The following is a 57,671-nucleotide window of genomic DNA, read 5'->3' on the forward strand; positions in this document are numbered from 1 at the left end:
TGGCGTGAGTGATGCCAATATGTTGGTCATCTTAAATGATAATGCAATTGGAATTGATCCAAGTGTAGGAGCGCTGAAAGATTATTTAACGGCAGTGAAAGAAGGGCGTAATCACAAGCGAAATAACATGATTAAATCCTTGCACTTTGATTATCGCGGTCCTGTAGATGGACATGATTTGAAACAGTTGATTAAGGAGTTAACAAAGTTAAAACAACATCAGGGACCTAAGTTCTTACATGTCATTACGACTAAGGGAAAAGGATTAAAACAAGCAGAAGAAGATCAGGTAAAATATCATGCTCCAGGTAAATTTGATAGTGCAACGGGAGAGCTGATTCGCAAAGAGGAAAAGGAATACCCAGCAAAGTATCAGGATGTTTTCGGGCATACATTAGTAGAACTAGCAGAACAAAACCCGTTAATTGTAGGGATTACACCCGCAATGCCTACGGGAAGTTCAATGAAGTATATGATGGAAGCGTTTCCTGAACGGGCATTAGATGTCGGAATTGCAGAGCAACATGCGGTGACTTTAGCTGCAGGAATGGCGACGCAAGGATTAATCCCATATTGTGCCATTTATTCCACTTTTCTACAACGCGCTTATGATCAGTTAATTCACGATGTAGCACTGCAAAAACTTCCCGTAGTATTTTGCTTGGATCGCGCAGGATTAGTAGGAGAGGACGGTGCAACACATCAAGGCGTTTTTGATTTAGCGTACTTGAACTGTATTCCCAATATGGTGATTGCTGCGCCTTTAGATGAAATAGAATTGCGCAATTTATTATATACAGTTCAATTGGGAATTGATACGCCTTGGGCAATTCGATATCCTAGAGGAAAAGGAGTAAAAGAATCCAATTGGCGAGAAGAATTCAAAAAAGTTAACGTATCAATAACTAAAAATTTAAGAAAAGGCAATAAATTTGCGATGATTTCTACGGGAGTTATTGGCAATAATGTGATAGAAGCCTTTAAAAAATGCGAGACTGAAGATTGGTCACATTATCATTTTATGTTTGTGAAACCATTAAATGAGGAAGAACTACATCATATTTGTCAAACGCATGAACGTATTGTAACCATCGAAGATGGCGCAATAAAAGGAGGCTTTGGAAGTGTGATTGCTCAATTTGTAGCACAGCATTATCCAGGGATTCCAGTTGAAAATTTAGGTGTTCCCGATGTATTCATCGAACATGCAACCGTAAGAGAACAACAAGAAATTTGTGGAATAGACATAGATTCAATTGTTAAATTAATTAGTGAAAGTTTTGAATAAGTTAGGCAAGATTGCTTTTTTTTCTGTATTAAGTTTATCTGGTGTTGGTGCATTAGCCCAAGAGGGACAAACCCCTGCTGGAAATCCTCAACCCAATACACAAGTAGCTCAGGATACGGTAAAAGTTCAAGAGAATCCTTTTAATCCCTTGATGAACTTTTTACCTCGTCAAAATTATGCAGAAGAAGATTTGCTGATGAGCTATATGAATATCGGGAGTAGAGAAGATTTAGGCTTCTTTAAACCAGAGGTTTTTGTGGAACGCAGTAAGCCCAAATACACGCAAATCAAAACAAAGTTTAACCCTCAAATTCAGTTATCTGCTATTCCTGTGAATAATGAAATTATAGGGTACTGGGAGAAAAAGAATAGAGTAGGGTTAGATTTCAATCAAATTGCTTTTGTCAATTGGAGTGCTGGGGGAGATAATTCGATTTCAGGCTTATTAAAAGGATATTTTAGCAGAAAGTATATCAAAGGGCGTTTGATTTGGGATAATGTTTTAAATGTGCGCTACGGTGTAAATAAGCAATCTGATCGAGAGTTGCGTAAGACAGATGATGTTTTAGAACTTAATTCAACCTTTGGTTATAAATCTTCGGTAGCATCCGATTGGTACTATGTTTCTAAATTAAATTTTAGAACTCAGTTTACAGATGGATTTAATTATCCTAATACGGATGATCCCGTTTCAAGATGGTTAGCTCCAGCTTATCTATTTGTCGGGATCGGGGGGGAATATATGGATTCTAAAACAGGAATTAAATACTATATTTCACCTTTAACCTATAAAGCAACGTTTGTTAATGATCAACGCTTAGCAGATCAAGGAGCTTTTGGTGTGGATCAAGCGATCAAAGATGCTGATGGAAATATTCTGAAACACGGAAAACGCTCTAAAGCGGAGGTTGGTTTGTTGGTGAGTACCGAATGGAAGAAAGAAGTATTTACGAATATATTTATTGATACAAAATTGACGTTATATAGTGATTACATTGATCGATTTGGTAATATTGATGTAATGTGGGACTTAAAACTCGATATGAAGGTGAATGATTTTGTACGTGCTAATGTTGGAATTAACTTGATTTACGATGACAACGTAAAAACAAAAGTTGAACGCAACGGTGTACAAGTAATGGAAGGGCCAAAAATTCAATTCAAACAAACACTAGGAGTAGGTCTAGTTTATTCCTTTTAATTTTATAAATTAGTACAATGAAGAATGTCTTTTTACTTGGTTTATGTTGTTTTATATCTTCCTTTTCTTTTGCACAAGAACTAGGAGGAATTGATGAATTGACCAGTAAAAAGGATAGCGTAGCCCTAGACTATAAATATAGAGAAGATCAATTTTACTTCGGTATATCGCATACCTTGATGCAGGGTAAACCTGTTGGTTTTAAAGGAAATTCTGTCTCTTTGGGGATGGATGTTGGTTTCCTGAGGGATTTTCCAATCAATAAAAGTCGCACCATAGCTATTGCTCCAGGTTTTGGATTTTCATATCAAAATTTGCGCAATAACTTCGGACTAGCAGAAGATGGAAGTTATACTACTTTACCAAGTTATAAGAAAAACAGTCTTTCGTTGCATATGTTGGATTTCCCTATTGAATTGCGATGGAGAACTTCTACTCCAGAAAGCCACAAATTTTGGCGTACTTATGTAGGGTTCAAAGCGAGTTATGTTTTGGGAAGTCGTCTTAAAACTTCAACCGATACCTATTCTACAACAGTAAGAGGAGATGATAATATCAACAAATGGTTGTTGGGCATGTACGTAGGAGCTGGATTTAATACGTGGAATTTCTATGCCTACTACGGTTTGAATCCCATTTATAAAGAAGCACCAATCAAGGATGATTCGGAAAAACTTAGGCTCTTTAAAGTAGGAGTTATCTTTTATATTTTATAGTTTTAAAGCAGCTTATTCTTCTATTATCGTAAATTCCTTTTGGTCTATATACAAAATCCATCTACCATTTGTATAACTATAACTTAGATCTTTATAAGTTTGTAAGGGGAATGCAAAAGTACCGTCCATTTTCAGTAAACCAACTTGATTGTCTTTATAGACTAAGGCGTATGCACCACCGTTGAAATCGCTGATTTTATCGTAAATTGGAGGACAAACTAAAGTGCCTTCAGGGGAATATAAACCAAAACTTTGATCTTTTTTGACAATAAAAAACAACAATTTATTTTCTTCTTTATGTATTGCTAGTGTAATAGTAGAATAATGCATCGGAATTATTTGTTGTACCGTTTGTGCTGTCCTATTCACTTTTAGGATACCATAAGTAGAGTCTTGTGCTATTTTGATGAGGTCAGGTTGGTACCAATCATTTTCTATTTGATTATAAATAAAAGGAAGTACAATTTTGCCTTTTAGGTTCATCAGCCCGTATTTCTTTTTCTTTTTCACCCGAAGTAAACCACTAGGTGTTTGAGCGATATAATCATAGGTAATGGGAATTAGGATCTTACCTTTAGAATTAACTAAACCAAATTGGCCGTTTTGCATAACAATAATATAGCCTAGTTGTTTGTCCTCTCCCTTGTATAAGGGTTGTACTTTATCATATTTGGCGGCAACTACTTGCTTTCCCTTTAGGTCATAGGCAACTTCTTTGTTATCGTATGTTTGTGCCTTCAAAAATGTAACGGGATACTCATACCCATATCCTTGAATAAGTGTTACATTTTGGTATATAGAAGGGACTAGTATATTTCCTTTTCTATCTATTGCTCCATATTGGTATGCTTCAGGGTTTTCAAGTAGACTGAAGAGATTGTTTGGTCCTCTTTTTTTATGTGCATAATAGTTGCGTCGAAGTTCAGAGTAATATTCTCGAGATTTGTTTTTTTCTCTCGCTTGGATGAGAATGGCTATTCCATAATCGTCTAAATAATCGTCTTCAATCGTCATAAATATGGGAGGGGCTATGATTTGCCCAGTTTTTGGATATGCCAATCCTACCCCCGTCTTTGTATATATACTAGCAAGATCTTTGTGACTAGTAGGATGATGAAAAATTTGGTTATACTCAGTGGTTAAGGTTTGTTTATTCTGAAAGTTAACGGCTCCATATAAGCGATTTTTAAATGCTTTATTAAGTGAATCACTATATTGAAATACAAGAGCATAACCATGTTCGAAACTAGACTCCATTTCATCGTAGTCAGGTGAAACTAAAATATTTCCAGCTCGATCCATTACGCCGTATTTACCATTCAAACGAACGCGTATGTAGGGCGTTTTAAAGTCTGGTTTGATTTCATCATAGATAGGTGGTACTACAACAGAACCACTTTTGTGAGCAAAACCTTTCTTGTTTCCTAATGTGGTTATTACATATTCTTTAGAGCCTATATCGAAAGTGTCGAAAATAGTTACTTGATCGTAGTTGATAGGTAGCATTATCTCTCCCTTTGGGTTGATATAACCATATTTGTTATTTTGTCCTACTAAAGGATAAGATGAGTTGGAATTAATATGAATCAGGTCATAGATGGGGGATAGTGGTTTGCCTTCTGAATCAAATAACTGCATTCCTTCTTCCGATTCTGCGATTATTAAGTCGAGGTAAAAAGGTGTCTTAATGTTTTTGTATACGGATGGAATAATTTGTTTACCTGTTTTGTCAATAACTCCAATTTTACCTCCTTCATTGACTGTGGTATAGTCAGTACCTTCAAAGGGTAAGGCTAGAAAACCATATCGTTTTACTAAATCTATATCATCATATATGATGGGAGTAATAGGACTTCCTAAACTATCGATTAAACCATACTTGTTGTGTTGAGAAACAAGAAAAAGTCCGTGCTCAAGTTTATATTCAATACAAATGGAATCAAGTGGGGCATTTTGTGCCTGTACGCCTAAAGAAAATAATAAATATAAGAGAATCCTTTTCATCTGTTTGGGTTCAAAAGGTTGAATTTTCGGAAAAGGTATTCTTTTTTTATCAATTAAATAATGAATGTATAAAAATAAGATTATTGTAAAAGCATCCAACACAAAATTTGAGGAACAATTCCAATTAATCCACCTAGAATAACTTCATACGAGGTATGTGCACGTAAAAATAAACGAGCACTAGCGGTTATTCCCGTAATTAATATACAGCCAATAACTAGAATTAAAGCAGGTGTTTTTTGGTGGATAAGCAACAGGATGAGAAACGTTAATCCTGCAGTTAATAAAGTAGTGTGAACACTGAATTTTTGTTTCAAAAATGCGCCAAGCAACAAGAGAGAATACGATCCAATTAAGCCCCAAAAATAAATCTTCAGTTCATACGCACTGTTGTTGTACAAAACAAGTGATTTAAGCGTATAAAGCAGTAAAATATTAATGGCAAAAGGAAAGATACGCTCTTTGGTTTCATTGACCATTACACTAGATTTAAGAATGCGCAAGGAACGCATCAAATAGTAAATGGAAATGGGAATGAAAAAAGTAACAATGGCTACTTGACTGAGAATAATAGACAGTTCTAAAGGTGTAAAATAATAGTACTGAATAAGAAAGTACAACCCAACAGTTTGTAAAGGAACCAAAATAGGATGAAAAAGATAGGAAACAAGTTGAGCTAATTTTTTCATGATGGCCTACCGCAAGGTTAGTGAATGGTTTGTATTTCTAATTAAATTTTCTTTCTCATTCGAGCGACTGGAATGTCCAATTGTTCTCTGTATTTTGCAATGGTTCTTCGAGCAATAGGGTACCCTTTTTCTTTCAATAATTCCGCAATTTTATCATCGGGATACGGTTTCTTTTTATCCTCCTCCATGATGATATTTTCTAGAATCTTCTTGATTTCAATCGTAGATACTTCTTCTCCTTGATCATTCATCATTGCTTCTGAAAAGAAATTCTTGATCAATTTAGTACCATAAGGTGTTTCAACGTATTTACTATTAGCAACACGTGAAATCGTAGAGATATCCAACCCAACTAAATCAGCAATGTCTTTTAGAATCATTGGCTTAAGTTTGGTCTCATCTCCCGTTAAAAAATATTCTTGTTGATAGTGTATAATAGCACTCATGGTAACATAAAGCGTTTCATGACGTTGTTTGATGGCGTCAATGAACCACTTCGCTCCATCTAACTTTTGTTTGATGAATTGAACCGCATCTTTTTGAGAAGCACTAGCTTGTGTAGAATCTTTATACGTCTGTAACATCTCTTGATAATCGCGAGAGACGTGGAGCTCAGGTGCATTTCTATTGTTTAAGGATAATTCGATTTCACCATCGACAATTTTGATGGTAAAATCGGGAATCACCTGTTCTATAAAGCGATTAGACCCTGTGAAAGCTCCTCCTGGTTTCGGATTGAGTTTCTCAATTTCATCAATGGCTTTGCGCAATTGATCTTTGGTAATATTATAACGCGTTAAGAGCTTGTCATAATGTTTTTTAGTGAAGGCATCGAATTGATTCTCAATGATGTCTTTGGCTATTGTAATAGCATCCGTAGGTGTTTTGTGTTTCAATTGCAACAATAAACACTCTTGTAGATCACGTGCACCTACGCCAATTGGCTCAAGTTCATGAACAATGCTCAAGATATTTTCCACCGTTTCTAAATCGGTGTAAATCCCTTGAGTAAAGGCTAAGTCATCCACAATGTCTTGTACATCACGACGGATATATCCCATTTCATCAATACTACCCACTAAGAATTCCGCAATGGCTCTATCGTGGTCAGAAAGGATGAAGGTATTGAGTTGATTGATTAGATTTTGATGAAAGGATTCTGTAGCAATTATTGGTGCTTCATAATCATCATCATCAGAACTGTAATTATTCGCCTGTAATTTGTAATCAGGAATTTCATCATCGCTGAGGTAGTCATCAATATTGATGTCCTCTGTGTCAATGCGTTCATTGTCAAAGTCGTCAAAATCATTGTCTAAACTATCGAAGTCGTCCCCTGTTTCTTCTTTCCCTGTTTCCAAGGCAGGATTTTCAATTAGTTCTTCTTTCAGCCTTTGTTCAAAGGCTAAAGTAGGCAATTGAATCAGCTTCATCAACTGGATTTGCTGAGGAGATAATTTTTGAGATAATTTAAGCTGTAAACTTTGTTTTAGCATGCTAAATAAAATTAACGAAATAAAAATGTTTACTTTTAATCGGTATTCCCTCTAAATTAAAGAAAAAATACGATAAAAGTAAACATTTGAAGGGTTTCTTTCTATGAATAATTAAAACGCTGCATTTTGCGGAGTTCTAGGGAAAGGAATAACGTCTCTAATGTTCGTCATACCTGTAACGAATAGTACTAAACGCTCAAATCCAAGACCAAATCCACTGTGTGGAGCTGTACCAAACTTACGGGTATCTAAATACCACCAAAGCTCTTCTTTGTCAATTCCCATTGACTCGATTTTGTCCAATAAAACGTCATAGCGCTCTTCTCTTTCAGAACCACCTACAATCTCTCCAATTCCAGGGAATAAGATATCCATAGCGCGAACTGTTTTTCCATCCTCGTTCATACGCATATAGAATGCTTTGATATCTGCTGGGTAATCAAATAAGATTACAGGGCATTTGAAGTGTTTCTCAACTAAATAACGCTCGTGCTCACTTTGTAAATCAGCACCCCATTCTTCAATGATATAGTTGAATTTCTTGTTTTTATTCGGCTTAGAAGCTTTTAAAATATCAATAGCCTCTGTATAGCTTACGCGTTTGAAATTGTTTTCTGTGATAAAACGAAGTTTCTCAAGTAAAGCCATTTCACTGCGTTCCGCTTGTGGTTTATTCTTTTCTTCTTCTTGTAATCTCTTCTCTAAGAAAGCCAAATCATCTTGACATTTTTCTAGCGTATAGTTGATTACATATTTAATGAAATCCTCTGCTAAATCCATGTTGTCTGCTAATTTGTTGAAAGCAACCTCAGGTTCGATCATCCAGAATTCAGCTAAGTGACGAGATGTATTTGAATTTTCTGCACGGAAAGTAGGGCCAAATGTATATACTGATCCCAATGCCATAGCATACGTTTCCGCTTCTAATTGTCCAGATACAGTTAGGTTCGTTGCTTTTCCAAAAAAATCTTCAGAGAAATCAACCGCTCCTTCTTCAGTACGTGGAAGTTTATTTAAATTGAAATTGGTTACTTTAAACATTTCTCCAGCTCCTTCTGCATCAGATCCTGTGATGATTGGTGCATTGAAATAAAAGAAACCATTGTCTTGGAAATATTTATGTACAGCATAAGAAAGTGTACTTCTTACGCGCATAATAGCACCAAAAATGTTTGTTCTAATTCGTAAGTGAGCATTTTCACGTAAAAACTCTAACGAGTGTTTTTTCGGTTGAATTGGATACTCTTCTGGATTGGATTCACCATAAACTTTTAAGTTTTCAACTTGGATTTCTACATTTTGTCCAGCTCCTCTACTTTCAATTAGGGTACCTCTTACAGAAATAGCTGCTCCTGTGTGAATCTTTTTTAATAATTCAGCAGGAAACTTATCTAAGTCAACAACACATTGGATGTTATTGATTGTCGATCCGTCATTTAAAGCAATAAATTGGTTGTTTCTAAATGTCTTTACCCAACCTTTTGCTTTTACTTCGTGCAAAAGTGCCTTCCCGGTAAGTAGATCGATAATTTTGGTGTGTTTCATTTTTGATTATATTTTTGTTACCTGGTAGATCAATTCTTGGAATTGAAATACGAACAAATGTACTAAAAAACAATAGATATTTGTGTAATCAACTAGGTTATTAATCAAACATTCGGTATGAAATATAGCTTTTAGAGGCGTTGTATGGGAAGGTTCATTTGTAAAAGAAACAAATTGCCTTAAAAACGTTGAAATATGTAGCAATAAAAAAGCCCGCTGATGCGGGCTTTCCTTATACTTTTAGAATTTCTTCTTCTTTTCTCACTAAGATATCGTCAATCTTCTTTACAAAAGCATCGGTCAATTTTTGTATTTGCTCTTCAGCATCTTTACAAACATCTTCAGAAACTCCGTTTTTTTCTTCTTTCTTGATATCGTTGTTTGCATCTTTACGTGCATTTCGAATACCAATTTTTGCTTCTTCTGTTTCTGCTTTGGCTTGTTTTACCAAGTCTTTACGTCTTTCTTCTGTTAAAGCAGGGATATTGATGATGATATTATCTCCATTATTCATTGGATTCAACCCTAAATTAGCAATCATAATTGCTTTTTCAATTGGTTGTAACATGCTTTTTTCCCAAGGTGTAACTGTTAATGTACGAGCATCTGGAACGTTTACACTTGCTACTTGTGATAGCGGAGTTTGAGAACCGTAATAGTCTACAAAAACGGCACCTAACATTTGAGGTGATGCTTTTCCAGCGCGAATATTTAATAAAGATTTTTCTAAGTGAGCAATAGAACTGTCCATTGCCTCTTTTGCACTTGCAATAATTAAATCTATTTCTTCTGTCATAACGTTTATTAATTAATGTTTACGGAAACAGTAGTTCCTACTGAATCATCTCCTTGGCAAACTTTTAGTAAATTGTTTTCTTTATTCATATCGAATACCACAATCGGTAACTCGTTTTCTCTACTCAAGGTAAATGCTGTAGTATCCATTACATTCAACCCTTTTGTTAGTACGTCGCTAAATGTGATTTGCTCAAATTTAACAGCAGTAGGATCTTTCTCAGGATCTGCATTGTACACGCCATCAACACGTGTTCCTTTTAAAATTACATCAGCGTTGATTTCAACCCCTCTTAATACTGCAGCTGTATCTGTAGTGAAATAAGGGTTTCCTGTTCCTGCTCCGAAAATTACAATTCTACCTTTTTCTAAGTGACGAACAGCTCTTCTTTTGATATAAGGCTCAGCAACAGCTTCGATTTTCAAGGCTGTCTGTAAACGAGTTAGCATTCCGGCATCTTCTAAAGCACCTTGAAGTGCCATTCCATTGATAATCGTTGCAAGCATTCCCATATAGTCTCCTTGAACGCGATCCATACCTACACTTGCTCCTGCTACTCCTCTAAAAATATTTCCACCACCAATAACAATCGCTATTTCAACACCTAGATCATGTACTTTTTTTACTTCAGCTGCGTACTCAGCTAATCTCTTAGGGTCAATTCCATATTGATTCTCTCCCATTAAAGCTTCTCCACTTAATTTAAGTAGAATTCTTTTGTATTTCATGGATATGATATTTTTAAAGTTTTGCAAATATAAAGATTATATACTACTATAAAATAGCTTTTGCGAATTTATCCTGATGATTTTTAAACGTTCTACTAGCTGCTTGATATCCCAAGTCAAAAATTTCATCCATTCGTTGCTTATTTCGCTCAAAAGTTGAATATTGAGTGATGTGGTGCGATTCAATTAACCAATCACATAAAATCGATTGGGAGCGGTTGTGATTAGCCGCCATCAAATCATAGGCTCGTATAGCCACGGATCGAAGGGAGGTTAGGTTTTTCTTGTCTAATTGTTCAATTGGGCAAACGTTACTCCCAATGAGAAAGTCGCAATCCTCTCGAATCAAATCTGTAGCGAAATTGTTGAGGATACCTCCATCGCTATACAATTGCTCGTTGATGCTGTGCGGTGAAAAAATAGCGGGAAAAGCACTAGAGGCTAAAATCGCATCAATCACACGCGTACTAGGATCAAAAACGTGTACTTCTCCTTTTGCAATATCGGTGGAGTTAATCAGGACTGGAATCGGCAAATCATCCAAGGTTCTATTTTCAAAAATAGAGAATAGATATTTCTCAAATGCATTTGAATCAATGAGTCCTGCTTTTTTAAACGTAAAAAAATGCCAGTTTAAAATATTGACAGATTTAAAAAAATCCAAGATCTCATGTGGAGTCAATCCCATCGCAAATAGACAAGAAACAATGGATCCTGCACTTGTTCCAGCGAGGATTTTAGGTTTGATGTCTTGCTCGAGTAAAAAGGAAAGAACACCAGCATGAGCTATCCCTTTATAGCCACCTCCAGATAAAGCCAAACCTATTTTTGGGGTTTTCATAAATAAAGTATTGATAGATTAGTGTTTAAAAGTTTAACTTTGAATTCAAACTAATAAAATTAAACAAAAATGAACAAAGTCGAGATAAAAGAATTGAATAATAGCTTTTCGTATGCAGCGTTCCGTTCGTATGTGACAGAGGCTCTGCAAAATAACCCTGAGAAATTAAATCTTTCAGCAGATTATTTACCATATGCTGAACTGAATGAAGCGCGCTTACATCGCTTAGATAAAACGTTGAGTGTAGAGCCTGAAGTTGCCTTAGTAATGGAAAACTTGGGGAAAGAGTACATTTGGTTGGTGATTTCTGAAAGCTGGTGTGGAGATGCAGCTCAGTCTGTACCTATGCTAAATAAAATGGCTGAACTTACTGGAAAAGTGGAGTTGCGTATTGTATTTCGCGACCAAAACTTGGAGTTGATGGATCAATATTTAACTAATGGTGGACGAGCAATTCCAAAGTTGTTAATCGTAGACAAAGAAACGCTGGAAGTACTAGGTGATTGGGGGCCACGTCCTGCTGATGCAGTTCAATTAGTCAATGATTACAAAACAGCACACGGAAAATTTGACGAAGATGGAATCATCTTGTTGAACAAGTGGTATACAAAAAATAAAGGTCAACAAGTACAACAAGAAGTTGCAGCATTGATGACCTCAATTGATAACTAAATCTATAGTATCACTATGGTACGATAGGACCTACAATAGTGATGTTTTTTGACCAAGACATGCCTGCGGGATTACATCCTATAGCTCCTTCAGGGATGACTTGGTCTAATTTTTCAAAGTATTGTACCCAAACAGGAAAATATTCTCCTGTGTATTTTGAGCGATACGTCATGGGATGCAATCTAAAAAACTCCTTGTTTTTATTGGCTGATTTAAAGGCATCATAAATAAGTTCTGAACAGTAGTATTTACCATTGGCATATAAATAATTATCGTCATAAGGAACGCCAACTTGTTCCAAAGCAAATTCTTTCGCTTTCGGAAGTAGTTTCTCGTATTTTGCAAGTACTCGTCCTAAATACATAGGCTCAGTAGTCTTGTTTAAAAACTGATCTAGCGGAGTGATACATACTTCTGGCGAAGTAGCTTCTATTACTTGTAAGCTGCCCTCATGTTCAATAACCATTCCCATGTGATTGAAGTTTAATCCCTCATATCCATAGGTCACTTCATTAATTGCGTCACAAAGTGGTCCACATTTTAGGTTTTGAAAAATCAAATCTCCCTCTTTAAACGTTGTCTGCTGAGCATAGCTTATCGTGGATAGTAAAACAATAAGCGCTAGTATTTTTTTCATATTCTTTTCGTGTTTGGACAAAAGTAAAATTTCTCCTTAGATAAACAATGAAAGAAACCAATCCTTTATCTGATTGGTCGAAAAGCTTGTTTTTATGCTTGTGTTAAATTTTATATAATCCATTACTCGGGATTGTCTTGAACTGTAATTAATTGTATCTTAGGAAGATTAACCATAAAAAAAACAGAATTATTTATGTCAAACAACATGCAATTCCCCAAGTTTAAAGAGAAATACGGCAATTATATCAACGGAAAATTCGTTGAACCAGTAAAAGGAAACTACTTTGATTCTATTACGCCTATTACGGGAAAACCATTCGCCAAAGCAGCTCACTCCACAGAAGATGATTTAATTTTAGCCATTGATGCGGCAGATAAAGCCTTCGAAACATGGAGCCGTACATCAGCGACAGAACGCAGTAATATTTTGAACCGCATTGCGGATCGCATGGAGCAAAATTTAGATTATATCGCTCAAGTGGAAACCATAGACAACGGAAAAGCTATTCGCGAAACGCTAAATGCCGATATTCCATTGGCTATTGACCATTTCCGTTATTTTGCGGGTGTGATTCGCGCAGAAGAAGGTTCGGTAGTAGAACTTGATGAACATACAGTTTCTATGATTGTGCATGAACCACTTGGTGTGGTAGCTCAAATTATTCCTTGGAACTTCCCAATTTTAATGGCGGTATGGAAATTAGCTCCAGCATTAGCAGCAGGAAACTGTGTGGTACTGAAACCAGCTGAAAGTACGCCAATTTCGATCATGGTGTTGATGGAATTGATTGGAGATTTAGTTCCAGCAGGGGTAATCAATATTGTCAATGGATTTGGTTCTGAATTAGGGCAAAAACTAGTAACCAATCCTAAAATTAGCAAAGCGGCGTTTACAGGTTCTACAGCAACAGGACGTTTAGTGATGCAATACGCAACAGAAAATATTATTCCCGTTACTTTAGAGTTAGGAGGAAAGTCGCCAAACGTATTCTTTGAATCGATTATGGATCACGACGATGAATACTTAGACAAAGCCATTGAAGGTGCAGTATTATTCGCTTTTAACCAAGGTGAAATTTGTACTTGTCCGTCTCGTTTGTTGATTCAAGAAAGTATTTACGATAAATTTATTGCACGTGTTATTGAGCGCGTAAAAGCAATCAAGGTTGGAAATCCATTAGATCCAACAACGATGATGGGAGCACAAGCATCCAAAATTCAATACGACAAGATTAATTCGTACCTAAAACTGGGGAAAGAAGAAGGAGCTGAAGTATTGGTAGGAGGAGAAGTGAACCACTTAGGAGGTGATCTAGAAACAGGATATTACATCCAACCAACTTTATTTAAAGGACACAATAAGATGCGTATTTTCCAAGAGGAAATTTTCGGACCTGTATTGGCTGTAACGACATTCAAAGATGAAAAAGAGGCGATTGAAATTGCCAATGATACCTTGTATGGATTAGGAGCAGGAGTATGGACGCGTGATGCGCACCAATTATACCAAATTCCAAGAGCAATTAAAGCTGGACGTGTTTGGGTAAACAACTACCATAATTACCCTGCAGGAGCTCCATTTGGAGGATATAAGCAATCGGGTATTGGACGTGAAAATCACAAAATGATGTTAGGCCATTATCGCCAAACAAAAAACATGTTGATTTCTTATAATAAAAACAAATTAGGATTCTTTTAAAAAGAAAATAAGATGTCGAAAGTTAGCCGAATTGATGTAACAGAAAAAGCAAAGGCCTTGATACAAGAACTACAAGCCGAACACGGAGATTTGATGTTCTATCAGGCTGGAGGCTGTTGTGAAGGTACACAACCGATGTGTTTTGTGAAGGGAGGGTATTACTTAAGACGAAGAGATGTCAAAATTGGAGAGGTGTGTGGTTTTGATTTTTGGGTAGATCGTGATTTATTCGAGTATTGGAAACACGCTCATTTCACATTAGACGTAACAGATGGTTTTGGAGCCGGTGGTTTCTCTTTAGAAACGCCCAAACAAAAAACCTTCCAGATACATTATCGTATGTTTACACCAGAAGAGCTACCAAAGCTTGAGGAGGTAATTTTAAATGAATAATTGCTTTAATACGATGAATGAGAAAGGCTACTCTTAGAGTAGCCTTTTGTATTTTAGTTTACAGTGTACAGTGTATGGTTTACAGTTTAATAGTCAACTGTTAACCGTCAACTGTTACCATTTTCTCGAATGCTTCAATGCTCAACGCATTAGCAACGTCATAATCTCCGATCTTCGTGCGTCGCAATGCCGTTAAATGGCCTCCGCTATTTAGTTTTTCTCCAAAATCAAAAGCAAGTGAACGAATATACGTTCCTTTAGAACAAGCAACTCTGAAATCAATTTCAGGTAGTGCAACACGAGTTAGTTCAAAGTCAGAAATAGTAATAGGACGTGTGCTTATTTCTACTTCTTCTCCTTTTCTCGCATGCTCATATAGTCTTTTTCCATCTTTTTTTAATGCAGAAAAAATAGGAGGACGTTGTTCGGTTGTACCTAGAAAACTCACTCTTGTTTGTTCAATCATTTCTTCCGTAATGTGATTCGTTGGAAATGTTTGATTAATTTCGGTTTCTAAGTCATAAGAAGGAGTTGTAGCTCCGATATGAAAGGTGCCAGTGTATTCTTTTTCCTGACCTTGTAAATCGGTAATTGTTTTAGTCGCTTTTCCTGTACAAATCAGTAATAACCCAGTAGCTAAAGGATCTAGCGTTCCTGCATGTCCTACTTTGATTTTTTTAAGACCGTATTCTTTCTTTAAGAGCCATTTAATTTTGTTTACGGCTTGGAAAGAAGACCAATGTAAAGGCTTGTCAATCAATAAGACTTGACCTTCCTGAAAAGCTTCAGCTGAAAATTGCATGTTTAGTTTTTTAAGTATCCGAAGTAAATCAATAAAAGAACACCCGCAATGATGCGGTAATATCCCCAAGGTTTAAATCCGTATTTTTTGATAATTCCAATGAAAAATTTGATGGCAAAAATAGAAACGATAAACGCTAAAACATTGCCTAAAAGGAATAATTTTAAGTTGTCTGTATTGTCAAAAAGTAATTCATATCCCATTTTTCCAGATTCGTATTTTTTGAATACGATTGAATAAACTGTTACAGCAGCCATAGTAGGTACCGCTAAAAAGAATGAGAATTCAGCAGCTACCTGACGAGAAAGTCCTTGTTGCATTCCTCCGATAATTGAGGCTGCAGATCGGCTTGTTCCAGGCATCATCGCTAAACATTGCCAAAAACCAATCGTTACTGCTTGCTTGATGGTGATGTCTTCTTCGCGTACTGTTTTTGGATTTTTGAAGTATTTATCAATAAAAATTAGAACAAATCCTCCGACAATTAGCATGATAGCAATGTAGATGGTTTCTCCTAAAACAGCATCGATTTTATCGTCCAATAACTTCCCTAAAACAAGAGCTGGAATAACAGCAAAAACTAATTTTTTATAGAATGAAATACGACTGAAATCAAAAAATTTACGCCAATAAAGAACAACTACAGCTAAGATAGCTCCGAATTGAATAGCGGTTTGAAAAAGTTTGACGAAATCATCTTCCTGAATCCCATAATACGAGCTCAAAAAGATCATATGAGCGGTAGATGAAACAGGTAAATATTCAGTAAGTCCTTCTACAATAGCTAGAAGGATGGCTTGTATTAAATCCATAAAATTAGTTTGTTATGATTGTTTTTTATCTTTTTTAAAAATGGAATAAATGGCTACACCAATACCAATAAAAAACACAGCTGGTGCCAAGTGAATTCTTCTAAAACTATAGATGGCCTCATTAAATTGTGTAGGATCATCATTAGAAGCTCCTCCCATAAGGATAAAACTCAAGGCTATAATCGCAAAACTTACAAGGAGTAAGGTGTAATTTTGTTTAGAAAACAAAAAGCCTGAAGGGTTGTTATCTTTTTTCATATCTAGTATAGTTCGTCTGATTTAAGATTTAAGAATCGCTGTGTAGCGAAGAATGTACTAATGGTTGTAATAATAATACCCGTTAGGATGATACCCAATCCAACAATAACCAACGGCATATAATTGACCGTAGGATTAAGTTCAAGATCTGGGAATTTCTTATCTAGGTAGAAGGTTAAAGCAACTAAAGCAATAACAGCTAATATCGATCCGATAAGTCCTAAACGCATGCTGTGCCAAATAAATGGACGGCGAATAAAGTTTTTAGTTGCTCCAACCATTTGCATGGTTTTAATAGTAAAGCGACTTGAGAAAATTAATAAACGCAAAGAGCTGTTTATTAGTAACATAGAAACAACCGTTAAGATAGCTGCAATAATCAGCACCCAATTGGTGATGCGTGTAATGTTGTGATTGACTAATTCAACTAATTGTTTGTCATAGAGAATTTCTTCAATATTTGGTGTCTTCAGAAAGTCCTTTTCTATAGTAGCTAAACTATCCGTTACCACATAATCTCCTTGAATATAGATGTCATATGAGTTTTGAAGAGGGTTGTAACCCAAGAATTCCAAGAAATTCTCGCCTAAATCTTCTTTTTGACTTTCTGCTGCAGCTTCTTTAGAGATGAAGTCGAAACTCTTGATATACGGAGCTTCCCCTAATTTCTTAGAAAACGCATCAAATTCTGATTGCGAAGCCTTATCGTTAAAGAAAATAGTCATGGGAATATTTTCTCGGAAATTATTTGATATCCTTTTGGAGTTAATCACAAATAAACTCAAGGCCCCTAATAAAGATAGAACCAAGAAAATACTCAGTATTACAGAAAAATAAGACGAAATTAATTTTCGCTTTTGGTATTTTTCATAAGTAGACGTCATAATGCAATTTTTAAAGCTGTAAAATTAAAAAACAAAAGTGTTTTTAAAACACAATTACGATTAAACTTTTCTAATTGTTATAAATATAGTTTATTTTTGCGACAAGTTGGCGTTTTTTTTCGAAGTCATCGAGAAAGAACAGGTGTAATAAATGATATTTTTACTATGAAATACAATCCAAGCGAAATTGAAGCGAAATGGCAAAAGTTTTGGAAAGAGAATGAAACTTTTAAAACCTCAAATACATCTGATAAACCGAAGTATTATGTACTAGATATGTTTCCTTATCCATCAGGAGCAGGACTTCACGTGGGACATCCACTGGGGTATATTGCATCAGATATTTTTGCGCGTTACAAAAGACACAAAGGTTTTAATGTGCTACATCCTCAAGGATATGATAGCTTTGGATTACCTGCTGAGCAATATGCGATTCAAACAGGACAGCATCCAGCTATTACTACAGAAGTAAATATTACACGTTATAGAGAACAATTAGATCAAATCGGATTTTCTTTTGATTGGTCTCGTGAGATTCGCACTTCCAATGCGGATTATTATAAACATACTCAATGGATTTTTATCCAATTGTTCAATGCATGGTATAATAAGGTGTCAGATAAAGCGGAAGCAATCTCAACTTTAGTAGCGTTATTCGAGCAAGAAGGAAATGCAACTGTACAAGCGGTTTGCGATGAGTCTATTGAAATTTTTACAGCAGCACAATGGAATGCTTTTTCAGTAGAAGAAAAAGAACAAGTGTTGTTGCAATACCGTTTAACTTATTTAGCAGAAACAGAAGTGAACTGGTGTCCAGCTTTGGGGACCGTATTAGCGAATGACGAAATTAAAGATGGTTTATCAGAACGTGGTGGTCATCCAGTGATTCGCAAAAAAATGAAGCAATGGAGTATGCGTATTTCTGCGTATGCAGAACGTTTGTTAGAAGGATTAAATACAATTGATTGGACGGAAAGTTTAAAAGAAAGTCAACGCAACTGGATTGGTAAATCAGTAGGTGCTTCTGTGATTTTTAATTTAAAAGAATCTACAGATACGATTGAAGTGTTTACAACACGTCCAGATACAATCTTTGGTGTGAGTTTTATGACTTTAGCTCCAGAGCATGATTTAGTACGAAAAATTACAACAGCAGAACAAAAAGCAGAAGTAGAAGCGTATATCGAAGCAACGTCGAAAAGAAGTGAGCGCGATCGTATGGCAGATGTGAAGAAAATCTCAGGTGTTTTTACTGGGGCTTATGCGGAACATCCTTTTACAAAAGAACCAATTGAAATTTGGATTGGTGATTATGTATTAGCGGGATATGGAACAGGAGCTGTTATGGCTGTTCCTGCTGGAGACACACGTGACTATGCTTTTGCAAAACACTTTGGAATTGCAATTAAAAATATTTTCAATCAAGACATCAGTGAAGAGGCGTTTGCTGAAAAAGAAGGTTTCGTTTTAGAAAACTCTGATTTCTTGAATGGATTAGCTTATAAAGAAGCCTCAGCTAAAGCAATTGCTGCTATTGAGGCATTAGGTCAAGGAAAAGGAAAAACAAATTACCGTTTACGCGATGCTGTGTTTTCACGTCAACGTTATTGGGGAGAGCCATTCCCTGTGTTTTATGTAAATGGATTGCCTAAAATGATTGACAAAGCGTATTTGCCAATCTTATTGCCGGAAGTAGAGAAGTATTTGCCAACTGAGGATGGACAACCGCCTTTAGGGAATGCACATACATGGGCTTGGGATACCGTGAATAATAAGGTAGTTTCGAATGACTTGATTGACGAGCAAACGATTTTTCCATTGGAATTAAATACAATGCCAGGTTGGGCAGGTTCTTCTTGGTACTGGATGCGTTATATGGATCCTACAAATGAAGAATTTATTGCATCTGAAGAAGCATTGAATTACTGGCAAAATGTTGACCTATATATAGGAGGAAGCGAACACGCAACAGGGCATTTATTGTACAGCCGTTTTTGGAATAAGTTTTTAAAAGATATGGGCGTGGCTCCAACAGAAGAGCCTTTCGCTAAATTGATCAACCAAGGGATGATTTTGGGTACTTCTGCTTTCGTTTACCGAATTGAAGGAACAAATACATTCATCTCTAAGGATATGATTAAAGATGAAAAAGTACAGCAGTTATATGCTTATGTTGGTTTGGTAAATAACTCATCCGAATTAGATACGGAAGGATTTAAAGCGTGGAGACCTGATTATGCTACGGCAGAATTTATTTGCAATGCAAATGGAAAATATATTGTAGGGCATGAAGTAGAGAAAATGTCTAAGTCATACTACAATGTGGTTAATCCAGATGATATTTGCCAAGAATATGGTGCGGATACGCTGCGTTTATACGAAATGTTCTTAGGGCCATTAGAACAAGCGAAACCTTGGAATACAGCAGGTATTTCTGGCGTTTTTGGTTTCTTGAAAAAATTGTGGAGATTGTATGCTGATGATACAGCTGTTGTTGTAGTAGATGAGGAACCAACGAAAGAGATGTATAAGTCGCTACATAAAACGATTAAAAAAGTACAGGAAGACATCGAGGCTTTCTCATTCAATACTTCTGTTTCTCAGTTTATGATTTGTGTCAATGAGTTGGGACAACAAAAATGTCACCACCGAGCTATTTTAGAGCCATTGGCTGTTTTGGTTGCTCCTTATGCGCCACATATTGCTGAAGAACTTTGGAGTATGTTGGGACATACAGAGACAATTTCAGATCAAGCATTCCCGGAATTTAAAGCAGAGTACTTAGTAGAAGATGCAAAAGAATATCCTGTTTCTTTTAATGGAAAAATGCGTTTTAAAATTGAATTGCCATTGGATTTAAGTGTGACAGAAATTGAGCAAATAATTTTAGCTGACGAAAGAACACAAGCTCAATTACAAGGACGCGAGCCTAAAAAATTGATTGTAGTACCAGGAAAAATTATCAACATTGTTGGATAATGTTTCGAAGTGAACAAATAAAAGAAAATCCCGTTGTGCAACTGTACAACGGGATTTTTATTTTTTATTTTCCTGGACGAAGAAGGAGTGAATTGTCGAAATCCTTTTTAATGGTTTGAAGGTATCGCTCTGCTTCTAAACGCGTCTTGAAATTTCCTGCTAAAACCTTGTAGGAAGGGTTAGAATAAACTAAGGTTGCTTCTAAGTCTGGGTAGAGTCTTTTGACGCGACTTAGTGCGGCTTTTGCCTCATTGTTTTTTCCATAAAAAACTTGAATATTGTATTTATCAGTGTTTAGGCCTGAAGTTGTTGTACTTCTTTTCGCTTCAACTAGTTTTTTTATGGCTAAGGGCTCTTGAATAGCGTTATTTCGCTCTTGAGCATAACTTATAAGATGCGTAAAAAACAAGCAAAAAAGAACCGGAAATATTCTTAAAATTCTCATAATGAAATGTATTTGAAGCAAATTTACAATTATTCTTGAAAATTGCGTGGAAAGCCTTTATTTAGAACGCGTATAAATTAAAGATTAAGGTCGTTAAAGGTTTTAAGAGTTATGCATAAATTGTATTTTTGTCGGAGTTTGTAAATAAGGTGTATTGAATAATAGTTGATTATTGCTGTTATTAGAAAGACCAAGTTTAGTTGAAAATCAATTTATAACTATGAAAAAAGTGGGTAACCATAATTCGTTTTCAAAGATTTTATTCTTTTGTTTAGCATTAATGCTATCGTTTTCTACAATTTCGTTTGCGCAGGATGCAGCAAAAGGTAAGGAATTGTTTAATTCTAACTGTGCGGCATGTCATAAGTTAGATGGGGCTTCTACAGGACCTGCACTTCGTGGAGTTGTTGAACGTCACGACGGGGATGTAGAGTGGCTACACAAGTGGATTAAAAGTAGTTCATCTTTGATTAAATCTGGTGACGCTCGTGCAGTAAAACTGTTCAGCGAGTGGAACAAAGTTGTAATGAACGACTTCCCAGGTTTATCTGACCAAAATATTGACGATATTTTGGCGTATGTGTCTGAACCAAAAGCTGAAGCTCCAGCTCCTACTGCAAGTACAGAGGGTGCTCAGGGACAAGGTGGTGGAGATGCAGTTTCTAATATGATTGTATTAGGAGCATTAGTAGTAGTGTTGTTATTATTGGTAACGATGCTTTTCCTTGTTAAAAAAGTATTGAATAAAGTTGTTGAGGCTAATGGATTGACAGAAGAAGTTCGTCAAACAGTTCCATTGTGGAAAGCGTTTGTGAAAAATCAATTCTTAGTAATCTGCTCTACAATTATCTTTATTCTAATTGGATCGTATTTTGCTTATGGCTTTATGATGCAAATAGGAGTAGATAAAGGATATGAGCCTGTACAGCCAATTCACTTTTCACACAAAATTCACGCAGGAGATAATGGTATTGATTGTAAATACTGTCACTCATCTGCAAGATCTAGTAAAACTTCAGGAATTCCATCATTGAATGTTTGTATGAACTGTCATAAGAGCATTAGTGAGTTTACAGGTGATGCTGGAACAGACTATGGGAAATATACTCCAGAGTTTTACACTGCTGAGATTCAAAAGTTATATGACGCTGTTGGATGGGATCCTTCAACTCAAAAATATACTGGTAAAGAGAAGCCTGTAAAATGGGTTCGTATTCATAATTTACCTGATTTCGTTTACTACAATCACTCACAACACGTAAATGTTGCTGGTTTAGAATGTCAAACTTGTCACGGACCAGTTGAAGAAATGGAAATCATGAGACAACACTCTCCATTGACAATGGGATGGTGTGTCGACTGTCACAGAACGACTGATGTTAAGTTAAAGGATAATGCTTACTATGCTAAAATCCATGAAGAACTTGCTAACAAGTACGGAGTAGAGAAGTTGACAGTTGCTCAAATGGGTGGACTTGAGTGTGGTAAATGTCACTATTAAGAATTATTTAAGAATAAGAAGCTAATATTTATATACAATGGCATCAAACAAAAAATACTGGAAAAGTGTTGAAGAGCTGAATGATAATAGTTCTATTGTTGAGACGCTAAGAAACAATGAGTTTGTTGAGGAAATTCCTACAGATGAATTTCTTGGAGACAAAAACAAATTGTCTTCTTCTTCAACAACTCGTCGAGACTTTTTGAAATATGTTGGTTTTTCAACAGCTGCAGCAACGTTAGCTGCTTGTGAGGGACCAGTAATAAAGTCAATTCCTTACGTAGTTCAACCAGAGGAAATTATCCCTGGAATTGCGGACTACTATGCGACTACAATCGCAGATGGTTTTGATTTTGTGAATGTTTTGGTTAAGACTCGTGAGGGTCGTCCAATCAAAATTGATAATAACAAACTTGCAAATGCATATTCTGGTGCGAACGCACGTGTGCATGCATCAGTACTTTCGATGTATGATAGCTTGCGATTAAAAGCGCCAAAAATCGAAGGGAAAAATGCTTCTTGGGATGATGTAGATGCTAAGGTAAGAGCAAGTTTACAAGATGCTAAAGCAACAGGAGGTAGCGTTGTGTTATTGACGAATACAATGGCAAGTCCTTCTACTGATAAATTAATCGGAGAGTTTATCGAAACTTATCCAAATGCGAAACACGTAGTGTACGATGCGATTTCATCTTCTGCAGCTGCAGATGCTTATGAACAAGCATACGGAAAACGTGGATTAGCTGATTACGATTTCGGTAAAGCTAGTGTAATCGTTTCTGTAGGTGCAGATTTCTTAGGAGATTGGCAAGGTGGAGGATACGATTCAGCTTACGCGCAAAATCGTATTCCTAAAAATGGAGTAATGTCTAAGCACATTCAGATTGAAGCTAATATGAGTCTTTCTGGAGCTAATGCTGACGTTCGTCTTCCATTATCTGTTGCTGATCAAAAAGCAGCATTAGTGAAATTGTACAACGCAATCGTAGGAGGGTCTGTTTCTTCTGCTAATACAGCGTACGACGAAGCTATTATGAAAGCAGCTAAACAAGTAAAAGCAGCAGGTTCAAAAGGAGTTGTTGTTACAGGTTTAGATGATGTAAATGCTCAATTAGTTGTTCTTGCAATTAACGAAGCTTTACAAGCAGAGGCTTTCATGCCAGAACAAACAAAATACGTAAGACAAGGTAATGCTGCAAAAGTTACTGAGTTGATTAAAGAAATGAACGCAGGTAAAGTTCATACTTTAATTATGTCAGGAATCAACCCAGTATATACGTTAGCAAATAGTGCTGCTTTCGTTGAAGGATTGAAGAAAGTGAAAACTTCAGTTAGCTTCTCAATGAAAGAAGACGAAACTGCTTTAGAGGCTACAATCGCAGCAGCTACTCCTCATTATTTAGAGGCTTGGGGTGATGTGATGATCAAAAACGGTCACTATTCAGTTACACAACCTACTATCAGACCATTATTTGATACAAGACAATTCCAAGAGGCTTTATTGTTGTGGAATGGAAATAATACAGCGTATTATGACTACATCAAAGCAACTAGCGCTTCTTATGTAAATGGATTAACTTGGAATCAATTGGTTCACGATGGTTTCGCTGTATCAGGTGAAAATACCAAAGTATCAGCTACTGCTGATTTCTCTTCTGCTGTTGCTGCCTTAAGCAAAGCTAAAAAAGGAGAAGGTTTAGAGTTAGTATTATACTCTAAAACAGGTATGGGAGATGGACAACAAGCAAATAACCCTTGGTTACAAGAGTTTCCAGATCCAATCACACGTGTTTCATGGGATAACTACTTAACTATCTCTCGCGTTGATGCAGAAGCTTTAGGGATTGAAAACTTCCACGTAGCTAACGGTGGTTTAGATGGTAGCTATGTTACAATTACTGCAAATGGTGTTGCATTAGAAAATGTACCTGCATTAATTCAACCAGGACAAGCGGCTGGAACAGTTGGTTTAGCTTTCGGTTACGGAAGAAAAGCAAGCTTAAAAGAAGATATGCAAGTAGGTGTTAATGCTTACACTTTATATCACAACTTCGAAAATGTACAAAATGTTACTGTAGCTAAAGCATCAGGAAACCATGAGTTTGCTTGTGTTCAGTTACAAAACACATTAATGAGTAGAGGGGATATCGTTAAAGATACTACATTAGAAATTTTCAATACAAAAGATGCTGAAGAGTGGAACGTATTCCCAATGGTTTCTTACGATCACCAAGAAGTAAGAGCGGCATCAATTGATATCTGGGAATCATTCGATCGTACTGTAGGTCACCACTTTAATTTATCGATTGACTTAAATGCTTGTACTGGATGTGGGGCTTGTGTTATCGCATGTCACGCTGAAAATAACGTACCAGTAGTTGGTAAATCAGAGGTAAGAAGAAGTAGAGATATGCACTGGTTGCGTATTGATAGATACTATTCATCAGAAGATACATTTGCTGCAGATGTTGATAAGAAAGTAACAGCAAAAGGATTCTCAGAAGCTCGTTCTGCTTATATGGAATTAGAGCATCCTGCGGATAATCCACAAGTTGTTTTCCAACCTGTAATGTGTCAGCATTGTAATCATGCTCCTTGTGAAACAGTATGTCCAGTAGCTGCTACATCACACGGTCGCCAAGGTCAAAACCATATGGCTTATAACCGTTGTGTTGGTACTAGATACTGTGCAAACAACTGTCCTTATAAGGTTAGACGTTTCAACTGGTTCTTGTATGCTCAAAATGATGAGTTCGATTTCCACATGAATGATGATTTAGGACGTATGGTATTAAACCCAGACGTTGTAGTTCGTTCAAGAGGGGTAATGGAAAAATGTTCATTGTGTATCCAAATGACACAAGCGACAATCTTGAAAGCGAAGAATGAAGGTAGAGCGGTTCGTCCAAACGAATTCGAAACTGCTTGTTCTGCAGCTTGTTCAAGTGGAGCTATGGTATTCGGAGATGTTAATGAAAAAGAATCAGAAATTACTAAATTAGCTGAATCAGATAGAACATACCACTTGTTAGAGCACATTGGTACAAAACCAAATGTATTCTACCACGTTAAGGTTAGAAATATCTAGTTTAAAAAGAATTATTAATTAAAGAAACATATAAAGGATTATGTCGTCACATTACGAAGCACCCATTAGAAAACCTTTAGTTATCGGTAAGAAATCTTACCACGATATAACTGTGGATGTGGCTAGACCTGTTGAAGGACGAGCAAATAAATTATGGTGGAGAGTTTTCACTATTGCTTTGTTAGCTTTCCTATGGGGAGTAGGCTGTATGGCTTATACTGTAGGAACAGGTATAGGTACTTGGGGATTAAATAAAACTGTTGGATGGGCTTGGGATATTACCAATTTCGTTTGGTGGGTTGGTATCGGTCACGCCGGTACATTAATTTCTGCTGTATTATTATTATTTAGACAAAAATGGAGAATGGCTATTAACCGTTCTGCTGAGGCAATGACAATTTTCTCAGTAGTTCAGGCTGGTTTATTCCCTATTATACATATGGGTCGCCCTTGGTTAGCGTACTGGGTATTACCTATTCCAAACCAATTCGGTTCGTTATGGGTAAACTTTAACTCACCGTTATTATGGGACGTATTCGCGATTTCTACGTATTTATCAGTATCATTAGTATTCTGGTGGACTGGTTTATTACCTGACTTCGCAATGTTACGTGATAGAGCTATCACCCCATTTACAAAAAGAGTTTATTCAATTCTATCTTTCGGTTGGTCGGGTAGAGCAAAAGACTGGCAACGTTTTGAGGAAGTTCACTTAGTATTAGCTGGTTTAGCTACTCCTCTTGTACTTTCTGTACACACGATTGTATCTTTTGACTTTGCTACGTCAGTAATCCCAGGATGGCATACAACAATCTTACCTCCGTACTTCGTTGCGGGTGCGATCTTCTCTGGATTCGCAATGGTAAACACGTTGTTGATCATCATGAGAAAAGTATCGAACTTAGAAGATTATATTACAGTTCAGCACATTGAGTTGATGAACATCATCGTAATGATTACAGGATCTGTGGTTGGGGTTGCTTATATCACAGAGTTATGGGTAGCTTGGTATTCAGGAGTAGAGTATGAACAATACGCATTCTTGAACCGTGCTTCTGGTCCATACTGGTGGTCATACTGGTTGATGATGACTTGTAACGTAATTTCTCCACAAGTTATGTGGGTGAAAAAAATTAGAACTAACATTTTAGCTTCGTTTATTATCTCAATCGTTGTAAACGTGGGGATGTGGTTCGAGCGTTTCGTAATTATCGTAACGTCGTTACACAGAGATTACTTACCGTCATCTTGGACAATGTTCCAACCAACATTTGTTGATGCTGGTATCTATATTGGAACAATCGGTTTCTTCTTCGTATTATTCTTGTTATATTCAAGAAGTTTCCCTGTAATTGCGCAAGCAGAGGTGAAAACTATCTTGAAATCATCAGGTGAATACTACAAAAAAGAAAGAGATAGTAAAGAAGGTCATCAATCATTAAATCACTAATTCGTTATGAGTAATAAGTTTATTCACGCAATATACAATGATGATGATGTGTTGTTAGATGCAGTTAAAGAAACGAGATCTGCTCACCATCACATTGAAGAGATATACACGCCTTTCCCAGTTCACGGACTAGATAAGGCGATGGGATTAAAACCAACTAGATTAGCTATTTGTGCATTCTTATACGGTTTAGTAGGTTTAGCATTTGGAACAAGCATGATGTATTTCATTATGATTGTGGATTGGCCGCAAGATATTGGAGGTAAACCTAGTTTTAGTTTTATTCAAAATATGCCAGCTTTCGTGCCTATTATGTTTGAGATGACTGTGTTGTTTTCTGCTCACTTAATGGTATTAACTTTCTTCTTTAGAAGTAAATTATGGCCATTTAAAACAGCTGAAAACCCAGATGTAAGAACAACTGATGACCATTTCTTAATGGAGGTTGCTTTACATGGAGACGAAAATACTGCAATTGAATTTTTCAAAGGTACAGGAGCAGTTGAAGTTAAAGTAATTGAAAAGTAATAGTAGCATGAAATCGATATATAAAATAGTAACTTTAGCAGGTGTAGCTGTTTTGACTACGTCGTGTTTTAATAAAGAGCGTCCTAACTATCAGTTTATGCCTAATATGTACGAATCTGTTGCATATGAAACATACGCTGAAGTTCCGACTACTGTTTTTGCAAATGGTAAGGAAGGACAACTTCCTGCAGAGGGATCTGTGCCTCGTGGATTTCAACCAGAAGAGTATGCTGATACTCCAGAAGGTTTGGCTGAAGCAAGACTACATTTAAAATCACCCTTAACTGCAGATGAAAAAGATTTAGAGAAAGGTAAAGCGTTGTATGCAATTTACTGCTCAGTTTGTCACGGTGCAAAAGGAGATGGAAAAGGTAATTTAGTGAAAAGAGAGAAATTCTTAGGGGTTCCTAACTATCATGATAGAGAACTTACAGAAGGAGGAATTTATCACGTTATTACTTATGGTTTGAATTCAATGGGATCACATAAAAACCAATTAACGCAACATGAGCGTTGGTTAGTTACTGATTATGTGCTTAAATTGAAATCAGAATAATAAATTGTAAAACTTAGTTGAAAGTTTAGATATGTACACATTATCAAAAAATTTGAAAACCTTTGCGTTAGTCCTGATGGTTCTAGGATTAGTAGGGATTGCGTATGGGTTTTTCAGTGCACCAAAGACAACTGCTGATGTAGAGCAGATTTTAAATGAGCAAGCTCACCATGGTGGTGGACATCACGCAGATCACAGCGAAGTTTCGGATGCTGATCACGATGCTCATCAAAAACATTTAGAGCATGTGCTAACACAGATGCAAAATAAACCTTGGACAGCTGTATATGTTGCTTGTATTTTTGTAATGCTTGTTTCTCTTGGGATTTTAGCTTTTTACGGAATCAATCACGCAGCAGCAGCAGGATGGTCTCCAGTTCTTTTCCGTGTTATGGAAGGATTGACGGCTTATTTATTGCCTGGGTCTATTATATTCTTCCTTTTATTAGTAGCAAGTTCACTAGGAGGTAACCACCTATTCATTTGGATGGATCCTGCTATTGTTGAACACGACGCTTTGATTCAAGGAAAAACAGGTTACTTGAATATTCCATTTTTCTTGATAAGAGCAATCATTTTCTTAGGTGGTTGGAACTTATATAGAATCTATATGAGAAAGCAATCGTTGAAATTAGACGAAACAGGTGATTTAACATTCCACAAAAAAATGTTTAAAGCATCTGCTGGTTTCTTAGCTTTCTTTATTGTTACTGAATCAATGGCTTCATGGGACTGGATTATGTCTATTGATACACACTGGTACAGTACTTTATTCGGATGGTACGTATTTGCTAGTTTCTTTGTAACTGGTATTACTACTATCGCGTTTACTACTTTGTATTTGAAAGGAAAAGGTTACTTAGAATTCGTGAACACAAGTCACATTCACGATTTAGCTAAATTTATGTTTGGTTTAAGTATTTTCTGGACTTATCTTTGGTTCTCGCAATTCATGTTACAGTGGTACTCAAATATTCCAGAAGAGGTTACATACTTTATCTTCAGAATTCAAGAGTATAACTTACCATTCTTCGGAATGTTAGTATTGAACTTCGTGTTGCCTTTATTATTATTGATCAACACAGATTTCAAACGTCTATCTTGGATTGTAGTTATGGCTGGTACTTGTATTATTGTAGGTCACTATTTAGACTTCTTTATTATGATTAGCCCTGGTACTGTTGGTGGATCTTGGTTTATCGGTGTTCCTGAAATTGCAGCGTTAATGTTCTTCATCGGATTATTTATCTATGTTGGATTTACAGCAATTTCTAAAGCTCCATTATTAGCTAAGAACAACCCGCTAATCGAAGAAAGTAAACATTTTCATTATTAATAATTAAAAATAAACCAATGACTAGTTTATTAATAGTAGCGATAGTTGTATTATTGGGAATTGCAATTTGGCAATTGACTAAGATATTTGATTTAACGCAAGTAGGGTCAGGTCCTGATGACTATTCATCTCAAGTAGCGAATCCAAAGGATAATAACATACAAGGTTATGTCGTTTTCGGTTTCCTAGCTTTCATCTACGTATTTACAATATTTTGTTTAGTAGAATATGGAAGTTTTCCATTAATGGGTGATTCAGCATCGGAACACGGAAAAACAGTTGATAATCTTATGTGGATTTCAATGGGATTAATTTTCTTTGTTCAGATTGTTACTCAATTCTTATTACACTACTTCGCATTTAAAGCACGTGGTATTAAAGGAAGAAAAGCAAGATACTTTTCTGATAATGATAAATTAGAAGCAGCTTGGACAATCATTCCAACAATTACGTTAACAGGTTTAATCCTTTACGGTTTGTTCGCTTGGAATGATATCATGTTTGTTGATCAAGAAGAAGAAGTAATCAACATCGAAGTGTATGCAAAACAATTCGCTTGGGATGTTCGTTATTCTGGTGAAGACAATACATTAGGAAAAGCTAACGTGCGTTTTATTAAAGGCGTTAACGTAGCAGGGGTTGATATGACAGACCCAAATGCTCAAGATGATAAAATGGCAAAAGAACTTCACTTACCAGTTGGAAAGAAAGTTGTTTTGAAATTTAGATCTCAAGACGTGTTACACTCGGCTTATTTGCCTCACTTTAGAGCGCAAATGAACTGTGTACCAGGGATGGTTACTCAATTCGCTTTTGTACCTAGCGTTACAACAGAAGAAATGAGAACTCGTGAATCGATTGTTAGTAAAGTGAATAATATTAATAATATTAGAGCTGAAAGAAGTCAAGAGCTTATCGCTGGAGGTCATGAGCCTTTAGATCCATATACATTTGATTACTTATTATTATGTAATAAAATTTGTGGAGCTTCGCACTATAACATGCAACTTAAAGTTGTTGTGTCTACAGAAGAAGAATTTAAATCTTGGTTAAAAGAGTTACCTACTTTAGCAGATCAAGTTGCTGCTGAAAATGGGGCTAAAGAAGAAGAAGTAGCTGCTCCTGCTGTTGAAACAGAAGTTATCACAGAAGAAGTAGAAACGGAAGCTATCGCTCAAGTAGTTAAATAATTCACGAATTAAATTAAAACTTATACTATGTCAGCAATAGGACACGAAATAATTAATGATCACGATCACGATCATCACGATAAAGGAAATTTCTTTACTAAATATGTATTTAGTTTAGATCACAAGATGATTGCAAAACAATACCTAATTACGGGTATTATTATGGGAATCATCGGGATTGTAATGTCCCTTTTATTTAGAATGCAAATTGCGTGGCCTGAAGAATCTTTTCAGGTATTCAAATGGTTACTAGGAGAAAAAATGGCTCCAGACGGAGTAATGAGAAATGATATTTACCTTGCTTTGGTTACAATGCACGGAACAATCATGGTATTCTTCGTATTAACTGCTGGTTTAAGTGGTACGTTCTCGAACTTACTTATTCCATTGCAAATTGGAGCACGTGATATGGCTTCAGGATTCATGAACATGTTATCTTACTGGTTCTTCTTTGTTTCTGCGGTATTAATGGTTATCTCAATCTTCGCAGAAGGTGGACCTGCTTCTTCAGGATGGACAATTTATCCTCCTTTAAGTGCACTTCCACAAGCAATCCCAGGTTCTGGTATGGGGATGACATTATGGTTAATCTCTATGGCTATCTTCATCGTTTCTTCTACAATGGGATCGTTGAACTACGTAGCTACTGTAGTTAACTTAAGAACAAAAGGAATGACGATGACAAGAATGCCTTTGACAATTTGGGCGTTATTTGTTACAGCTATTATCGGTATCGTATCGTTCCCAGTTCTTTTATCTGCTGCATTATTATTGATTTTCGATAGAAGTTTCGGTACTTCATTCTTCTTATCAGATATTTATTTAGCTGGAGAAGTTTTACATTACCAAGGAGGATCACCAGTATTGTTTGAGCACTTATTCTGGTTCTTAGGTCACCCTGAGGTATATATCGTAATCTTACCTGCAATGGGTATTACATCTGAAATTATCGCAACTTCTGCACGTAAACCAATCTTCGGATACCGTGCGATGATTGCTTCAATCTTAGGTATTGCGTTCTTATCAACAATCGTTTGGGGTCACCACATGTTCGTATCGGGTATGAACCCGTTCTTAGGATCTGTGTTTACTTTTACAACATTATTGATTGCAATTCCTTCTGCAGTAAAAGCGTTCAACTATATTACTACAATTTGGAGTGGTAATATCCAAATGAACCCTGCAATGTTATTCTGTATTGGTTTCGTTTCTACGTTCATTACAGGAGGTTTAACAGGTATTATCTTAGGAGATTCAACATTAGATATTAACGTACACGATACATATTTCGTTATCGCTCACTTCCACTTAGTAATGGGTATCTCTGCACTTTACGGAATGTTCGCTGGTATCTACCACTGGTTCCCTAAAATGTTCGGAAGAATGATGAATAAAAACTTAGGTTATATTCACTTCTGGGTAACTGCAGTTTGTGCGTACGGAGTATTCTTCCCAATGCACTTCATCGGATTAGCAGGTTTACCTCGTCGTTACTACTCAAATACAGCATTCCCATTATTTGATGAATTCTATGATGTGAACGTATTGATTACAGTATTTGCTTTAGTAGGAGCGGCATTCCAATTAGTATTCTTATGGAACTTCTTTGTTAGTATTTTCTACGGTAAGAGAGCACCTCAAAACCCTTGGAGATCAAACAGTTTAGAGTGGACTACTCCAGTAGAACACATCCATGGAAACTGGCCTGGTGAGTTACCAGTTGTTTACAGATGGCCTTATGACTATAGTAAACCTGGATTACCAGAAGATTACGCACCTCAAACTATGCCTTATATGGAAGGTGAGGAGCAATTACACCACTAAAATTAATTTAGTATAGATATAAAAACGCCATTCATTTTTGAATGGCGTTTTTTTGTATCCCTTTTTTTAATTTATCTTTGTTCTATGAATGAGAATTTAGATCCTACTACCAAGCATTTCAACCAAGAGGAATTCGATGTTGAAAAAAGACTGAGACCCCTATCATTTGATGATTTTGCGGGTCAAGATAGTGTTTTGGAAAACCTGAAAATATTTGTGGCTGCGGCAAATCAACGTGGGGAAGCCTTGGATCATGCTTTATTTCACGGACCTCCAGGATTGGGAAAAACGACGTTGGCTAATATTTTAGCGAATGAGTTGAATGTAGGAATCAAAATTACTTCAGGCCCCGTTTTGGATAAACCAGGAGACTTAGCTGGATTATTGACGAATCTGGAAGAACGTGATGTCTTGTTTATTGACGAGATTCATCGTTTAAGTCCTATTGTAGAGGAGTACTTATATTCTGCAATGGAAGACTTCAAAATTGATATTATGATTGAATCTGGGCCTAATGCGCGCTCGGTTCAAATTCACCTCAATCCGTTTACCTTAGTTGGTGCAACGACGCGTTCTGGTTTATTAACGGCTCCAATGCGTGCCCGTTTTGGGATTCAAAGTCGTTTGCAATATTATTCTAAAGAATTGTTGGCAACAATTATCGAACGAAGTGCTTCGATTCTCAATGTACCAATCGATTTAGAAGCTGCGATTGAAATTGCTGGACGTAGTCGTGGAACGCCGCGTATTGCCAACGCATTACTGCGTAGGGTGCGCGATTTCGCACAAATCAAAGGAAATGGTAGCATTGATATCGAAATCTCTAAATACGCTTTAAATGCGCTCCATGTGGATGCTCGTGGATTGGATGAAATGGATAATAAAATTCTCTCTACCATCATTGATAAATTTAAGGGAGGACCTGTAGGTCTATCAACTTTGGCTACTGCAGTATCGGAGAATGCGGAAACTCTAGAAGAAGTATATGAACCATACTTGATTCAAGAAGGATTCATTATCCGTACTCCTCGTGGTCGTGAAGCTACGGAGTTAGCGTTTAAACACCTTGGACGTACTAAATCTGTTGGTGGATTATTTGACTTGTAAATCTTTATGGATAAAAAATCTCATTATGCCGCACTCATTAAAGCCGAAGCAAAGCGCTTAGGTTTTTTGTCTTGTGGTATTTCTGAAGCTGGTTTTTTAGAAGAAGAAGCTCCACGCCTAGAAAAGTGGTTGAATGCCAATATGCATGGAAGTATGCAATACATGGAAAACCATTTTGACAAGCGCTTGAATCCAACCTTACTTGTCGAGGGAGCCAAAAGTGTTGTCTCGCTCTTGTTTAATTACTATCCGGAACAAGAACAGACAGATGGAGCTTATAAAATTTCAAAATACGCATATGGTGAGGATTATCACTACGTGGTTAAAGACAAATTAAAAGAACTACTGCATTTTATTCACGACAATATTGGCGCTGTGGATGGTCGTGCTTTTGTCGATTCTGCACCAATTTTAGATAAAGCTTGGGCAGCAAAAAGCGGATTAGGTTGGGTTGGAAAAAACAGCAACCTTATCTCAAAACAGGTGGGGTCTTTTTTCTTTATTGCGGAATTAATCATTGATTTAGAACTAGAATTAGATGGAGCTACTACAGATCATTGTGGAAAGTGCACCCGCTGTATAGATGCTTGCCCAACAGGGGCTATTGAAAGTGCTTATATCGTGAATGGATCCAAGTGCATTTCCTACTTTACCATTGAATTAAAAGACGATATTCCAGCCGAATTTGCAGGTCAATTTGACAATTGGATGTATGGTTGTGACGTCTGCCAAGACGTTTGTCCATGGAATCGCTTTGCTAAACCTCATAATGAACCTCGATTTACTCCTAACGAGGCGTTAATGAATTATTCCAACAAGGAGTGGGAAGAACTTACAAATGAGGTTTTTAATGATATCTTTAGAAAATCCGCAGTAAAAAGAACAAAGTATACGGGATTAGTGAGGAATATTAAATTTTTAAAGGAATAAAATTCTAACATTAAATTATCTTTAAAAAGAGGTAACTTTGTTTATTCGGTTAAAAATATTTTTATGAATAAAGAAAGCTTACGTAGGGAAGCGTTGTTATATCACGCAAAACCAACACCTGGAAAAATTCAAGTAGTACCTACAAAAAAATATTCTTCTCAACGAGATTTAGCATTGGCTTACTCACCTGGAGTAGCAGAGCCTTGTTTAGAAATTGCAAAAGATGTAAATAATGTTTATAAATATACAGCAAAAGGAAACTTAGTCGCTGTTATATCCAATGGTACTGCCGTTTTAGGATTAGGTAATATCGGTCCTGAAGCATCAAAACCTGTAATGGAAGGGAAAGGTCTTTTATTTAAGATCTTTGCTGATATAGATGTTTTTGATATTGAAGTAGATACTACAGATATCGATAAATTTATCGAGACAGTAAAAAACATTGCTCCAACCTTTGGAGGAATCAACTTAGAAGACATCAAGGCACCAGAATCTTTCGAAATTGAAAGAAGATTGAAAGAGGAATTGAACATTCCAGTAATGCACGATGACCAACATGGAACAGCAATTATTTCTGCGGCAGCTTTATTGAATGCTTTAGAATTAGCAGGAAAGAAAATTGACGAAGTGAAAATGGTGGTTTCAGGGGCAGGATCTGCTGCGATTGCTTGTGCTAATTTATACGTTGCATTTGGTGTAAAACAAGAAAACATTTTGATGTTCAACAGTAAAGGGGTATTGAAGAAAGGCGATGATCGCATTTCAGATATGCAACGTGAATTTGCTGTAGATTACGATATTTCATTGATGGATGCAATGAAAGGAAGTGATGTGTTCATCGGTCTTTCTACTGCGGATGTCGTAACTCCAGAAATGTTATTGGGAATGGCGGATAATCCTATTGTATTTGCAATGGCTAATCCAAAACCAGAAATCGATTACAATGTAGCGGTTCAAACACGTAAAGACGTGATCATGGCTACTGGTAGATCTGATTATCCAAACCAAGTGAATAACGTATTAGGATTCCCTTATATCTTTAGAGGAGCTTTGGATGTTCGTTCTACGAAAATCAACGAAGAAATGAAGATGGCAGCTGTAGTTGCGTTAGCTAAATTGGCTAAAGAACCGGTGCCAGAACAAGTGAATATCGCATACGGAGAAACTAAATTGAGCTTTGGTCGTGAGTATATCATTCCTAAGCCATTTGATCCTCGTTTAATTGCTGTAGTTCCACCAGCAGTTGCTAAAGCTGCAATGGAATCTGGATTGGCAGAAGCGCCGATAACGGATTGGGATAAATATAAGCAAGAGTTAGAAGAACGCATGGGTTCTGATAACAAATTAGTGCGTATGTTGTTTAATCGCGCTAAAATCGATGCAAAACGCGTGGTTTATGCTGAAGCAGATCACCTGGATGTATTGAAAGCTGCTCAAATCGCTTACGAAGAAGGAATTGCTACTCCAATTTTATTGGGAGATAAAGAAACCATCTTAGAGTTGAAAAAAGAGATTGAGTTTCATGCAGATGTTGAAATTATCGATCCTAAATCAGAACTTGAGAAAGAAAGAAGAGCTGTATTTGCAGATTTATACTGGAAAACAAGACAACGCAAAGGAATTACACAATACGAAGCGTCAAAATTAATGCGAGAGCGTAACTATTTTGCAGCGATGTTAGTGAATACTGGACAAGCAGATGTATTGTTAACTGGATATTCTCGTAGTTACCCTACTGTGGTAAAACCAATCTTAGAGTTAATTCCTCGTGCACAAGGAGTAGATAAAATTGCTACAGCTAACTTGATGATGACCAAAAGAGGTCCGATGTTCTTAGCAGATACAGCAATTAATCCAAATCCAACAGCTGAAGAATTAGCGAAAATCGCGGTTATGGTCGAGAAAACAGTGAAGATGTTTGGTTTAGATCCAGTTATCGCTATGTTATCGTATACTAACTTTGGTTCTGCAGAGCACGCTTCTCCAACAAAAGTAAAAGAAGCAGTGAAGATTTTACATGAATACTATCCAGAAATGGTGGTGGATGGAGAAATTCAAATGGATTTTGCTTTGAACAACGAGATGTTAAAATCGAAGTTTCCTTTCTCTAAATTGGTAAATAAAAAAGTGAATACATTAGTTTTTCCAAACTTGGATTCAGCAAATATTACCTACAAAATGTTGAAAGAATTAAATAAAGCGACTTCAATCGGACCAATTATTATGGGACTTGAAAAAGCCGTTCACATTTTCCAATTAGGCGCAAGCGTGGATGAAATGGTGAATATGACAGCGGTAGCTGTGGTGGATGCTCAAGTAAGAGAGAGCCGCAAGAAAAAATAAAAAAATAAAAACAAAAATCTTCCTTGGTTTGCCTTTCATTATGTTAGTAAATAGTTAAAATTATTTACTATTTTTGATGAAAATTAGATAGTATGATTGCGCAGATTCAAGGAAGATTAATTGAAAAAACACCTACCGAAGTGATTATTGATTGTCACGGTGTAGGATACCAAATAAATATATCACTTTATACGTATTCGCTTATTGGTGCTGATGAGAACCTTAAGTTGTATACCTTTCTTCAAATTAAAGATGATGCGCATACTTTATTCGGATTTATCGATAAAGTGGAGCGTGAATTATTTAAACTTTTAATCTCAGTTTCTGGAGTGGGTGGAAATACCGCTCGAAACATTTTATCTTCTACTGTACCCAAAGAATTATTGCAAATGATTGCGAATGCGGATGCAAAGAGCATTCAGCGTATCAAAGGGATTGGAGCTAAAACGGCTCAACGAATTATATTAGACTTACAGGAAAAAGTACTGAAACTTTATAATATTGATGAAGTTTTGCCTACAATTAACAATACAAATGCCGATGAAGCGTTATCTGCTTTAGAGGTTCTTGGTTTTGTGCGCAAAACTGCTGAAAAAGTGGTAGATGTAATTCTAAAAGCTAATCCTGAGGCCTCTGTAGAAGATATTATTAAACAAGCATTAAAAAAGTTGTAAGTCTTGGGAGGTTTCTTTGTTTTTCACCGGAAGTTGGCTTTCTGTATATTTTTTGTTTTGTGCAGCACGTGGAGTGGTCTTGCACAAAATAACACATTGAATCAACCCAATGATTCTATTCCACAGCCAGCTTATGATATGGGTAATATCGCATTGCCTGATCCAGAAATTATCAAGGAATCGTATAGCTATGATCCATTAACGGATCAATATTACTACACCAAAGTGGTGAGTGATTTTAATTTGAGTTTACCGTTGATTTTGTCGCGCCAAGAGTATGAAAAAATCTTGATGCGTGCAGAAATGCGTCGTTATTTCTCTCAGAAGTTTAATGCAGTCAACGGAACATTGGAAGATCCAGCTGCACAACGTGATATGTTACCACGCTATTATGTCAATTCAAAATTGTTTTCAGGGATATTTGGATCCAATGAAATTGATGTAAAACCAACTGGTTCTGTGGAGTTCGATATGGGAATTCGCCATACAAAACAAGAAAATCCATTGATGTCGAGCCGAAATAGAAAATCGACAACGTTTGATTTTGATCAGCGCATTAGCATGGGATTGCAAGGAATGGTGGGTACGCGATTAGCAGTGAATGCCAATTATGATACCCAAGCGAGTTTTGACTTCCAGAACATCATGAAATTGGAATATGCACCTGATGAAGATGATATTGTACAAAAAGTAGAAGTGGGTAACGTGAGCATGCCGATTAGTGGTTCCTTAATTCGAGGAGCACAAAGTTTATTCGGGGTGAAAACGGAACTTAAATTCGGTAAAACAACAATTACAGGAGTTTTCTCGGAACAAAAATCACAGACAACTTCAGTGAATGCTGAAGGAGGAGGGATGTTGGAAGATTTTGAATTGTATGCATTAGACTACGATGAAGATCGACATTTCTTCTTATCGCAATACTTTAGAAGCAAGTATGACGAGGCATTGAAAAATTACCCTTACATCAATTCGAGAGTACGTATTACACGCGTGGAAGTTTGGGTAACCAATCGCTATAATCGCGTGAGTCAAACGAATAATAACTTGCGAAATATTGTGGCGATTCAAGATTTAGGGGAAGGATTTTTACGCAATGTCAAGTCGGAAAAAATATTTTCTCCCCGTGTGGATCCTGCTGCTTTCGTATTGAATAAAACAATTGACGCACCGACAGATAATAAAAATAACCAGTATGACCCTGGGAAAATTGGAAGTAACTACTTAACACCTTCTATCCGAACTTCAGGTATTGGAGGTAGTGGGTTTACCAATAGCGTACAAGAGGGATTGGATTATGCTCGTTTAGAAAGTGCAAGAAAATTAAGTCCAAATGAGTTTACCTTTCATCCACAATTGGGGTATATCTCTCTTCAACAGCGTTTGTCAAATGATGAAGTTTTAGCTGTCGCTTTCCAATATACCATTGGAGATAAAGTATACCAAGTAGGGGAATTCGGAACAGATGGCGGAAGTTCAAACGTTGAAACAAATATTCCTGGACAAACAGATCCGGATGCTCAAGTACCATTAGCGCAAGCCTTAGTGGTGAAGATGTTGAAGAGTTCTTTAACTTTAACGAGTGCGCCAGTTTGGAATTTGATGATGAAAAATATCTATCAGATACCAAACGCGATGAATATTTCACAAGATAAATTCCGCTTTAATTTATTATATACTGACCCAAGTCCGCTGAATTACATCAGTCAAGCGGGAGATTTACCTTTGCCAGAAGGTGTAGATCGCACGCCATTATTGAAAGTATTTCACTTGGATCGCTTGGATTCATCGAATAACCCACAAAATGGAGGGGATGGATTTTTCGATTACTTGGCACAAGGAAGTGCGACCAATGGATTAGATCCTGCTACCGGAAGTTTTGGAAATAACAATAACAACAACGGATACGGTGGGAATAATTCTTATGGAGGTGGATATGGAAATAACTCCAACCAGAACCAGTACAACAATAATACCTTTGATGGTATAACCATTGATGCCGTTAATGGGCGAATTATTTTTACAACAGCAGAGCCTTTTGGAGCGCATTTATTCGATAAGTTAAAGAGTAAAATGGATGAAGATTATGATGTTTCTGCGTCATACAACTCCAACCAGAAAAAATATGTATTCCGCGAATTATATTCGAATACCAAATCATCTGCAATTCGAAATCAAAGTAGCAAGAATAAATTCCAATTAAAAGGGAAGTATTCAAGTGTAAGTGGACAAGGAATTCCGATTGGGGCGTTTAATATTGCACCTGGATCAGTTGTCGTGAATGCAGGTGGAAGAGTGTTGGCTGAAGGAGTAGATTATACGGTTGACTATACAGGAGGTCGTGTTATGATTCTAGATGAAGCTTTGCTTGCTTCGAATACGCCAATTAATATTTCTGTTGAAAATAATACAATGTTTGGGCAACAGACCAAACGTTTCTTTGGATTGAATATTGATCACCAATTCAGTAAAGATTTTAAAATCGGAGGTACATTCTTGCGCTTGTCTGAAAAACCAATGACGCATAAATCAGTCTATGGACAAGAGTCTGTAAACAATACGATTTGGGGATTCAATATGCAATATTCGACAGAAGTACCGTTCTTGACGCGTATGGTTAATAAATTACCAAACATTGATACCGATGTTGAATCTCGTGTTTCAGTACGTGGAGAGTTTGCTTATTTACAGCCTGGAGCTTCAAAGAATGACCAGATGAATGGTGAAGCAACGGTGTATATTGATGATTTTGAAGGAGCACAATCGCGTATTGATATCCGATCGCCTTTAGCGTGGAAATTATCGAGTACTCCAGTTGGGTTTTTCAAAAAAGATGCGAATACCTATGAGGATCCTAACAACTTACCACATTCATTAGAAGATGGATTCCGCCGAGGTAAATTAGCCTGGTATACCATTGACCCTACTTTTTATGTAGGAGCTAAACCAAATGGAGTTGGTATAGAAGATATGTCTTCGAACCGCACAAGAAGAATTTATAGTGAAGAGTTATTTGCTACCAAAGATATCGCCTATGGAGAGAGTCGCGTAATTACAACGTTAGATATGTCTTTCTATCCAGAAGAACGCGGACCATATAATTTTAACCCTGATTATTTACAGTCTTTAAAATCGAAGACACCGCGTAAAAACTGGGGAGGTGTTATGCGTGGATTGGCAACAACTAACTTTGAACAAGCCAATATTGAGTTCGTTGAATTTTGGGTATTAGACCCATATGTGGGACGATCTAATGATGTATTACCTGAACGAAATAGTGGAGAATTACGTCTGAACTTCGGATTTATCTCGGAAGATATTTTGCGAGATGGTTACAAACAATATGAAAATGGATTGCCAGGTGTTGGTAGCACTGTTGCAACGATTGAAACTATCTGGGGGAAAGTACCTGCAGCGCCATCGTTAATTTATGCGTTTGATGTAAATGCAGAAAGTAGACGTTTACAAGACGTCGGATTAGATGGATTAAGCGATGAGGAAGAACGTATAAAATTTGCTGATTTTGCTGGATTCTCTGATCCTGCTGCGGATAATTTTGTACACTACCTTGATGCGGAGGGAAGTATCTTAGAGCGTTATAAAAATTACAATGGACTAGAAGGAAATTCACCAACAACAGGAACAAGAGGAGGAAATAACCAACCAGATGCAGAAGATATTGATGGGGATAATACCATGAATACCATTGATGCTTATTTTGAATACGCAGTAAAAATTAAAGCAAATCCTGAAGTAGGTGAAAATTACGTAACGGATATTAGAAATACTACGGCGCAATTAGCTGACGGATCTGTAACTCCGGTACGTTGGGTTCAGTATAAAGTGCCTATCGATGAAAATGGAAAGAAAATTGGAATGATTGACGATTTCCGTTCGATGCGTTTTATGCGTATGTATTTAACTGGATTTGAAAGTGACATCACCTTGCGCTTTGGAAGTTTAGACTTAGTGCGTTCTGATTGGAGAAGATACAATGCGAGTTTGCAAAATGACAAGGATAATAACCCATTGCCATTACGTCCAAATACAGGATTCGATGTTACGTCAGTAAGTGTACAAGATAACTATGACAGAAAACCAATTCCGTATGTAATTCCTCCAGGAGTTAAACGCGAACAATATTATGTGAACAATACAGTTGTTGCACAAAATGAGCAATCATTGTCATTAAAAGTATATCCAATTGAAACAGGAAAAACTCCAGATGGATTAGCGCCTGGTGATTCAAGAGGAGTGTATAAAAACTTCAACCTAGATCTTCGTCGCTACAACAAGTTGCGTATGTTTATCCACGCAGAAGCTTTAGAAAATAGCACCATGCGTTTACGCGATGATGAAATGGTAGCCTTTATTCGTTTGGGAACGGATATTACGGATAACTTCTACCAAGTGGAAATTCCATTGAAAGTAACGAATTTTGGAGAAGCAAATCCAGATTTAATCTGGCCAGAAGCGAATGAGTTAGAATTGAAACTAGAACTTTTGACAAAGTTGAAAGTGATGTTTATGAACGAGGTTGGAAAGCAAGAACGCTTAACAGATATCTTCTTTAAAGAAGAAGAGGAACTGAGCGGAGGAGCTTCGCGTGAAAATAAATTGCGTTACGGAATTAAGGGGAATCCAAACTTTGGAAATGTTCGCGTGATTATGATTGGTTTGCGTAATGATTTAGATCGTTATGGGGCAACAGGAGATTTAGCAGGTGAATTCTGGTTTGACGAATTGAGAATGTCAGACATGGATAATAAAGGGGGCTGGGCAGCTACATTAAGTGTGGATGCAAACTTGGCTGATTTTGCTAATATTTCTGCAACAGGAACAAAACGCACGATCGGATTTGGAGGATTGGAACAAGGACCAAATCAACGAAGTAAAGAAGACTTTAAATCGTATAGCATTGTTACGAATGTGAACTTAGGACAATTGCTTCCGAAGAACTGGAGAATTAACCTGCCATTTAACTATGCAATTAGCGAGGAGTTTATAACGCCAGAGTTCGATCCAGCAAACCCAGACGTGAAGTTGAAAACCATGAAATCTGTAGCTGGTTCTTCAGCAATGGCAGATGAAATTGAAAAACGCGCAACGGATTATACCAAGCGAAGAAGTATCAACTTTATTGGGGTAAATAAACAGAAAGATCCAGAGAGTAAAAAGAGAATTTACGACATTGAAAATATAACGTTATCGCATTCGTACAACGAGGTGATTCACCATGATTTTGAAGTAGAATCCATGATTGATCAACAAACGAGATCGGCTTTGGATTATGCGTATAGCTTTGAGGTAAAACCAATCGAGCCATTCAAAAAAATGGAGTTTATGAAAGGGAGATATTGGCAAATATTGAAGGATTTTAACTTCAATTATCTACCGTCTAATATCATGTTTAGTAGTAATATCATGCGTCAATATAACAAACAACAATTCCGCTTGATTGACGTGGAAGGAATTGGATTGGATCCGTTATACAGACGTAATTATTATTTCAATTACAACTATGGATTTAATTTCGATTTGACGAAATCACTGCGTTTAAATTACGTTGGAGGAAGTAATAATATTGTTCGAAATTATTATGACAGTCAATTTAATGTAATTGAAAACAGCACGATTTGGGATGATTATTTCAACGTTGGAGAACCGAATCAGTTTACGCAACAGTTTACATTGAATTACGATTTACCGCTAAATAAAATACCTTTCCTTGCTTTTGTTCGCTCTTCGTATGCGTATACAGGAACGTACAATTGGCAACGTGCTTCGGATGCATTTAGTCAGATTGAATTTGATGGGGTTAATTATAACTTAGGTAATACCATCCAAAACTCAAGAACGCAACAATTAAATACAACCTTCAGTTTAGAAACGTTGTATCGCTACGTTGGATTAGTAAAACGCAATACAGCGAAGAAAACGCCTGCGAAGAAAGCTGCGATTGTACCTGGTCAAAAAGTGGTGCAAAACAAAGAAAAAGAAGGAGGATCTACAGGAGGTGCTTTAACTGATTTTGCTATTGGATTGTTGACATCTGTAAAAACGATTCAGATTAACTATTCAGAAAACAGTGGAACTGTTTTACCTGGATTTATGCCAAGTGTTGGATTCTTCGGAACATCAAAACCAACTATGGGATTTGTCTTCGGAGATCAAGCTGATGTGCGTTATCAAGCGGCAAGTCACGGGTATTTAACCAACTTCCCTGAGTTTAACCAAGAGTATACAGAAGTGTCAAATAAGACGCTAAACTTTACAGCGAGTGTTAATCCTATTCCAGATTTGACGATTGATGTAACAGGAAGAAGAATGAAGTCGGAGAATTATGCAGAACAATTCCAAGTGCTGAATAATGAATACCAATCTCAGTCGCCGTATAATTATGGAAACTTCAGTATTTCAACTATTATGTTGAGTAGTGCTTTTTCAAGTAATTCACTAGAGTATTCAGCAGCATTTGAACGCATGAAAGAAAATCGTTTGATTGTAGCGAATCGCCTAGCAACAGCAAGAGGAATTGATATCAATGATCCAGCTAATTTAGATAAAGAAGGATTCCCTATCGGATACAGCAAAGGAAGCCAAGAAGTATTACTTCCATCTTTCTTAGCTGCTTATACGGGTAAAGGGGCAGACAAGGTATCTACGAGTATGTTTAGAGATATTCCATTGCCAAACTGGAACCTTCGTTATACAGGGTTAATGCGCATTCCGTGGATTAAGAGTAAATTCAGAAGATTCTCTATACATCATGGGTATACAGCAACGTATGCCTTGGGTTCTTTTAGCTCGAATTTTGAATACTATGAGAAACCAAATGAGGTGAATCAATATGGAAATTACCCTGCTCAAACAGTCGTAAATAATGCTATTTTAACGGAGCAATTTAACCCGTTAATTCGCTTTGATTTGGAAACAAATTCGGCCATTAAAATCTTGGCAGAAATTAGAAAAGATAGAACCTTGGCGTTGAGTTTTGACAACAACCTCTTAACGGAAACCTCCGGAAACGATTATGTAATCGGATTGGGATACCGAATTAAGAATGTTGGATTCAATTCCATGTATGCAAATAACGGAATGGGAGGGCGTATTGAAAGCGACATCAACATCAAAGTTGATTTGACCTTGAGCAAACGCGAAACGATTGTACGTTATTTAGATTACAACAACAACCAAGTGGGAGGTGGACAAGATATGTGGAAGTTATTGATTACAGCAGATTACATGCTGAGTAAGAATTTAACTGCGATATTCTTCTACGATCATTCTTTCTCTAAAGCGGTTATTTCAACGATGTACCCAATTACAAATATTCGTACCGGATTGACGATGCGATATAGTTTTGGAAATTAGTTGAATTTGTTTCGAAATCTATAAGATTGTTATACATTTGCTAAAAAATAATACAAAATGAATTTACCAGCTAATTTAAAGTACACAAAAGACCACGAATGGGTAGCTATCGAAGGTGATATCGCTACAGTAGGTATTACAGATTTCGCTCAAAGAGAGTTAGGAGATATTGTATATGTTGAAGTTGAAACCTTAGACCAAACTTTGGATAAAGATGAAGTATTTGGTACGGTAGAGGCTGTGAAAACAGTTTCAGATTTGTTTTTACCATTATCAGGTGAAGTAATTGAATTCAATGAAGGGTTAGAAACAGAACCAGAATTAGTAAACCAAGATCCTTACGGAGCTGGATGGATGATTAAAATTAAAGTTTCTGATTTAAGCGAAGTTGATGCTTTGTTGTCAGATGCAGCATATAAAGAATTGATTGGCGCGTAAGGTATTTTTTATCGCAGGATTGCTTTGGACGTGTTTTATTATATACGCATGTCTAGCTGAAGCATCCTCAATACCCAAAACGTCTTTCTTTAATATTCCGAATAAAGATAAAGTTGCACATTTTACTTTTTACTTTGTTTTCTCCGTTATTTGGTTTTTGTTTTCGAACAAAAAAAACAACAGTAAAAAGGCGAAAATAAGAACAGGAATAGTTATCTTTACTATTGCAACGTTCTTAGGTGGAGGAGTAGAGTTAGGTCAATATTTTTTCACCAATTCACGAAGTGCAGAATGGGCGGATTTTTTCGCTAATTCACTGGGAAGTGCAATTGGAATTTTATTTGGTTTACTTATAACAACGCATAAAAAAAAATAGAGCCCCAGTCATGGGGCTTTTTTTATTAATAAAAAGTACTTACAATAATGAGAGATTTGAGAGAGTTTATGGATTCTACGTATTTAAAAACTGCAGAACAAGCAGGTTTGACAGAAGTAGAAAATAAGAAAGTTGTGACCGACTTAATTCAAGAAGCGATTGAAGAGCAGTTTAAGCTAGCGATGATTCGCCCTGAAGAAGTAAAAGCGGGAAGAGCATTAGTAGATCAAAACAACTCTAAAGTTTTGATTGGTACCGTGATCGACTTTCCAAAAGGAGATGGAGGATTGGAAGCAAAGCTAAAAGAAGCGAAACAAGCAGTCGAAGATGGAGTAGATGAGTTGGATTATGTCGTGGATTATAAAGCCTTTCAAAAGGGAGCTGTTGATGTAGTGAAGGAAGAAGTTTACGCTTGTACCAAGTTCGGTTTAGAACAAGGAAAAGTAGTGAAATGGATTATTGAAGTAGCAGCGTTGACGAATACAGAAATCGTTAAACTAACAGCGTTGATTAAGAATGTGGTATTGAGTAATTTCAAAGAAACAGAATACGATAAAGTATTTGTGAAATCATCGACTGGTTTTTATCAGACAGAAGGGGGAAAACCTAATGGTGCAACGATGGAAACGCTTGTTTTAATGCTCGAAAATGCAGGTCCACTACCTGTAAAGGCAGCTGGAGGAATTCGCGATCGAGAAACTGCTATCGAAATGATTACTTTAGGCGTTAAAAGATTAGGAACTTCTTCGGCAAAAGTTATCGTTGAGGGGAAGGGTAGTACTGAAAATTACTAAAAGATTAAAATAAGTGAATATTCAAAGCTCTAACGTATGTTTATAGGTATAGTTCTAAAAAATGGATTATATTTGCAACTCATTAAAAACAAATGAAAACAGCTTTGAATATTTCTTCTGAAAATAAACAATCGGTTTCTATCCTTAAGGAATTTAAAGAAATGACTAAGATGGGACTTGCCCTTAGTGTAGTGTTTTCCACTTTGGCAGGTTATGTTTTAGCTGTTCCGGATATTAGAAGCATAAATTATATGACCATCATCGCTCTAGCAGTAGGGGGATATTGTATGGTTGGAGCATCTAACGTTTACAATCAAATCATTGAGCGTGATTTAGATGCTAAAATGAACCGCACGGCAAATCGACCAATCGCATCTGGTCGTGTGAAGCCAACACCCGCTTTTATTCTAGCCGTGGTGTTAACGCTTTTGGGGATTGGAATCTTGTATGCCATCAACCCTAAAACAGCAATGTTTGGTGCAATCTCTATCTTTTTATACACAAGTGTTTATACTCCGTTAAAAACCATAACACCACTATCTGTGTTTGTTGGGGCTTTTCCTGGAGCAATTCCCTTTATGTTGGGATGGGTTGCAGAAACCAATAACTTCGGTATCGAAGCAGGAACCTTATTCTTAATTCAATTCTTTTGGCAATTTCCCCATTTCTGGGCAATTGGATGGTTCTTGTTTGACGATTATAAACGTGGTGGATTCTCCATGTTACCAACTGGAAAGAAAGATAATAAGACGCTAACGCAGATTATTTTATACACCATTTGGCTGATCATCGTTTCTATATTCCCAGTATTTAATGTAACGGGTCGATTGTATTTGACGCCAATTGCAGCGGGTCTAGTTTTACTAGCGGGAATTTGGATGCTTACAGCAGCCGTAAAGCTTTATAAGCAGAGAACGGATAAAGCCGCTCGTGCATTAATGTTAGTAAGTGTAACTTACATCTCATTAATCCAAATTATTTACGTGTTAGATAAAATTTTACGATAGTTTATACAGATAGAATATGGAAAATATTGTAGCGCAAGAGCAATACGAGAAAAAAGGTAGAGCATTAAAAGTAATGTTGCTATTTGCTATTGGAAGTATTGCCATGGTGTTTGCAGGTTTGACAAGTGCTTACGTAGTAAGTAAGTCTAGACCTGACTGGCTTGCAGATTTTGTATTGCCAATGGATTTTACAATTAGTACCGTTGCGATTGTAATTAGCAGCGTGACGATGCACCTTGCATTGAAGGCAACGAAAGAGGGAAATGTTAAAAGTGGTACGATTTATTTAATTTCTACTTTGATATTAGGTCTCTTATTCGTTTTTTTGCAATTCAAAGGTTTTGGACAGGTAATTAGCGAAGGCTACTTCTTTACAGGAAGCGAAAGTACAATTACAACTTCATTTTTATATGTCATTGTAATTGTGCATATTGCACACTTGTTTGGAGGGATGATTTCTTTACTCGTGGTAATTTATAATCATTTTAAACAAAAGTATAATGCTGAGCAATACGTTGGAATACAGCTATGTGCATGGTTCTGGCATTTCTTAGATATACTTTGGGTCTATTTGTTTTTGTTTTTTACATTCTTTAAATAGAAAATTTAAATTAAATTTGGGAACTTTATAACTAATAACTTTTTATGGGAGCGACAGTTACTACAGAAGCTACTGAAGTAAGAGGCGATGCAAGAGGGCCTCTAAATGTAAGCTACGGTAAAATGATGATGTGGTACTTCATATTATCAGATTCATTAACATTTTGTGGATTCCTTGTAGGATACGGTTTTACAAGATACAAGTTCATGGATACTTGGCCGATTGCAGACGAGGTGTTTAACCACTTTCCTTTCTTACATGGTGTAGATGCACCAATGTACTATGTGGCCTTAATGACCTTCATTCTTATTTTCTCATCTGTAACGATGGTATTAGCAGTTGATGCTGGTCACCAAATGAAGAGAAAAAAGGTGGCAACTTATATGTTTTTAACTATCCTAGGTGGTTTAGTGTTCGTTGGATCACAAGCTTGGGAATGGAAAAACTTCATCAATGGTTCTTATGGAGCTGTAGAAACTAGAGGAGGATCAATCTTACAATTCGTAGGTGAAGATGGAAAACAAATCGCATTAGCTGATTTTGTAGTTTTAGATCCAAATCGTGGGGAAGCTACATTAACAAGAGCTAAAGCAACTTGGTTCGTAAATGGACCTAGTCAATCAACGTATTCTTTAGCTGAAGTTCAAGCTGGTTTTGATGCAAATCCTGCAATCAGAATTCGTACACAAAATACAACAGATGCAAAACACAAAGAAATCCTTTCGAGAGAGGCTTCTGTGGAGCGTTTGAAAGATGCAGTATTAGTTGTTGAAGGAGCTAACTTGATCCGCAACGAATACGGACACAAAACGTTCGCTGATTTCTTCTTCTTTATTACTGGATTCCACGGATTCCACGTTTGTACAGGTATCTTAATTAACATTATCATTTTCTTTAATGTGTTATTAGGTACGTATGACAGAAGAGGTTCATACGAAATGGTTGAAAAAGGAGGATTATATTGGCACTTCGTAGATTTAGTATGGGTGTTCGTATTTACATTCTTCTATTTAGTTTAATGTTATAAAAGATTATTTGATATGGCAGCAGATGCAACAGCACACCACTCAAACGCAAAGAAAATCTGGAAAGTATTCTTTATCTTATCAGCAATCACAATTGTAGAGGTTGTATTAGGTATTTTCAAACCAGAAAGCATACATCACGTACATTTCTTTGGATTAAGTTTGTTAAATTATATCTTCATTGTTTTAACAATTTGGAAAGCGTACTACATCATGTGGTCGTTCATGCACTTAGAACAAGAGAAAACAGCATTTAGATGGACGGTAGCGGGAGTTTTAGCTTTCCTATGTGTTTATTTAATCACTTTGGTTTTAATTGAAGGAAACTACGTATATGAAGTATTCCACAATGCACAATATAAGTGGATATTTTAATAAGTTATTATAATTTAAAAGGCGGTTTATTAACCGCCTTTTTTTATTTTTGTCTAGCTATTTAATTTATTGTAAAGTGAAAAAATATATCATACTCGTATTGCTTTTTGTAATGCCTATTTGTGCTTATCTTTTTTTCGCTACTGGGGTGAATCAATTTCAACGTTTACCCATCATTAGTGAAAATGTAAATGAACTACCGCTAGGTGAGTCTTCATTAAACAAACAACCTGTTTTGCAAGGCCGCATTACCGTATTGGGATTTCCTGGTGGACATCTATACAGAGACCGTGGGGATGCCTTTAACCTCAATCAAAAAATCTACAACCGCTATAAAGACTTTGACGATTTTCAATTGGTGATGGTCCTACCGAAAGGATCGGAAGCAGAAGCACAAAAAGTAGTGGATGACCTAAGTCCAATTTCGGATATGTCAAACTGGAACTACTTATTCTTAGAGCCAGAAGAAATTCAAACGTTTTATAAAAGTTTAGGTCTAGTTGGTAAATTAGATGATGATTTAGCAAGTATCAATGTGTATATCGTTGATAAAGATCGTAACCTTAGAGGAAGAAAAGGTAAAAACAAAGCAGGAGAGCTTGAATATAAAGAAGGATATTCTACCATTTCAGCAGCGGAATTACACAATGATATGATGGATGATGTAAAAGTTGTATTGGCTGAATATCGATTAGCATTAAAAAAGTATAAACGCATTAATAGTAATGAAGAGTAGATATGAAAGATAAATCATATATCTGGATTTCTTTAGTTGTATTGGTATTCGGAATTTGGGCAGTGCCAAAGATTATTAAGAAATTCGAAAAGTCAGATTTAGTTGTTATTGGACAAGCACCAAGTTTTGAACTAGTTGATCAAAACAATAAGACCATCAATAATGCTAGTTATAAAGGGAAAGTGTATGTAGTCGAATTTTTCTTTGCGAATTGCCCGACAATCTGCCCGATTATGAATCAAAATATGTTGAAGTTACAAAATACCTTCCGTCCACATATGGATTTCGGTATTGCTTCAATTACAATTGACCCTAAAAATGATACCGTTGAAGCGTTGAAAGCACATGGGGAGGAATTAGGTGTTACAATTCCCCATTGGCACATGTTGACTGGAGATGCAAAATACATCTATGATTTAGCAGCTAAATTCAATTTATATACAGGAGTTAATCCAGAGGCACCAGGAGGATTTGAGCATTCAGGGTTATTTGCTTTAATTGATAAAGAAGGGAATATCAGATGTAGAATCGATGAGCATGGAAACCCAGTGTTATATTATGATGGTACATCAGATGAAGGTGTTCAATGGATCAAAGAAGATATTAAATTATTGTTAGCTGAATAAGACATGGAAAATTATAAAGAATTAGAACAAAAATATACCAAGTGGATTTGGATTTTGTCCATCACCATTCCTGTGGTTGTAGCGATTCTATTTGGTGTAAATTTACAGAAGCTAGGGTATGATGTTCAGCCTTTGAGTTTTTTACCCCCAATTTACGCTACTATTAATGGAATTACAGCCGTATTGTTAGTTTGGGCAGTAGCTGCTATTAAAAAAGGAAATAAAGCCTTACACGAGCGTTTAATTAAATTGTGTATTGCTTGTTCGGTTGCTTTCTTAGCGATGTATGTTGCTTACCATATGACTTCAATCGAAACGAAATACGGAGGGGAAGGCTTTATTCGTTATGCGTATTTCTTTATTTTGATTACGCATATCTTATTGTCTATTATCATTATTCCTTTTGTATTAATCACATTTGTACGTGGTATTTCAGGTTCATACCAACGCCATAAAAAATTGGCGCGTATTACTTATCCGATGTGGTTGTATGTTGCAGTAACAGGGGTAATCGTATATTTAATGATTTCTCCTTATTACGTAAATTAGACTCGTATGAAAAAGTTTTATTTTTTAGTTGCGTTTTTTATCTTAGCCTCTGCCCAAACGGCAGTTGCTCAGTGCGCCATGTGTAGAGCTGTATTGGAAACGGAAGATGGTGGAGTAAAAGCAGAAGCCGTAAATAATGGTATTGTTTACTTGATGATATTCCCTTATTTACTCGTTGGATTTGCCTTGTATTTTAGTTACAAAGTATATAAAAAGAAGAAGAGTTAAAGGAGCATAAAAGAACAAACCGCCTAAGAAGGCGGTTTTTTTATTACCTTTAATGTAACAATCGTTTCTACTTCACGTCTTATAGTTTAGATAATTAATTTGCAATGAATTTGAGTAAATTTTACATTTCAGTCCTGTTTTCTTTTCTTGCTTTGCCTGTCTTAGCGCAAGAGAAGCGCTGGACGCTAGACGAATGTATTGATTATGCCATCGAACACAATATCAGCGTCAAGCAAATCGAAATAGGCGAACAGCGCAATGTCGTTACTGTGGATATGGCGCGATACGACTTTTTACCTGTCTTGAGTGGATCGGCTAATCATTCTTGGACGATGGTAGACCAACCAGATGTTCAAACGGGGACGATTGGACAACGTACCTTGCAGGAGTCTACCGTTGGATTGAGTGTAGGGATTGATATTTTTGATGGTCTACAAAAGCAAAAGCGATTAGCAAAAGCGCGTTTGGAACATGTAGCTTCAGTTTATCAAGTCCAAAAAATCAAAGAAGATATTGCCCTGGCAGTTATTAATTCGTACTTACAAATTATTTTCAACAAAGAATTAGTACATACAAACAAAGTTCAATTAGACTACGATGAAAACGAAGTAAGTAGAGTGCAGGTCTTGGTGAATGCAGGGGCAGTCCCAGCAGGAGATTTACTGGATGTAAAGGCAACAGTAGCTTCTTCTACACAGCGTTTAATCAGCTCTGAAAATGAATTGATTATCGCAAAATTGAATCTGGCTCAGTTGCTTCAAATCCGAGATTATGAACACTTTGATGTTCAAGATACAGATTATAAAATAACAGAATCGGAATTGATGTTATATACTCCCGAAGAAATTACCAGTCGCGCTTTTGAATCTCTGACGAATATAAAAACGGCAGAACTCAACGTGCAATTGGCAGAAAAGGAAGTACAAATAAGCAAAGGAGCCTATTATCCTAAACTGACGGGATTCTATAATTTTGGTTCTAATGTGCGTTATCAAGATCGAATTGTCGGAAGTAGCCCGACGGAAGGTTTGGATCAAATTGGGTTTGTGGAGGGATCAGGACAACGCGTGATGCGCCAAGGAATGATGAATGTATATGGTGGTCCAGAGTCGTTTTTTAGACAGATTGACAACAATAAAAGTTCAACCTTTGGGTTGAGTTTGACCGTGCCTATCTTCAACGGATTAAAAACAAGAAAAACAGTAAAACTCAATCAATTGGCTTTGGAACAGATGCAATATGAGAAAGAAGCTGAGGAATTGAAATTAGAACAATTGGTTTTCAAAGCTTACACGGATACCAAGAGTAGTTTTCAAACGTATGAAGCTAGTGTTGTAACACTGGAATCTCGAGAAAAATCGTTGGAGTATGCAAGAGAACGCTATGCGGTTGGGTTGATTAATATCTTTGAACTCAATCAAAATCAAAACTTACACGTAACGGCTCAATCAAATCTTCTCAAAGCTAAATACGATTACATTTTTAAGAATAAAATATTAGAATACTACTTCGGATTACCGCTGTTTAAAAGAAATTAAGGGATGAAAAAGAAATATATATTTATTGTTTTAGCACTCGTTGTCGGTCTCTTTGTTGGGATACAGTTTTTTACGACGAAGGATGTATCTACTGTGGTAGAGTTAGCTGCTGTTGATGAAATCAATTTAGTAGAAACGGTTTCCGGTACTGGGAAAATTCAGCCTGAAATTGAGATTAAAATAACACCAGAAGTATCTGGAGAAATCATAAATTTGCCAGTCAAAGAAGGACAGGTAGTTAATAAAGGCGATTTGCTAGTTGTAATCAATCCAAACTTGTATGAATCTAATCTAGATCGTATGGTAGCGATGTTATCAACAAGTAAAGCTGGATTGGAACAAGCAGAAGCCCAGTTGAAAGAAACGAAAGCTTCATTTGCGCGAAATAAAACCTTATTCGAGAAAGGCGTTATTTCGGGTTCAGAATGGGATCAGGTGGTGCGTTCATATGAAGTTGCGAAAGCCAATAAAAATTCGGCCTTTTACAATGTAGAAAGCTCAAGAGCAGCAGTTGAAGAAGCAAAAGTGAATTTGTTGAAAACAACAATTTACGCTCCTAGTGCAGGAACAATTTCGCGTGTAGATGTTGAATTGGGGGAGCGCGTACTTGGAACGCAACAAATGGCGGGTACAGAACTATTGCGTGTAGCGAATTTGAATAGCATGGAAGTTGAAGTAAACATCAACGAAAATGATATTGTCAAAGTGAAAGTTGGAGACGAAACAAAAATCAATGTGGATGCCTTTTTGAAAAAGGAATTTAAGGGAGTTGTAACGAGTATTTCCAATTCAGCTTCTAATCAAACCTTATCCGCGGATCAAGTGACAACGTTCAAGGTAAAGATTAAAATTCTACGTGAATCCTATGAGGATTTACTCGACGGAAAGTTAGAAGATTATTCTCCTTTCAGACCAGGGATGACGGCAGCTGTAGATATTATTACTCACGTTAAAAATAAAGTGCTTGCCGTGCCAATTAGCGCAGTTGTTATGCGTAGCCCTGCTGATACATTGAGTAATCAAGAGAGCAATAAAGCAGCACAAACGAGCGAAGCGCTCAAAGAAGCTGTATTTGTAGATGCCAATGGTGTAGCCCAATTGCGCTTTGTAAAAACAGGGATTCAAGACGATAAAAATATTGAAATTGTTCAAGGGTTGAAACAAGGAGATGTCATCATTACAGGACCTTACTCGACAGTTAGTAAAACCTTGAAACACAATGATAAGATAAAGAAAGAAGAAACGAAAGAATGATTGTACTATTGAATATAGAGACCGCAACTAAAAACTGTTCTGTCTCTTTGTCTGTAGATGGAGCACTTGTAGGAGTGAAAGAAATAGCAGAAGAAAATTTTTCTCATGCAGAAAAACTGCATGTGTTTATAGAAGAGCTGCTCAAAGAAAACGGGTTAACAATGCAAAATCTATCGGCTATTGCCGTTAGTCAAGGTCCTGGATCTTATACTGGATTGCGCATTGGTGTGTCATCCGTTAAAGGTTTGTGCTATGGACTAAATATCCCGATGATTGCGCTAGATACGTTGCAGATTTTAGCCAAGCAATTGCAAGTGAATAGCGGATGGATTATCCCGATGATTGATGCAAGGCGAATGGAGGTGTTTTGCGCCACTTTTTCTCATGAAGGAGTGTTGGTTAAGGCTATTGAGGCAAAAGTGATTGACGAGGCTTCTTTTAGTGAATTAGAGGGGGATGTACCCGTTTACTTCATTGGGGATGGAGCAATGAAATGTGCAACCGTCTTAACAGCACCAAATTTTAAATTCATTGATGCTATTGTCTACCCTTCTGCTAAAGAAATGGTCGCGTTGAGTTATGAAAAATATACGGCAAAAGACTTTGTAGATGTGGCTTATTTTGAACCTTACTACTTGAAGGATTTTGTAATGCCTGTAAAACAAAAGAAATAAGTGATTATAAAGCATCACTTATTTCTCTTGATTTTAGTAGGATAAATGAATTGACAGCGGTAAAGTTGTCGTTGTCTACCCATACTTGTACCACATAGGTAATTTTAGTGTCGAGTAATTCTTTAATTAACACTCGAGGTTTTGGTTGTGATAAGATCTTGTCATTGGATTGAAGCTCTTCTAACAACTGGTCAATAAATAGATTGGTATTTTTGGTTAAGTTCGTCTGAACAAGTACCTCTGATCTTCTCAGGTTATTTTGCGATATATTTTTAATCTTGCTATTGGATAAAACTCCATTAGGCAGGTAAATAACGCTATTTTGATAGTTGACAATTTGCGTGGAAAATATGTGAATACTCAATACTTTTCCTGTTTCTCCCTGGGCTTCAATAATATCTCCAATGCGAAAAGGCTTGAAGAGAATAATCAAAACACCCCCAGCAAAATTGCTGAGCGAGCCTTGTAATGAAAGTCCAATAGCCAAACTCATGGCGCCAATTATCGCAACAAACGAGCTCGTTTGAATGCCTAGTTTGGAGGCGATAACAACGAAAAGTAAAATGCGAAACCCCCAAAGTAAAACATCGAGTATAAAGCTTGAAAACGTTGGGTCTATATTGCGCTTTGTCATGATACGCCTAGCAATCGTTTGAGACATTTTAATGACCCACAACCCCAAGCCAAGAATAAGAAGCGAGGTTACAATATGCGGAATATAGGCAATTGCATTTTCAATATAGGACGTCAATAAATGATCGAATTTTTCCATAAATTACAGTTTAATTAAGCTACTTAAATCAGTGGTTGGCGTTAAACAATGTCTGTTTTCGCAAAGATAATACTGTGTAGTTTCTTGGATCGTATATTTTTCAAAATACGGTATTGTACTAGGTTGATTAATTGGAAAAACAAAAGTCTTACTGATTAAGTTTGCCTGAACTTGTAAACTAGCTTCTAGAGCATTGGTACCAACAATGGCTAGTTCTGCTGGAGCAGTTGTATACAACATGGCCAACAGCCAATGTGAATAGGCCGAAGGGTAATCTAAATTAGATTGCATCACTTCAATCATGTGTTGGGCAAGCTGGGTGTAATGCGCATGCTCAAATGCAACGCCCAATTGAAGTAAATTCATACATAAAACCGCATTAGCAGAAGGAATTACGTTATCTTCTGTTTCAATGCTTCTCAAAATATGGTTAGCCTGACTAGCCTGATTAAAATAGAAGAACTTACTCTTTTCATCTAAAAATAAGTCCAAAGTTAAATCCATGAGACGTTTGGCTTGCCATAAATAATCTTGATTTGCCGTGTGCTCAAACAAGCGAATTAAAGCTTGAATATAAAAAGCATAATCATCTAAATATCCTAAAGTATGTGCATTTTGATTGTGAGAAGAGTGAAATAATCCTCGTTCTTCATCCAATAAATATGTTTGAATGTAGTGATTAATGCTTTCTGCTTGTTGCAAATAACTTGTTTCGTTTGTCGCACTATAGGCATCTAGTAGCCCTGTAATCAACATGGCATTCCAGCTGCAGATAATTTTGTCGTCTAAGTGCGGTTTTGGTCTGTGATCTCGTTCTTCTAAAAGCAATTGTTCCCACTTCTTTTTGCGTTCTTGTAAGTCAAAAACATCCAATTGATTAGCTGTAGCAATAGAAGCCAAAGGTTGATTTTGAATAAGTACAAAATGCCCTTCTTCCCAATAACCATAGGCATTAACATTGAATATTTGCGCAAATAAAGAAAAGTCATCTCCTAAAATACGACGCAAGGTAGCTTCTGTCCAAACGTAGTAAGCCCCTTCTTGTGAAATACCTTTGTCGTTTACACTATCTGCATCCAAAGCAGAATAAATTCCGCCCCAATCAGATAGCCAATTGCGTTGAATAAATTGTATGGTCTTGGTAATTACTTCTAAATACAGTGGATTAGCTGTGCGTTTATAGGCATCACTATATACACTCAACAATTGGGCATTGTCGTATAACATTTTTTCAAAATGAGGAATATGCCATTTGAAATCCACAGAATAGCGAGAGAAACCGCCTTCTAAGACATCAAATATCCCGCCCCAAGCCATTTGGGTGAGGGTTAAATCAATATAGTGAAGTAAATCTTTATCTCGTGTCAAATCACCTACTTTTTGAAGATAGAGTAGGTTGGTGGGCATCATAAATTTAGGGGCTCGTTGGTAACCACCATACTCTAAATCGAAACTTTGTTTCCATTTTTCAAGCACGATATCCAAATTGAATCGACTCTCTTCGTTTGCCACAGGTGCGAGTCCCATTATATAAACCCCCTCTTGTAATTTGGTAGCAAATTCAAGGGTAGCTTCGGGTTTGTTTTGGTGTAATTGTGCAAGTTGTGTTAAAGCATCTACCCAAGTTTGTTTCGGAAAATAAGTTCCTCCCCAAATAGGCCTTCCATCCGGTAAACAAACAACATTTAAGGGCCATCCTCCTTGTTTGGTCATTAGCTGAACGGCCTTCATATAGTAGGCATCCACATCGGGATGTTCCTCACGGTCTACTTTTATCGAAATGAAATTTTGATTCATTACCTCGGCAACAGCTGGATTAGTAAAACTTTCCTCTTCCATAACATGACACCAATGACAGGTTGAATATCCGATACTGACAATAACCAATTT

General features: G+C 36.6%; 49 protein-coding genes (2 of these 49 cut by a window edge). 34 read left to right on the plus strand and 15 right to left on the minus strand.

Translation table 11 applies throughout. From position 1 onward, the window contains the following. The 3 genes in view from ACUTSE_RS00500 to ACUTSE_RS00510 are tightly spaced (at most 17 nt apart) and all read left to right on the plus strand, a layout consistent with a single transcriptional unit that may run on beyond the window. Positions 1 to 1,288: the 3' portion of a 1-deoxy-D-xylulose-5-phosphate synthase gene (locus ACUTSE_RS00500; RefSeq protein ID WP_445638847.1), read on the plus strand. 479 nt of this gene lie to the left of the window's left edge; 1,288 of the gene's 1,767 nt are visible here — the last part of the coding sequence; its start codon lies beyond the left edge, outside the window; it ends in the stop codon at positions 1,286 to 1,288. Continuing rightward, positions 1,272 to 2,489: a DUF3078 domain-containing protein gene (locus ACUTSE_RS00505; RefSeq protein ID WP_445638848.1), complete on the plus strand. Its 1,218-nt coding sequence runs from the start codon at positions 1,272 to 1,274 to the stop codon at positions 2,487 to 2,489. Before ACUTSE_RS00500 ends, ACUTSE_RS00505 begins: the two co-directional genes overlap by 17 nt. A gap of 17 nt (positions 2,490 to 2,506) precedes the next feature. Next, a complete protein-coding gene (locus ACUTSE_RS00510; RefSeq protein WP_445638849.1) occupies positions 2,507 to 3,205 on the plus strand; it encodes a porin family protein in 699 nt (232 codons plus the stop codon). Positions 3,206 to 3,217: 12 nt separating this feature from the next. Here ACUTSE_RS00510 and ACUTSE_RS00515 read toward each other — a convergent pair whose 3' ends face one another. The 7 genes from ACUTSE_RS00515 to ACUTSE_RS00545 form a co-directional block, all read right to left on the minus strand. Continuing rightward, positions 3,218 to 5,209 (minus strand): WG repeat-containing protein, encoded by a 1,992-nt coding sequence (locus ACUTSE_RS00515; RefSeq protein WP_445638850.1) that lies wholly within the window; start codon positions 5,207 to 5,209, stop codon positions 3,218 to 3,220. Positions 5,210 to 5,289: 80 nt separating this feature from the next. Next, positions 5,290 to 5,898: a hypothetical protein gene (locus ACUTSE_RS00520; protein WP_445638851.1), complete on the minus strand. Its 609-nt coding sequence runs from the start codon at positions 5,896 to 5,898 to the stop codon at positions 5,290 to 5,292. 41 nt (positions 5,899 to 5,939) lie between these two features. Beyond that, complete coding sequence (gene rpoN, locus ACUTSE_RS00525; protein ID WP_445638852.1) at positions 5,940 to 7,394, minus strand: RNA polymerase factor sigma-54; 1,455 nt, start codon at positions 7,392 to 7,394, stop codon at positions 5,940 to 5,942. Between the two features lie 111 nt (positions 7,395 to 7,505). After that, positions 7,506 to 8,939: an asparagine--tRNA ligase gene (gene asnS, locus ACUTSE_RS00530; protein WP_115092433.1), complete on the minus strand. Its 1,434-nt coding sequence runs from the start codon at positions 8,937 to 8,939 to the stop codon at positions 7,506 to 7,508. A gap of 232 nt (positions 8,940 to 9,171) precedes the next feature. Next, entirely contained in the window at positions 9,172 to 9,735 is a 564-nt protein-coding gene (gene frr, locus ACUTSE_RS00535; protein ID WP_445638853.1) for a ribosome recycling factor, read from the minus strand. Positions 9,736 to 9,743: 8 nt separating this feature from the next. Beyond that, positions 9,744 to 10,463, minus strand: coding sequence for a UMP kinase (gene pyrH, locus ACUTSE_RS00540; RefSeq protein WP_002989830.1), 720 nt, complete (start codon positions 10,461 to 10,463; stop codon positions 9,744 to 9,746). Between the two features lie 46 nt (positions 10,464 to 10,509). Next, on the minus strand, positions 10,510 to 11,304 hold the full coding sequence (locus ACUTSE_RS00545) for a patatin-like phospholipase family protein (protein WP_002989833.1): 795 nt from the start codon (positions 11,302 to 11,304) through the stop codon (positions 10,510 to 10,512). Between the two features lie 69 nt (positions 11,305 to 11,373). Here ACUTSE_RS00545 and ACUTSE_RS00550 point away from each other — a divergent pair, with 69 nt between their 5' ends. Then, positions 11,374 to 11,976 carry a thioredoxin family protein gene (locus ACUTSE_RS00550; RefSeq protein ID WP_445638854.1) on the plus strand — a complete coding sequence of 201 codons (603 nt, stop codon included), beginning with the start codon at positions 11,374 to 11,376 and terminating at the stop codon, positions 11,974 to 11,976. Between the two features lie 13 nt (positions 11,977 to 11,989). On the opposite strand, the gene ACUTSE_RS00555 is transcribed toward ACUTSE_RS00550, so the two are convergent. Then, complete coding sequence (locus ACUTSE_RS00555; protein ID WP_002989836.1) at positions 11,990 to 12,613, minus strand: YiiX/YebB-like N1pC/P60 family cysteine hydrolase; 624 nt, start codon at positions 12,611 to 12,613, stop codon at positions 11,990 to 11,992. A gap of 195 nt (positions 12,614 to 12,808) precedes the next feature. On the opposite strand from ACUTSE_RS00555, the gene ACUTSE_RS00560 reads away from it, so the two are divergent. Together ACUTSE_RS00560 and ACUTSE_RS00565 are read left to right on the plus strand one after the other, a co-directional pair. Next, positions 12,809 to 14,314, plus strand: a complete 1,506-nt coding sequence (locus ACUTSE_RS00560; protein ID WP_115092438.1) for an aldehyde dehydrogenase family protein — start codon at positions 12,809 to 12,811, stop codon at positions 14,312 to 14,314. 12 nt (positions 14,315 to 14,326) lie between these two features. Then, complete coding sequence (locus ACUTSE_RS00565) at positions 14,327 to 14,707, plus strand: DUF779 domain-containing protein (protein WP_259187745.1); 381 nt, start codon at positions 14,327 to 14,329, stop codon at positions 14,705 to 14,707. A 100-nt stretch (positions 14,708 to 14,807) separates the two neighbouring features. Here the strand turns inward: ACUTSE_RS00565 and truB are convergent, their stop codons facing one another. Genes truB through ACUTSE_RS00585 form a run of 4 tightly spaced genes read right to left on the minus strand, consistent with a single transcriptional unit; the run spans position 14,808 to position 17,463 of the window. Then, complete coding sequence (truB, locus tag ACUTSE_RS00570; RefSeq protein ID WP_445638855.1) at positions 14,808 to 15,509, minus strand: tRNA pseudouridine(55) synthase TruB; 702 nt, start codon at positions 15,507 to 15,509, stop codon at positions 14,808 to 14,810. 2 nt (positions 15,510 to 15,511) lie between these two features. Continuing rightward, complete coding sequence (locus tag ACUTSE_RS00575) at positions 15,512 to 16,321, minus strand: undecaprenyl-diphosphate phosphatase (RefSeq protein WP_002989843.1); 810 nt, start codon at positions 16,319 to 16,321, stop codon at positions 15,512 to 15,514. A 12-nt stretch (positions 16,322 to 16,333) separates the two neighbouring features. Further along, positions 16,334 to 16,579, minus strand: coding sequence for a DUF3098 domain-containing protein (locus ACUTSE_RS00580; RefSeq protein ID WP_002989845.1), 246 nt, complete (start codon positions 16,577 to 16,579; stop codon positions 16,334 to 16,336). Positions 16,580 to 16,581: 2 nt separating this feature from the next. Then, the gene (locus tag ACUTSE_RS00585) at positions 16,582 to 17,463 is read right to left on the minus strand and encodes a cell division protein FtsX (RefSeq protein ID WP_445638856.1); all 882 of its coding nucleotides are present in this window, start codon (positions 17,461 to 17,463) and stop codon (positions 16,582 to 16,584) included. Positions 17,464 to 17,628: 165 nt separating this feature from the next. On the opposite strand from ACUTSE_RS00585, the gene leuS reads away from it, so the two are divergent. Continuing rightward, positions 17,629 to 20,442: a leucine--tRNA ligase gene (leuS, locus tag ACUTSE_RS00590; protein WP_445638857.1), complete on the plus strand. Its 2,814-nt coding sequence runs from the start codon at positions 17,629 to 17,631 to the stop codon at positions 20,440 to 20,442. A gap of 64 nt (positions 20,443 to 20,506) precedes the next feature. Here the strand turns inward: leuS and ACUTSE_RS00595 are convergent, their stop codons facing one another. Next, positions 20,507 to 20,887, minus strand: coding sequence for an SPOR domain-containing protein (locus ACUTSE_RS00595; protein WP_002989848.1), 381 nt, complete (start codon positions 20,885 to 20,887; stop codon positions 20,507 to 20,509). A gap of 220 nt (positions 20,888 to 21,107) precedes the next feature. Between ACUTSE_RS00595 and ACUTSE_RS00600 the strand changes: the two genes are divergently transcribed. From ACUTSE_RS00600 to tsaB, 27 genes are all read left to right on the plus strand, one after another. Further along, complete coding sequence (locus tag ACUTSE_RS00600) at positions 21,108 to 22,388, plus strand: c-type cytochrome (RefSeq protein ID WP_445638858.1); 1,281 nt, start codon at positions 21,108 to 21,110, stop codon at positions 22,386 to 22,388. 37 nt (positions 22,389 to 22,425) lie between these two features. Beyond that, positions 22,426 to 25,476, plus strand: coding sequence for a TAT-variant-translocated molybdopterin oxidoreductase (locus ACUTSE_RS00605; RefSeq protein WP_445638859.1), 3,051 nt, complete (start codon positions 22,426 to 22,428; stop codon positions 25,474 to 25,476). A gap of 40 nt (positions 25,477 to 25,516) precedes the next feature. Next, a complete protein-coding gene (gene nrfD / locus ACUTSE_RS00610) occupies positions 25,517 to 26,926 on the plus strand; it encodes an NrfD/PsrC family molybdoenzyme membrane anchor subunit (RefSeq protein WP_002989851.1) in 1,410 nt (469 codons plus the stop codon). 6 nt (positions 26,927 to 26,932) lie between these two features. After that, positions 26,933 to 27,454, plus strand: a complete 522-nt coding sequence (locus tag ACUTSE_RS00615) for a DUF3341 domain-containing protein (protein ID WP_002989852.1) — start codon at positions 26,933 to 26,935, stop codon at positions 27,452 to 27,454. A gap of 7 nt (positions 27,455 to 27,461) precedes the next feature. Further along, entirely contained in the window at positions 27,462 to 28,010 is a 549-nt protein-coding gene (locus ACUTSE_RS00620; protein ID WP_060872985.1) for a c-type cytochrome, read from the plus strand. 31 nt (positions 28,011 to 28,041) lie between these two features. Further along, entirely contained in the window at positions 28,042 to 29,346 is a 1,305-nt protein-coding gene (locus ACUTSE_RS00625; protein WP_002989855.1) for a hypothetical protein, read from the plus strand. A 17-nt stretch (positions 29,347 to 29,363) separates the two neighbouring features. Continuing rightward, complete coding sequence (locus tag ACUTSE_RS00630; RefSeq protein WP_445638860.1) at positions 29,364 to 30,536, plus strand: cytochrome c oxidase subunit II; 1,173 nt, start codon at positions 29,364 to 29,366, stop codon at positions 30,534 to 30,536. A gap of 27 nt (positions 30,537 to 30,563) precedes the next feature. Then, positions 30,564 to 32,360, plus strand: a complete 1,797-nt coding sequence (locus tag ACUTSE_RS00635; protein ID WP_060872673.1) for a cytochrome c oxidase subunit I — start codon at positions 30,564 to 30,566, stop codon at positions 32,358 to 32,360. 84 nt (positions 32,361 to 32,444) lie between these two features. Further along, positions 32,445 to 33,467 (plus strand): Holliday junction branch migration DNA helicase RuvB, encoded by a 1,023-nt coding sequence (gene ruvB, locus ACUTSE_RS00640; RefSeq protein WP_002989861.1) that lies wholly within the window; start codon positions 32,445 to 32,447, stop codon positions 33,465 to 33,467. Positions 33,468 to 33,473: 6 nt separating this feature from the next. After that, positions 33,474 to 34,397 (plus strand): tRNA epoxyqueuosine(34) reductase QueG, encoded by a 924-nt coding sequence (gene queG, locus ACUTSE_RS00645; protein WP_445638861.1) that lies wholly within the window; start codon positions 33,474 to 33,476, stop codon positions 34,395 to 34,397. A 63-nt stretch (positions 34,398 to 34,460) separates the two neighbouring features. Next, positions 34,461 to 36,740: an NADP-dependent malic enzyme gene (locus ACUTSE_RS00650; RefSeq protein ID WP_445638862.1), complete on the plus strand. Its 2,280-nt coding sequence runs from the start codon at positions 34,461 to 34,463 to the stop codon at positions 36,738 to 36,740. Positions 36,741 to 36,832: 92 nt separating this feature from the next. Continuing rightward, a complete protein-coding gene (gene ruvA / locus ACUTSE_RS00655; RefSeq protein ID WP_002989866.1) occupies positions 36,833 to 37,414 on the plus strand; it encodes a Holliday junction branch migration protein RuvA in 582 nt (193 codons plus the stop codon). A 3-nt stretch (positions 37,415 to 37,417) separates the two neighbouring features. Further along, positions 37,418 to 44,788, plus strand: coding sequence for a T9SS outer membrane translocon Sov/SprA (sov, locus tag ACUTSE_RS00660; protein ID WP_445638863.1), 7,371 nt, complete (start codon positions 37,418 to 37,420; stop codon positions 44,786 to 44,788). A 57-nt stretch (positions 44,789 to 44,845) separates the two neighbouring features. After that, positions 44,846 to 45,226: a glycine cleavage system protein GcvH gene (gene gcvH / locus ACUTSE_RS00665; RefSeq protein ID WP_002989870.1), complete on the plus strand. Its 381-nt coding sequence runs from the start codon at positions 44,846 to 44,848 to the stop codon at positions 45,224 to 45,226. Further along, positions 45,216 to 45,602: a VanZ family protein gene (locus tag ACUTSE_RS00670; RefSeq protein ID WP_002989872.1), complete on the plus strand. Its 387-nt coding sequence runs from the start codon at positions 45,216 to 45,218 to the stop codon at positions 45,600 to 45,602. The genes gcvH and ACUTSE_RS00670 overlap by 11 nt, the downstream gene beginning before the upstream one ends. Positions 45,603 to 45,649: 47 nt before the next feature. After that, positions 45,650 to 46,396 (plus strand): deoxyribose-phosphate aldolase, encoded by a 747-nt coding sequence (gene deoC / locus ACUTSE_RS00675; protein WP_002989874.1) that lies wholly within the window; start codon positions 45,650 to 45,652, stop codon positions 46,394 to 46,396. Between the two features lie 92 nt (positions 46,397 to 46,488). Then, positions 46,489 to 47,403, plus strand: coding sequence for a heme o synthase (gene cyoE / locus ACUTSE_RS00680; protein ID WP_002989876.1), 915 nt, complete (start codon positions 46,489 to 46,491; stop codon positions 47,401 to 47,403). A gap of 16 nt (positions 47,404 to 47,419) precedes the next feature. Next, positions 47,420 to 48,004, plus strand: a complete 585-nt coding sequence (locus ACUTSE_RS00685; RefSeq protein ID WP_002989878.1) for a cytochrome c oxidase subunit 3 — start codon at positions 47,420 to 47,422, stop codon at positions 48,002 to 48,004. Positions 48,005 to 48,048: 44 nt separating this feature from the next. Next, entirely contained in the window at positions 48,049 to 49,023 is a 975-nt protein-coding gene (locus tag ACUTSE_RS00690) for a cytochrome c oxidase subunit 3 (RefSeq protein WP_115092454.1), read from the plus strand. Between the two features lie 21 nt (positions 49,024 to 49,044). Further along, positions 49,045 to 49,404: a cytochrome C oxidase subunit IV family protein gene (locus ACUTSE_RS00695; RefSeq protein ID WP_002989883.1), complete on the plus strand. Its 360-nt coding sequence runs from the start codon at positions 49,045 to 49,047 to the stop codon at positions 49,402 to 49,404. 112 nt (positions 49,405 to 49,516) lie between these two features. Continuing rightward, on the plus strand, positions 49,517 to 50,140 hold the full coding sequence (locus tag ACUTSE_RS00700; protein WP_445639043.1) for a hypothetical protein: 624 nt from the start codon (positions 49,517 to 49,519) through the stop codon (positions 50,138 to 50,140). A 2-nt stretch (positions 50,141 to 50,142) separates the two neighbouring features. Then, positions 50,143 to 50,766 (plus strand): SCO family protein, encoded by a 624-nt coding sequence (locus ACUTSE_RS00705; RefSeq protein ID WP_445638864.1) that lies wholly within the window; start codon positions 50,143 to 50,145, stop codon positions 50,764 to 50,766. A gap of 3 nt (positions 50,767 to 50,769) precedes the next feature. Beyond that, complete coding sequence (locus ACUTSE_RS00710; RefSeq protein WP_002989888.1) at positions 50,770 to 51,315, plus strand: DUF420 domain-containing protein; 546 nt, start codon at positions 50,770 to 50,772, stop codon at positions 51,313 to 51,315. A 6-nt stretch (positions 51,316 to 51,321) separates the two neighbouring features. Then, positions 51,322 to 51,543 (plus strand): hypothetical protein, encoded by a 222-nt coding sequence (locus ACUTSE_RS00715; protein WP_002989890.1) that lies wholly within the window; start codon positions 51,322 to 51,324, stop codon positions 51,541 to 51,543. 104 nt (positions 51,544 to 51,647) lie between these two features. Beyond that, positions 51,648 to 53,081, plus strand: a complete 1,434-nt coding sequence (locus tag ACUTSE_RS00720) for a TolC family protein (RefSeq protein ID WP_445638865.1) — start codon at positions 51,648 to 51,650, stop codon at positions 53,079 to 53,081. A 3-nt stretch (positions 53,082 to 53,084) separates the two neighbouring features. Further along, on the plus strand, positions 53,085 to 54,335 hold the full coding sequence (locus tag ACUTSE_RS00725) for an efflux RND transporter periplasmic adaptor subunit (RefSeq protein WP_445638866.1): 1,251 nt from the start codon (positions 53,085 to 53,087) through the stop codon (positions 54,333 to 54,335). Continuing rightward, positions 54,332 to 55,009: a tRNA (adenosine(37)-N6)-threonylcarbamoyltransferase complex dimerization subunit type 1 TsaB gene (gene tsaB, locus ACUTSE_RS00730; RefSeq protein ID WP_445638867.1), complete on the plus strand. Its 678-nt coding sequence runs from the start codon at positions 54,332 to 54,334 to the stop codon at positions 55,007 to 55,009. The genes ACUTSE_RS00725 and tsaB overlap by 4 nt, the downstream gene beginning before the upstream one ends. A 4-nt stretch (positions 55,010 to 55,013) precedes the next feature. Here the strand turns inward: tsaB and ACUTSE_RS00735 are convergent, their stop codons facing one another. Then, a complete protein-coding gene (locus ACUTSE_RS00735) occupies positions 55,014 to 55,781 on the minus strand; it encodes a mechanosensitive ion channel family protein (protein ID WP_002989899.1) in 768 nt (255 codons plus the stop codon). A gap of 3 nt (positions 55,782 to 55,784) precedes the next feature. Beyond that, a protein-coding gene (locus tag ACUTSE_RS00740) for a thioredoxin domain-containing protein (protein ID WP_445638868.1) crosses the window boundary here: on the minus strand, positions 55,785 to 57,671 show its 3' portion. The gene runs 111 nt beyond the window's last position; 1,887 of the gene's 1,998 nt are visible here — the last part of the coding sequence; the start codon falls outside the window, past its right edge — the gene reads right to left on this strand; the stop codon is at positions 55,785 to 55,787.

Source organism: Myroides sp. TSA_177.3, from assembly GCF_052691955.1.

Bases quoted from the DNA above. Each gene is read 5' to 3' on its own strand.
- ACUTSE_RS00510 (WP_445638849.1), top strand. From the start codon at position 2,507: ATGAAGAATGTCTTTTTACTTGGTTTATGTTGTTTTATATCTTCCTTT.
- ACUTSE_RS00515 (WP_445638850.1), bottom strand. From the start codon at position 5,209: ATGAAAAGGATTCTCTTATATTTATTATTTTCTTTAGGCGTACAGGCA.
- ACUTSE_RS00520 (WP_445638851.1), bottom strand. From the start codon at position 5,898: ATGAAAAAATTAGCTCAACTTGTTTCCTATCTTTTTCATCCTATTTTG.
- rpoN (WP_445638852.1), bottom strand. From the start codon at position 7,394: ATGCTAAAACAAAGTTTACAGCTTAAATTATCTCAAAAATTATCTCCT.
- asnS (WP_115092433.1), bottom strand. From the start codon at position 8,939: ATGAAACACACCAAAATTATCGATCTACTTACCGGGAAGGCACTTTTG.
- frr (WP_445638853.1), bottom strand. From the start codon at position 9,735: ATGACAGAAGAAATAGATTTAATTATTGCAAGTGCAAAAGAGGCAATG.
- pyrH (WP_002989830.1), bottom strand. From the start codon at position 10,463: ATGAAATACAAAAGAATTCTACTTAAATTAAGTGGAGAAGCTTTAATG.
- ACUTSE_RS00545 (WP_002989833.1), bottom strand. From the start codon at position 11,304: ATGAAAACCCCAAAAATAGGTTTGGCTTTATCTGGAGGTGGCTATAAA.
- ACUTSE_RS00550 (WP_445638854.1), top strand. From the start codon at position 11,374: ATGAACAAAGTCGAGATAAAAGAATTGAATAATAGCTTTTCGTATGCA.
- ACUTSE_RS00555 (WP_002989836.1), bottom strand. From the start codon at position 12,613: ATGAAAAAAATACTAGCGCTTATTGTTTTACTATCCACGATAAGCTAT.
- ACUTSE_RS00560 (WP_115092438.1), top strand. From the start codon at position 12,809: ATGTCAAACAACATGCAATTCCCCAAGTTTAAAGAGAAATACGGCAAT.
- ACUTSE_RS00565 (WP_259187745.1), top strand. From the start codon at position 14,327: ATGTCGAAAGTTAGCCGAATTGATGTAACAGAAAAAGCAAAGGCCTTG.
- truB (WP_445638855.1), bottom strand. From the start codon at position 15,509: ATGCAATTTTCAGCTGAAGCTTTTCAGGAAGGTCAAGTCTTATTGATT.
- ACUTSE_RS00575 (WP_002989843.1), bottom strand. From the start codon at position 16,321: ATGGATTTAATACAAGCCATCCTTCTAGCTATTGTAGAAGGACTTACT.
- ACUTSE_RS00580 (WP_002989845.1), bottom strand. From the start codon at position 16,579: ATGAAAAAAGATAACAACCCTTCAGGCTTTTTGTTTTCTAAACAAAAT.
- ACUTSE_RS00585 (WP_445638856.1), bottom strand. From the start codon at position 17,463: ATGACGTCTACTTATGAAAAATACCAAAAGCGAAAATTAATTTCGTCT.
- leuS (WP_445638857.1), top strand. From the start codon at position 17,629: ATGAAATACAATCCAAGCGAAATTGAAGCGAAATGGCAAAAGTTTTGG.
- ACUTSE_RS00595 (WP_002989848.1), bottom strand. From the start codon at position 20,887: ATGAGAATTTTAAGAATATTTCCGGTTCTTTTTTGCTTGTTTTTTACG.
- ACUTSE_RS00600 (WP_445638858.1), top strand. From the start codon at position 21,108: ATGAAAAAAGTGGGTAACCATAATTCGTTTTCAAAGATTTTATTCTTT.
- ACUTSE_RS00605 (WP_445638859.1), top strand. From the start codon at position 22,426: ATGGCATCAAACAAAAAATACTGGAAAAGTGTTGAAGAGCTGAATGAT.
- nrfD (WP_002989851.1), top strand. From the start codon at position 25,517: ATGTCGTCACATTACGAAGCACCCATTAGAAAACCTTTAGTTATCGGT.
- ACUTSE_RS00615 (WP_002989852.1), top strand. From the start codon at position 26,933: ATGAGTAATAAGTTTATTCACGCAATATACAATGATGATGATGTGTTG.
- ACUTSE_RS00620 (WP_060872985.1), top strand. From the start codon at position 27,462: ATGAAATCGATATATAAAATAGTAACTTTAGCAGGTGTAGCTGTTTTG.
- ACUTSE_RS00625 (WP_002989855.1), top strand. From the start codon at position 28,042: ATGTACACATTATCAAAAAATTTGAAAACCTTTGCGTTAGTCCTGATG.
- ACUTSE_RS00630 (WP_445638860.1), top strand. From the start codon at position 29,364: ATGACTAGTTTATTAATAGTAGCGATAGTTGTATTATTGGGAATTGCA.
- ACUTSE_RS00635 (WP_060872673.1), top strand. From the start codon at position 30,564: ATGTCAGCAATAGGACACGAAATAATTAATGATCACGATCACGATCAT.
- ruvB (WP_002989861.1), top strand. From the start codon at position 32,445: ATGAATGAGAATTTAGATCCTACTACCAAGCATTTCAACCAAGAGGAA.
- queG (WP_445638861.1), top strand. From the start codon at position 33,474: ATGGATAAAAAATCTCATTATGCCGCACTCATTAAAGCCGAAGCAAAG.
- ACUTSE_RS00650 (WP_445638862.1), top strand. From the start codon at position 34,461: ATGAATAAAGAAAGCTTACGTAGGGAAGCGTTGTTATATCACGCAAAA.
- ruvA (WP_002989866.1), top strand. From the start codon at position 36,833: ATGATTGCGCAGATTCAAGGAAGATTAATTGAAAAAACACCTACCGAA.
- gcvH (WP_002989870.1), top strand. From the start codon at position 44,846: ATGAATTTACCAGCTAATTTAAAGTACACAAAAGACCACGAATGGGTA.
- deoC (WP_002989874.1), top strand. From the start codon at position 45,650: ATGAGAGATTTGAGAGAGTTTATGGATTCTACGTATTTAAAAACTGCA.
- cyoE (WP_002989876.1), top strand. From the start codon at position 46,489: ATGAAAACAGCTTTGAATATTTCTTCTGAAAATAAACAATCGGTTTCT.
- ACUTSE_RS00685 (WP_002989878.1), top strand. From the start codon at position 47,420: ATGGAAAATATTGTAGCGCAAGAGCAATACGAGAAAAAAGGTAGAGCA.
- ACUTSE_RS00690 (WP_115092454.1), top strand. From the start codon at position 48,049: ATGGGAGCGACAGTTACTACAGAAGCTACTGAAGTAAGAGGCGATGCA.
- ACUTSE_RS00695 (WP_002989883.1), top strand. From the start codon at position 49,045: ATGGCAGCAGATGCAACAGCACACCACTCAAACGCAAAGAAAATCTGG.
- ACUTSE_RS00700 (WP_445639043.1), top strand. From the start codon at position 49,517: ATGCCTATTTGTGCTTATCTTTTTTTCGCTACTGGGGTGAATCAATTT.
- ACUTSE_RS00705 (WP_445638864.1), top strand. From the start codon at position 50,143: ATGAAAGATAAATCATATATCTGGATTTCTTTAGTTGTATTGGTATTC.
- ACUTSE_RS00710 (WP_002989888.1), top strand. From the start codon at position 50,770: ATGGAAAATTATAAAGAATTAGAACAAAAATATACCAAGTGGATTTGG.
- ACUTSE_RS00715 (WP_002989890.1), top strand. From the start codon at position 51,322: ATGAAAAAGTTTTATTTTTTAGTTGCGTTTTTTATCTTAGCCTCTGCC.
- ACUTSE_RS00720 (WP_445638865.1), top strand. From the start codon at position 51,648: ATGAATTTGAGTAAATTTTACATTTCAGTCCTGTTTTCTTTTCTTGCT.
- ACUTSE_RS00725 (WP_445638866.1), top strand. From the start codon at position 53,085: ATGAAAAAGAAATATATATTTATTGTTTTAGCACTCGTTGTCGGTCTC.
- tsaB (WP_445638867.1), top strand. From the start codon at position 54,332: ATGATTGTACTATTGAATATAGAGACCGCAACTAAAAACTGTTCTGTC.
- ACUTSE_RS00735 (WP_002989899.1), bottom strand. From the start codon at position 55,781: ATGGAAAAATTCGATCATTTATTGACGTCCTATATTGAAAATGCAATT.